Source organism: Sorangium sp. So ce281 (assembly GCF_051527395.1).
In the GTDB taxonomy this organism is placed as follows: Bacteria; Myxococcota_A; Polyangia; order Polyangiales; family Polyangiaceae; genus Sorangium; species Sorangium cellulosum_B.
In genome coordinates this window covers 57,672-115,342 of the sequence record NZ_CP150322.1, presented here as the reverse complement: position 1 = coordinate 115,342, position 57,671 = coordinate 57,672, and the positions used below count along the sequence as shown (strand labels likewise).

Genomic DNA, 57,671 nt, shown 5'->3' with positions numbered 1-57,671 from the left:
GCCGCCGCCGCCGGCGCGAGCAGGCCCGCCCCAGGGCTCAGGCCCACCGCGCCCAGGCCGACCGGCGCGAGCACGAGCGAGAGCCCGTTCAGGAGGACCACACACCGAGCCGCCCGCTCTCCGCCCACGCGCACGGGCAGCGTCCGCTTGCCGCTCTCGCGATCCGAGGGCTCGTCCGGGAGCGCGGTGGCGATCGCGCAGCCGAGGTGGCTCGGCAGCAGGAACGCGAGCAGCGCAAAGGGGAAGCGCGCCGGGTCGCCCCCCTGGGCAATGTAGCCGTAGAGCGGCAGGACCGCGCCGACGCCGACCATCTGGAGCAGCTCCCCGCCGCCGCGGTACGACAGGCGAAGCGGCGGGTAGCTGTAGGCCCAGAGGAGGAGGAGCGCCGCGATCGCCAGGAGCACGAGGAGCGGCGCCGCGGCCGTCGCCAGCGCCGCGGCGAGCGCCGCCGAGACGGCCACGAGCGCCGCGGCGCACACGACGGCCGCGGCGCCGAGCGCGCGGGGCGAGAGGCGCCCCTCGACCAGCACGCGCGAGCCGCCCGAGAAGGGCGTGGCGGTCCGGTTGCGGCGATCGGTCTCCTGGTCGGCGACGTCGTTCGCGTAGACGATGAAGAGCTGGTTCAGCAGGCCGAACAGCTGGACCGCCGCGAGCGTCCCCACGTCGAGCGGCCGGCCGGCCGCACGCGCGCCGACGAGCTGCCCGAGCAGCAGCGGGAGCGCGATGCTCGGCTGCGAGGCCAGCCGCGACGCGTCGAGCCACGCTCGAAGCGCGCCCGGCCGGGCGCTCATCGCCCCTCGCCCCGCGACAGGCCGAGGCGATCGGCCAGCTTGGCGCGCAGATCGGTGAAGGGGAGGTCCCAGCGGCGCTCGCCGTCGAGGCGCCAGGCCTTGAGCGGGATCAGGTCGACCTGGGCGAGCAGGCAGTGGAGCTGCGACTCCTCGTGCGGCTCGCGGATGAACGAGAAGGGGTTGCGGTACTCCCGGCCGTTCAGCTGCGAGTACTTGCGGTCGTTGCTGGCCACGAGCTCGACGAGCGCCCGCTGCCGGCCGTCGAGGTAATCGAAGAACGAGACGTCGAAGGGCCCGACGCCCGCGCGCTCCTCCGGCTTGCGCATCACCCAGCGAGCCCAGTCGTAGCCGTAGAGGAAGTCGTGCGCGTAGCGGAAGCGCAGCTTCGACTTGTTGCCGAAGCCCAGGCAGAGCGACACCACGCGGCGGGCGAAGTCGCCGATCGCGGGCGCGCCCCCGGCCTGCCACAGACAGCAGGCCAGGTAGTCGAGATCCCAGAAGATGTTGTCGGGGAAGTTGTCGGCGACCGCGCAGATCACCTCGCCGAGCCCGCGGGCAAAGGCGCGCGCCCGCTCGGCGTCCTCGCTGCCGTTCACGATCTGCTCGACCAGGGCGACGGGGGTGGGCGCGCACGGCCGGTCCGGCGCGACCGAGGCCCGCGCGCCCAAGAGGGGCGTGAGGCGCGCGAGCGCGTCGCGCTCCTCCGGGGGGATGACCGCGACGCCCGTCATGTCGGCCCTCCCCCGGCGCGGAGCCCGGCGGCGAGCAGGGCCGCCGACAGGGCGACGATGCCCCACTGGATCGCGCGGTGGAGCTCGCGCTTGTAGGCCGCCTGCGCGGCGAAGGCGCTCGTCACCGCCTCGGGGCTCTTCTCGAGGAGCCGCGCCCTGAAGAAGAGCGCCACGGCCGCCGCCGGCGCGACCGACCAGAGCGGCGGCGCGTCCTCGGCGAGGAGGGACGCCGCGAGCCAGAGGAGCGGGCCGAGGCCGGCGAGGGCCTCGGTGACCCGGCGCGTGGCCGCATTGCCGAGCAGCGTGGCCACGGTGCGCTTGCCGCCGGCGCGGTCGCTCTGCTCGTCGGACAGCCCGCTGGCCAGCGCGCTCGCCAGCGCGAGCACGAGCAACCCCGGCAGGAGCGCGACGAGCCACGCCGGCGCCAGCGCGCCGCACTGGGCATACGCGTGCAGCGCGGGGAGCACGCCGCCGACGCCGACCATCTCGAGGAGCTCGCCGCCGCCGCGGTAGTTGAGCCTGAGCGGCGGCAGCGTGTAAGCGACGAAGACGAGCTGGCCGAGCGCGGCCAGGGGCAGCAGCAGCGGGCGATCGAGCGCGGCGCCGGCCCCCCAGGCCATGAGCAACGCGGAGACACCGGCCCCGAGCCCGGCGAGCAGGAGCGCCTTGGCGGGGAGGATGCCGTCCGGGATGGTCTTCGGCGAGCAGCCGCCCGGGAACATGCTTCGCTTGAGGGCGTCCACCTCGCGATCGCCCCAGTCGTTCAGGAGCACGACGAAGGCGACGTCGGCCATCATCCACAGCGCGCCGAAGGCGAGGGCCCCTGCGGACAGCCGGCCGGCGACGGCCGCGCCCACCGCGTGCCCGTATGCGGCCGGGACGAGCACCTTGGGCCAGCTCGCGGGTTTGAGCGCGTACGCCCACCGCGCTCCAGGGCTCATCGACTCGAGGCGCATGGATCAGCTCTCTCTGCTGCTAGCACAAGAACATCCACGCTCAGCGGCTACATGAGCCCGTCCGGAAAACGGACCGTCCTTCCGCCGGGCACGGCAGCGTTTCCTTCGACGCCGATCTGAGCCACCTTACTCCCCCTCGACAGCCTCCCTACGCGACCCAGTGCGGCACGTCCTCCTCCCCTCCCCGAGCCTGGCCGGCGCGCTCCTGCCGCGCGCCCCCGGGCAGCGCCTCGATCCCGCGCGGAGGCGCGCGTGACCGCCGACGCGCCCCGGCCGCGCGGCGCGCGGGAGCTCGCGGATGAGCCCGCCCGCCGCCGCATCCGCGACGATCTGCGGACGACGCTCGTCGTCGAGGCCGCCGCGGGCACCGGCAAGACCACCGCGCTCGTGTCGCGGATCGTCGCCGTGCTGCGGAGGGCGCCCGAGGAGGGCGGCGGGACGCTCGATCGCATCGTCGCGGTGACCTTCACGGAGAAGGCGGCCGGCGAGATGAAGCTGCGCCTCCGGGCCGAGATCGAGCGGGCGCGCAGCGACCCGGGCGCGGGCCCGGCGGAGCGCGCGCGGCTCGACGAGGCGCTCGCGCACCTGGAGGCGGCGCGCATCGGGACCATCCACTCCTTCTGCGCCGACCTCCTGCGCGAGTGGCCGGTCGAGGCGCGCGTCGACCCGCTGTTCCAGGTCGCGGCCGCGGATCAGGCCGAGGCGCTCTTCGACCAGGCCTTCGACGCCTGGTTCCAGCGCACCCTGAACGACCCGCCCGAGGGCGTGCGCCGGATCCTGCGCCGGCGCCCGCGCGACGGCGCGCAGGGCCCGCGCGACCTGCTCCGGAGCGCGGCGTTCAGGCTCGCCGAGCACCGCGACTTCACGCGCCCCTGGCGGCGCGACCCGTTCGACCGCGAGCGCGCGATCGACGAGCTCCTGGACCGCCTCGCCGCGCTCGCCGACCTGGGCGCCGAGGCCGACCGGGAGGGCGACTACCTCGCGCAGAGCCTCCGGAACCTCGACCGCTACCTCGCGGAGCTCCGCCGCCGCGAGGAGGTGACGGGCGGGCGCGACCACGACGGCCTGGAGGCCGAGCTCGGCGACGTCGCGCGGTGGAAGGAATGGCGCTGGAAGGGCTCAGGCAAGGCGTTCGGCGGGGATCTCACGCGCGCCGAGGTGCTCGCGCAGCGCGACCGCGTGAAGGCCGAGCTCGACGCCGTGCTCACGGCCGCGAGCGCCGATCTCGCCGCCTGCCTCTCGCGCGAGCTCCGGCCGCCGATCGAGGCGTACGACGTGCTCAAGGCCCGCGCCGGCAAGCTCGACTTCCTCGACCTGCTGCTCTGCGCCCGGGACCTCCTCCGATCGAGCCGCGGCGTGCGCGAGGAGCTCAACCTCCGCTTCTCGCACCTCTTCGTCGACGAGTTCCAGGACACCGACCCGCTCCAGGCGGAGATCCTGCTCCTGCTCGCGGCCGACGACCTCTCCGAGGCCGACTGGACGCAGGCGCGCCCGGTGCCCGGCAAGCTGTTCGTGGTCGGCGATCCGAAGCAGTCGATCTACCGCTTCCGCCGCGCCGAGGTCGCGCTCTACGAGGCGACCAAGGCCCGGCTCGTCGCGTGCGGCGCGAGCGTCCTGTACCTGTCGACGAGCTTCCGCGGCGCCCCGTCGATCCAGGAGGCCGTCAACGCGGCGTTCGCGCCGCTGATGCAGGGAGGCACCGCGGAGGGCGAGCGCGCGGCGACCCAGGCGCGGTACGTCGCGCTCGAGCGGTTCCGGGACGATCCGCCGGAGCAGCCGGCGGTCATCGCGCTCCCGGTGCCGCGGCCTTACGGCGACTTCGGCAAGATCTCCGATTTCCGTGTGCGGCAGTCGATCCCGGACGCCGTCGGCGCCTTCGTCCACCACCTCATCCACGGCGGCGCGGGCGCCGGCGCGGCGCTGGACGGTGACGGCGCGCGGCGCTGGACGGTGACGGAGCGCGAGCGCCCGGGCCAGCGGGTGCCGCTCGAGGCGCGGCACATCTGTCTTTTGTTCAAGCGGTTCCAGACCTTCGGGGAGGACGCGACCCGCGCCTACGTGCGGGCGCTCGAGGCGCGCCGGATCCCGCACGTGCTCGTGGGCGGGCGGTCGTTCCACGATCGCGAGGAGGTGATGGCGGTGCGGAGCGCGCTGCTCGCGATCGAGTGGCCGGACGACGAGCTCAGCGTCTACGCGACGCTGCGCGGGCCCCTCTTCGCGCTGACGGACGACGTGCTCCTGCTCTACCGCGACCGGTTCCGGCGCTTGCACCCGCTGTTTCAACCGCCGGACGACGGCGCGCTCGATCTCGCGGTGGAGGGCGGGGCGCGGCCGCTCCGGGAGGTCGCGGAGGCGCTCGCGGTGCTCGGCAGGCTGCACCGCGAGCGCAACCGGCGGCCGATCGCGGACACCCTCGGCGGGCTCCTCGACGAGACGCGCGCGCACGCGGGCATCGCGATCTGGCCGACGGGGGAGCAAGCGCTCGCGAACGTGCTGCGGGTGATGGATCTCGGGCGGCGCTTCGAGGCGGCCGGCGCGACGTCGTTCCGCGCGTTCGTGGAGCGGCTCGAGCTCGACGCCGAGCGGGGTGAGGTCGCGGAGGCGCCGGTCGTCGAGGAGGGGACGGAGGGGGTGCGGATCATGACGGTGCACCGGGCCAAGGGGCTCGAGTTCCCGGTGGTGATCCTGGCGGATCCGGCGTCGCCGGCGGTGCACCAGCTCCCGTCGCGGCACGTGGATCCGGAGCTCGGCCTGTGGGCGGAGCCGATCGCCGGCTGCGTGCCCGCGGAGCTCGTCGAGCGCCGCGACGAGGTGCTGCGGCGCGATCGCGAGGAGGCGGTGCGGCTCGCGTACGTGGCGGCGACGCGCGCGCGCGAGCTCTTGGTGGTGCCCGCGGTGGGCGACGCGCGCCCGGGCGACGGCACGAGCGACGGCTGGCTCGACGTGCTCCACCCGGTGCTCTACCCGGCGCCGCGCGAGCGACGGAGCCCTCGGCGCTGCGACGATCTCGGCTGCCCTCCGTTCGGGACCGACACGGTGCTGGAGCGCCCGGCGCGGTGCGAGGCCGACGAGCGGGACGCGGTCGCGCCGGGGGAGCACGCGCCGATGGCGGGCTCGCACCGCGTCGTGTGGTGGGATCCTGGCGCGCTCGACCTGGATCGCGAGCCGGAGGCGGGCCTGCGGCAGCAGCGGATCCTGCAGGCGGACGCGAGCGGCGCCGGGGCGGGCGTGGTGGCGGTGAGCGCCGGGCCAGCGGGCGCCGGGGTCCTCGGGAGCAGCGGGGCGACCGCGAGCGCCGTGCTGGCAGGAGAGCTCGGGCAGCGCGGGCACGAGGCATGGCAGGAGGCGCGGCGGCGGGCGATCGTGGACGGCTCGACGGCGGCGGTCCGCGTGAAGACGGCGACGGAGATCAGCCACGAGGCGGCGGAAGCGGCAGCGGCGGCGGCCGGAGCGGGGACGGCGGCCGCGCAGCGGAGCAGCGGCGGGGCGGCGCGCGGGGAGAGGGCGGACGCGCTGCCGGTGATCTCGTTCGAGCAGACGGAGATCGCGCGCGAGGGCCGGCCCTGCGGCAAGCGGTTCGGGACGCTGGTGCACGCGGTGCTGGCCGAGGTGGACCTCCGTGCGGGCGAGGACGAGGTGAGGACGGTGGCGGCGGCGCAGGCGCGGATGCTCGGGGCACCCGCCGAGGAGCTCGACGCGGCGGTCGCGGCGGCGGTCGCGGCGCTCGATCACCCGCTGCTCCGGCGCGCGGCGGTGAGCGCCGCGCGCGGGGCGTGCGAGCGGGAGACGCCGCTGCTCCTGCGGCTCGAGGACGGGACGATCGCCGAGGGCGTCGTCGATCTCTCGTTCCGCGAGAGCGCGGGCGACGTGGGGATCTGGACCGTGGTCGACTTCAAGACCGGCTCCGACGCGGGCACGGCGCACGCGGCGCAGGAGGCGCAGGTGCGCCTCTACGTGCAGGCGATCGCGGAGGCGACGGGCGAGAGGGCGAGAGGCGTGGTGCTCAGGGTGTGAGGGCGCCAGCGCCAGGCGCCTGCAATAGGCGGCTCAGCTCGGCTCCCACACCGTACGGATCCTGAACTTCCGCGTCGGGAAGCTGCTGCCATTGCCGGTTCGGGCGGTGGCGACGACGCGGTAGCTGTGGGTGGCCACCATGGGCGTATAGAACTTGAGTCCGTAACTGAGGCCAACGTTGCAGCCGCTGCCAGTGACGTAGTTGCCGCGTCTCTGCGCCATCTCCACGGGGACCATCACCCCATCATCCTCGTGGTACAGGGTGGCAGCGATGTACAGATCGCGGCACGCCTCCGGGTCCGTCGGCAGGGTGTCCGCCCAGTCGACGTACGTATTCAGCTCGTGGTTGGGACCGGGCGCCGGAGGGAAACCGGCCTCGTAGCCGACGACGTCGACCGCCTGGCTCTTGTAGCAGCCCGTCGTGGTGTACGTCTGCGGCGAGTAGTAGCTGTAGCCACCAATGTAGGTCGTCACCGGAGCGACGGTAGCGCACGTAGCCTCGCTGTACGCCTGCTCCACCTCGGCGACGTCCTCGTCGACCGGATCGACCCCGTCGACCTGATCGTCCTGCATCTCCACGGCGCAACCCGTGGCGGCCATCGCGACCATCGAAGCGAATAGACACCCCACCACGGCATAAGTTCGGCTCATCGTGCCACTCTCCATGTGTAAAGCGTATGAGTACGGCGTCTCGACGTTCAGCGGAGGACCGCGGAGCTCATGATGCGCTGGTTCGCCCAGCCGGAGGTGTGGAGGCGAATCGCCTCTTCAGCAGCACGTCCCCTCGCCCGGCGCATCGTCGCCGCAGGGGCGCTTCGCAACAGAGATGCCAGCCCGGCCGCCCTCTGCTTCGACGTCATCACCGAGCCCCCGAAGCCGGACCGGTGCCGCTCCTCGGCACGGGAAATCCAGCCCGAAGCGAGCTCCTCGCGCCGCGCCAAGAAGCCGGAGCGCTGCCCGCGCGAGCAGCCGCAAGGCCGTGACATGTCACGCAGCGGGCCGTGACATGTCACGCAGCGGGCCGTGACATGTCACGCAGCGGCCGTGACACGTCACGCATCCGGCCGTGGGCGCCGGGGTCCGACGGGCGCTCACCGCCGGCCGGGGGTCCGCACGAACCGCTCGTCGTCCACGGTGGTGGGAAAATCCTCGGCGTCGACGTGCTTGTACAGGTCGCCGTCGCGGATCTCGTAGCGCATGTACACGACGGGCTCCTCGACTCCATCCTGCAGGATGCGGGTGTACTCGAGCGCGATGTGGCCACGCTCGGTGTCGTACGAGGAGACGCGCGCGTAGAGGTCACGCGGAGCGCCCATGTACGGAAAGCGGTGGTGGAAGCTCGTCGCGCTCAGCTCGATGAGCGAGCCGTCCTCCTCGCTGACCCACGTGCCCACGAAGGGCAGGCGCTGTGTCTCGTCCCTCCGGGACTCCGGCTCATCCGCCGCGAGCGTGGGCTCGGGCGCGCCAGGGCGCGAGGGCGGAAGGACGAGCTCGACCGGGGCGGCGGCCCCAGACGACAGCTGAGCTGGCGAGGGACCGCAGCCGAGGGTGTAGAGCGTCGCGAGCGCAAGGGCGGCGCCGGTCGTCCCAAAGCCACGTCGGTGCATCGGACGAGTCTACACCGACCGGCCGAGCGGGAGGCCGCCGCGGCCGTGCTCCCGGCCGGACAGGCGGCCGCGTGGCGCGGGTCGGGCGCCGGCGCGTCGCCACCGCGTGCATCGCCGAACCGCCCGTGCAAGCGGAGAGCGGCAGCGTCCTCGCGACGTGATGCAGCGCCCTACCGCGGCGCCGGTCAGACAGGGGCGACGTGGTAGTCCGGTCCCTCTTCCCCGCGCAGGATCTCGGTATGAACGACCGACGCGCCCCGCAGGTGCGCCACCTCCCCGAGCTCGGCGTCGCCGCGATATGCCGAGAAGGCTTGTTCATCCGGAAACGTGACGAGGTGGATCTCCTTCAGGGTGAGCCCAGCGCCGTCGGGCTCGGTCACCACCGTCCGCTCGATCGCGCCGCCGTACCGCGCCATCACGGCCGCGGCCTTCCTCTCGTACGCGCGGAACGCGTCGAGCGCCTCGCAGCGCACCGTGAGGATCACGACCAGCGTCACCGGAACCCCCGCCCCTTCACGCCACCCCACCACCAAAGCACAAAAAAAAGAGCGCCCATTCGACGGTGGGGGGGGAAACCGTCACGGGCGCTCTGCCCTACCTGTTTAGCAGGATGCAGGCCAAGGGTTGCACCCCCGATTTCCGCGAGTCTTTCCCTAGGGGACCTGCGTACTCCTTTCGTTCCTGAAATCAGCACCTGCAATCCTGGTATCCCCGGCACTGCCGAGGAGCCCGTCCAGCGGGTGGTGGGGTCGGCACGAGGCCGTGCCCGCCACCGGCGTCGGTCCCCGCTCCCGGCATCTCCTCGAAGCGAGCCACGCTCACGGGCTTCTCGTCGCGTCGCGCGGCGGTCCCCGCTCGCCGGAGGCGAAGGGCCGCCCCCTTGAATCGCCCGCGCGCGCCGCGCGGCGCGAGCAGCGTTGACATCACGGCCAGGCTTGCTCCAATGCGAGTGCCCGCTCCGCGCCGTTCAAACGAGGAGGCATCCGATGCGGCACTTCCTGACCACGATGGACTACACCCGCGCAGAGATCGAGGGCCTCCTCGAGCGCGCGCAGCGCTTCAAGCGGCGGCCGATCGAGCCGCGCCTCAAGGACCGCACCATCGCGCTCGTCTTCTTCAACCCATCGCTGCGGACGCGCACCTCCTTCGACGTCGGCATCCGGGAGCTCGGCGGCCACGCCGTCGTGCTCGAGCCTGGCCGGAGCGCCTGGCCCATCGAGTTCGAGGAAGGCATCGCGATGGATGGCGAGCCGGAGGAGCACATCCAGGAGGTCGCTCGCGTGCTCTCCCGCTACGCCGACCTCATCGGCGTGCGCGCGTTCCCCAAGTTCCAGCGCTGGGAGGACGATCGCCAGGACAAGGTGCTCCAGGGCTTCGCCCGCCACGCCACCGTGCCGGTCGTCAACCTGGAGACCATCACCCACCCCTGCCAGGAGCTCGCGCTCGCGCTCGCCATGAAGGAGCGCCTCGGCCGCCTCGACGGCAAGAAGTTCGTCCTCACCTGGACGTATCACCCGCGCCCGCTCAACACCGCGGTCGCCAACTCGGCCGTTCTCATCGCGTCCAAGCTCGGCATGGACGTCACCCTCCTCTGCCCCAGCGAGGAGTACCACCTCGACGAGCGCTACCTCGACGCCGCCAGGAAGAGCGCCGAAGCCAACGGGCAGAAGCTCTCGATCACCTACGACATCAAGTCCGCCTACGAGGGCGCCCACGTCGTGTACGCGAAGAGCTGGGGCGCGATTCCCTACTTCGGGCGCTGGGAGCAGGAGAAGCCCATCCGCGACAAGAACAAGCACTTCATCGTCGATGAGCAGAAGATGGCGCTCACCGCGGGGGGGCTCTTCTCCCACTGCCTGCCGGTCCGGCGCAACGTGAAGGTCACGGACGCGGTGATCGACTCGCCAGCATCGATGGTCATCGACGAGGCAGAGAATCGGCTGCATGTTCAGAAGGCCGTGATGGACGTGCTGGCCAACGGGTGGTGACCACGATGGGTTCGACGCAAGACGTCATCGTCCGCCTGCTCAGGAACCTCGGCAGCCGCAAGGAGGTCGAGCAGTACCTGAAGCAGTACGCGGCCGTCGATCAGCAGAAGTTTGCGATCATCAAGGTCGGCGGCGCCATCCTCGACGAGGACCTCGAGGCGCTCGCGACCTCGCTCGTGTTCCTCAACCAGGTCGGGCTGTATCCCGTCGTCATCCATGGCGCCGGGCCGCAGCTCGATCGGGCGCTCGCCCAGGCGGGCATCCCGACGGAGCGGGTCAACGGCCTGCGCGTCACGACGCCCCGCATCCTGGAGATCGCCCGCCGCGTCTTCCTCCGCGAGAACCTGCGGCTCGTCGAGGCGCTCGAGGAGATGGGCACGCGCACGCGGCCGATCACGGCGGGCGTCTTCGAGGCGTCGCTGCTCGACGAGCCGCGCCTCGGGCTGGTGGGCAAGGTGGAGCGCGTCCATGTCGACGCCGTGAGGTCCAGCCTCCGCGCCGGGCACCTGCCGATCCTGGCCTGCCTCGGGGAGACGCCGGGCGGGCAGATCCTCAACATCAACGCCGACGTCGCCGCGCGCGAGCTCGCGCTCGCGACGCAGCCGTTCAAGATGATCTTCCTCACGAGCACGGGCGGCCTCCTCGACGAGCACGGGCGCATCATCTCGGCCATCAACCTCGAGGAGGATTTCGCGGGCCTCATGGCCCAGCCCTCGCTGAACGGCGGCATGCGCCTCAAGCTGCAGGAGATCAAGCTCCTGCTCGACGGGCTGCCGGCGACCTCCTCGGTCTCGATCACGTCGCCGGATCACCTGGCGAAAGAGCTCTTCACGCACACGGGCTCTGGCACGCTCGTCCGCCGCGGCGAGCGGATCCTCCGGCACGACACGCTGGACGGCATCGACCGCGACCGGCTTCGCGATCTGCTCGAGGCGTGCTTCCTGCGGAAGCTCGACGAGCACTACTTCGACAAGAAGCCTTTCTATCGCATCTACCTGTCCGACTCCTACCGGGCGACGGCGATCCTCACGCTCGACCCGGACGGGAGGGCCCCGCTCACTCCGTACCTCGACAAGTTCGCGGTGACCTCGGAGGCGCAGGGCGTGGGGATCGGCGGCTCGCTCTGGACGCGGATGAAGAACGAGAACCCGAAGCTGTTCTGGCGCGCCCGGAACGGCAACGAGATCAACCCCTGGTATTTCCAGCAGGCCGAGGGCAGCTACCGCAACGAGAACTGGACGGTGTTCTGGTACGGCCTGTCGAGCTTCGACGACATCCGCGCCTGCATCGATCACGCGCTGTCCTTGCCGGCGACCCTGCGCCATCACGGCACGGTCTGACCCCGCCCTCACCCGCCGTGGCGAGGGCGCCTCGTCGCGCTCGGGCTCACGACGGGTCGCCGCCGCGGTCGTTCTTCGCCGCTTCGAGCGGATCGATCGCCTCGTCCGTCGCGGGGCCCGGCGGGCGCGACGCCGGCAGCGAGCGCGACGCCGGCAGCGAGCGCGACGCCGGCAGCGGGCGCGACGCCGGCGGCGGGGCGCTCGACCTCTTCTCGCCGCCGCGCGCCTTCAGCGCCCGCCGCGGCGCTCGCTTCGGCTTCGCGGGCGCGCCGAGCGCCTCCGGGTTGCGGGGCTTCTTGAGCGCCCGAGGCGGCAGGAGCTCCGCGTCGACAGCGACCTTCTTCGCCATGAAGATCGCGGCGTCGAGCCGGTAGAAGCTGCGCTTCCGGTAGAACTTGAGGGCGCCGTCGTTGTTCTCGGCCACCTCCAGCACGAGGTGGGTGCAGCCGTGGATGCGCGCGAGGTGCTCGAGCTGCTCGAGCATGAAGGCGCCGACGCCGCGGCCCTGGTACTCGGGGTGGACCGCGAGCTCCTCGACGAAGAGCGGGCGCATGTCGTGCTTCGTGAAGTAGCGCTCGTTCATCCAGTTATCGGTCCCGGTGATCTCGAAGGCGCACTCCGCGTAGCCGACGATCTCCTGACCGTGCGCCGCCCGGACCTCGAAGAGGAGCTGCTCGACCCCTTCTTCCTCGTAGACCTCGAGGAACCGCTTCTTCGAGCGAGGCCGCTGGTATTCGACCGTCTCCCGGTTGACGTCGCGGAACACCTTCTTGAGGAATTCCCAGACCCGGTTCAGGTCGCGCCGGTGGATCCGGCGCACGTAGATGAGGCTCTCTTCCCCGGCGCCGCGGGTGCTCGACTCGGCCTTGCTCATCGCCGCGCCCAGTCTACAGGACGAACGCGGACGGGGCACATGGGGCGAGGCATGATCTGGAAAGCCGCGTCTCCGGGCAGTCCGGTCCGAGGGGAAGGTGGTCGTCGCGTGGCGTGGGAGCGCCGAACCCGCCGGCGGGAGCGCGGGCCCCCGCCGGGTCACGACGGAATCACCCCTGCTGAACGTGCGGCCCGATCTGCGCGAGGCGCGCGTTGATCACGTCCCAGTTCAGGCCCGAGAGCACGTTGGCCACATAGTCCGCCTTCTTGGTCTGGTAGTCCGCAAAGTACGCGTGCTCCCAGGCGTCGATGGCGACCATGATATGCGTGTTCGCGAACAGGCCGACATCGTGCTCGGTCCGGATGAGGTTATTGAAGAGCTTCTGCTCCTGGTAGTCGTACACGAGCACCGTCCAGCCGTGCGCGCTCAGGAGCGCCGCCTTCGCGTCGGCCAGCCAGGCGTCGAAGCTGCCGAACGACGCCTCGATGAGCTTCTTCGACTGGGCGCTCGGCTGCGTCGAGCCGTTGCCGATGTTCTCGAAGTACAGCTCGTGGAGCACCGTGCCGTTGAAGGCGACCGGCTCGCGACGCTTGAGCTCGCTGTACGCGTTGTACGAGTAGTTCGGCGCGCTGCGGTCAGCCTTGCCAAGCAGCTCCCAGATCTCGTTGAGCTTCTTCACGTAGCCCTGGTACAGCGTGAAGTGAGCCTTCAGCTGCAGGTCGCTCAGTCCCTTGGCGTTGCCGCCGAGGAGGTTGTCGAAACTCTTGGGTTCGCGGGACATGGTGCCTCCTAAACGAGTACCGCAGGCAGTGCGTGCCGCGGGGTCACGGCGCCGCTTTACCGCCGCCGTTCTCCAGTAGCAACCCTGCCGTGCGACGTGACACACCGCCGACTCACGACGCCATCGGGCCTGACCCTCCGCGCAGGAAACTCCGGACGCCGGCTGGATTTGCGCCGTGATCCCGCGCAGGGACGCCACGACCCCCGCGCGCCGCAGCGCGCCGCAGCGCGCTGCGCCCGAGCTGGCCCGATCGGCCGGCGCGCCCCAAAAACCTCGTGAAACATTGAACGCCGCCGCCGTTTCGGTCGATACTCCTGGTGCTTGCTGTTCCTTCGCGCAAGGAGGCGACCTCGTTCATGCCGGCTCGTACACAGGGGACCCATCCGACGGCCGCGCTCGCGGCGGCGCTGTGCCTGCTCGGCGCAGCGGCTCACGCCGAGGCGCAGGAACCCGCGAGACCTGAAGGTTTCGCGCTCGACAGGTTCCAGCCTGCGCCCGCCGGCGACAGGATGTTCGGAGTCCAGTCCGCCTACACGGCAGGAAGCGCCGCACCCCACATCATGCTCCTCGGCGATTACGCCCAGGATCCGCTCGTGTTGCGGCGGTTGTCGGGGAACGAGGAGTCCGGCGACGGCAAGGTCGTCGGCAGCCAGCTCCTGCTCCACCTGAGCGCCTCGCTCTCTCTGTGGGAGCGCCTCACGGTGAACATCGATCTGCCCATCGCGCTCCAGTCGGGCGACGGCGGAGCCGCCTCCGGCGCCTTGCTGCCGCCGCCGACCAGCAGCGCCCTCGGGGATCTCCGGCTCGGCGCGCGCGCGACGCTCCTGGGCGGCTACTTCGATCCGTTCCAGATCGCCCTCGGCGGCTACGTGTGGCTGCCGACCGGCGACCCCGAGGCGTATTCGGGCGACGGCAGCGTGCGCGGCGGTCCGCAGCTCGTCCTCGGCGGCCACCTGGATCGCGCGGTGTGGTCGCTCGCCGCGGGGCCGGAGTTCCGGTCCACGAAGCAGTTCGCCAACGTCGAGCAGGGGATGACGGTGCACTGGGGCGCCGGCGTCGGGCTGCTGCTCGACGACGAGCGACGCCTGCAGATCGGCCCTGAGATCACCGGCGCGATCACGGTCACCGACGTCCAGCAGCGCACGACCAACCTGGAAGCCCTGCTCGGCGGGCGCTACCGCTTCGCGGACGACTTCGAGGCCGGGCTCGGCGTGGGCCCTGGGCTCACCCCCGGCGTCGGCACGCCCTCGTTCCGCGCGGTGGCCATGGTCGCCTACTCGCCCGAGGTGAAGCCGCCCGTGCAGGACCAGGACGCCGACGGCATCGCCGACGCGGACGACGCGTGCCCGCACACCGCGGGCGTCCGCAGCCCGGATCGCACGAAGAACGGCTGTCCGCCGCCCAAGGACGCGGACCACGACGGCATCCTCGACGAGGTCGACGCCTGCCCCGCCGTGGCCGGCGTCGCCTCGCCGGACCCGAAGAAGAACGGCTGCCCGCCGCCAGGGGACCGCGACAAGGACGGCATCACGGACGACGTCGACGCCTGCCCGGAGCAGGCCGGCCCGGCGAACGACGACCCGAAGCAGCACGGGTGCCCGCCGCCGCCCGATCGCGATGGGGACAAGGTGCCCGACGCGTCGGACGCCTGCCCGGATCTGCCCGGCCTCGTCACGACCGACCCGGCCACGAACGGCTGCCCGGGCGACACCGACGGCGACGGCATCCGCGACGACAAGGACGCCTGCCCGAACGAGAAGGGCAAGCCGAACGAAGATCCGGCGCAGAACGGGTGCCCGGTCGCGGTCCGGGTGACCGAGACCGAGATCGTCATCCTGCAGCAGGTGCAGTTCGACACCGGCAAGGCGACCATCCGTCCGGTGAGCAACGAGCTGCTCGACGAGGTCGCCGGCGTGCTCAAGGACCACCCGGAGATCCTCAAGATCGAGGTCCAGGGCCACACGGACGACCGCGGCACGCGCCAGTTCAACACGAAGCTGAGCCAGGCCCGCGCGGAGTCGGTGCTGAAGGCGCTCGTCGAGCGCGGCATCGCGGCCCAGCGCCTGCAGGCGAAGGGCTACGGCCCCGACGTCCCGATCGCGGAGAACAAGACCGAGGCGGGTCGCCAGAAGAACCGGCGCGTCCAGTTCAACATCATCGAGAAGGAAACGAAGCAGCCCTAGGCTGGAGGCGTCGATGGCAAAGCGATTGGCATTCACGGGGCTCACCAGCGCCGCGCTGCTCGGGGCGCTCTCCGGGACCGCGAGCGCGGCTCCAGTGCGCCGGGTCCAGGTGGCGCAGCGGGGTGATTTCGTCCTCATCGGCAACACGCTCGCGCACGACTGCGCGTCGTCCACGCCCCCGCCGCTGGTGGGCACGGTCGGGACGTGCGGCACGACCGCGACGCTGGGGGACTCCGCCCCCGATGTCTACTGGCGTGGCGACAGCCCCCTCGCCGGCCAGGCCGAGGCGAACAACACCATCGATCCCGCGGCCGCCCGCAGCACCGCGGTCCTCAGCCTCCCCGCGGGCGCTCGGGTGACCCACGCGTACCTCTACTGGACGGTGAGCCGCGACAGCGGCACCTCGGCCGATCTCACCGTGACCCTGGATCGGCCTGGCGCCTTCTCTTCCAGCGTGACCGGTACGATCTCGGGCCAGACGGAGATCTTGGGCCTCGCCCACGCCCAGACGGTCGCCAACGTCACGTCGATCGTGCAGACGCGCGGCGCGGGGGCGTATCGCCTGAGCGGGATCTCCAACGGGACCGATCTGGACGGCGTCAGCCAGCAGATCGCGTTCGCCGGCTGGTGGATGGTCGTGCTCTACGAGCAGACGACCGCGCCCGCGCGGAACCTCGCCGTCTTCGACGGGCTGGATCAGGTGATCGACGGCGTGACGGTGCGGTGGAATGTCTCGGGGTTCGTCGTCCCCTCGGGCGCCGGCCAGGCGAAGCTCGGCGTCGTCGGGTACGACGGCGACAGCTCCACCGGCGACGCGCTCGAGTGGAACGGGACCGCGCTGTTCGACGCGCAGAACCCAGTGGACAACTTCTTCAACAGCTCCCGTTCGTTCCTCGGCGCGCCGATGTCCTCGGTGGGCGATCTGCCGAGGCTCACCGGCGGGCCGCTGAGCATGAGCGGCATCGACATCGACGTGACGCAGGTGCCGGCCAACCTGCTCGTGGCCGGCGACACGGAGGCCGAGGTCGGAGCGGCCGTCAACGGCGCCGACAGCTACCTGCTCGGCGGCCTCATCACGTCGGTGCCGACGCGCCTCCCGGATCTCTCCACGTCGACCAAGTCGGTCCTCGATCTCAACGGCGGCGGTGTCACGCCTGGCGACACGCTCGAATACACGATCATCGTCGCCAACACCGGGGATGACAACGCCGCGACGATCGTGCTGAACGACCCGCTGCCCGCCGGGGTCACCTACGTGCCGGGCTCGCTCGAGATCGCCTCGGGCCCGAACATGGGCGGCGTGACCGACGCGCCCGGCGATGACGAGGGCGAGTACGTCGCCGGATCGAGGACGGTCCGCGTCCGGCTCGGCGACGGCGCCGACGCGGCCCAGGGCGGGTCGCTCGGCGTCAGCGAGACCACGACGGTGCGGTTCCGCGTGACCATCGATCCGGGCACGGGCGGCGAGATCGCGAACCAGGCCATCATCACCGGGCGGAGCCCCGAGGGAGGCGCTGCCCAGGATTACCCGACGGACGGCAACGGCGCGGAGCCGGGCACGCCGCCCACGGAGATCCTCGTCGACAGCGACGGCGACGGGCTGAGCGACGGCGACGAGAAGCGCGCCGGCACGGACCCGAACGACGCCGACACCGACGACGACGGCATCAGCGACGGCGACGAGGAGCTCTGGAATCGCGACACCGACGGCGACGGGCTCATCAACGCGCGGGACGTCGACAGCGACAACGACGGCCTCCTCGACGGGACCGAGATCGGGCTGGCGAACTGCAACGGCCCGGGGACGGACCCGCGGAAGGGGCACTGCGTGCCCGACGGCGACGCCGGGGCGACGACCACCGATCCGCTGGACGCGGACACCGACAACGGCGGCGTGCCGGACGGCTCCGAGGACACGAACCTGAACGGCGTGCTCGACCCTGACGAGACGGATCCGACGACCGGCCACGGTGCCGACGACACCCAGAACACCGACAGCGACGGCGACGGGCTGAGCGACAAGCTCGAGGAGCACCTCGGCACGGACCTGAACGACGCCGACTCCGACGACGACGGCGTGCAGGACGGGCGCGAGCCGAACCCGACGGACGATCACGACGGCGACGGGCTCATCAACGCGCTCGACGCCGACAGCGACAACGACGGCCTCTTCGACGGCACCGAGCTCGGCCTCGGCTGCGGCGGTCCGGGCACCGACGCCGCGGCGGGCAGCTGCAGGCCCGACGGCGACAGCGGGGCCACCAGGACCTCGCCGATCGACCCGGACACCGACCGCGGCGGCGCGACCGACGGGTCGGAGGACGTCAACCTCAACGGCGTCATCGACGCGGGCGAGACCGACCCGACGTTGAACCACGGGGCGGATGACGCGCAGAACACCGACAGCGACGGCGACGGGCTGAGCGACAACCTCGAGGCGACGCTGGGCACGGATCCGAACGACGCGGACTCCGACGACGACGGCGTGCTGGACGGGCGCGAGCCGAACCCGGCCGTGGACACGGACGGCGACGGGCTCATCAACGCGCTCGACGTCGACAGCGATAACGACGGGCTCTCCGACGGCACCGAGCTCGGCCTCGATTGCAGCGATCCCGACACCGACGTGTCGGCCGGACGCTGCATCGCTGACGGCGACGCCGGCGCCACGAGGACATCGCCGATCGATGCGGACAGCGACGACGGCGGCGTGAGCGACGGCTCCGAGGACGCCAACCTGAACGGCGTCGCGGACAACGGCGAGACCGACCCGACCCGCGGGCACGCCGCCGACGACGGCGAGAATAACGACCGGGATGACGACGGGCTGAGCGACGACCTCGAGGCGACGCTGGGCACGGATCCGGACGACGCGGACTCCGATGACGACGGCGTGCTGGACGGGCGCGAGCCGAACCCGGTCGACGACGCCGACGGCGACGGGCTCATCAACGCGCTCGACGTCGACAGCGACGACGACGGCCTCTATGACGGCACCGAGATGGGCCTCGGCTGCGACGGCCCGGGCACCGACGCGGACGCCGGCCACTGCGCGGCGGACGCTGACGGCGGGGCCACGACGACGTCGCCTGTCCACCGCGACACGGACCGGGGCGGCGCGACCGACGGCTCCGAGGACAGCAACCTGAACGGCGCGATCGAGGCCGGCGAGACCGACCCGACCGCTGGCCACGGGGACGACGACAGCCAGAACGTCGACGGCGACGGCGACGGGCTGAGCGACGATCTCGAGGTGTTCCTCGGCTCGGATCCCGAGGACCGCGACTCCGACGACGACGGCCTGCTCGACGGCGACGAGCCGAACCCGAGCGATGACGCCGACGGCGACGGGCTGCCGAACGTGCGCGACGCGGACAGCGACGGCGACGGGCTCTCCGACGGCACCGAGGCGGGGAAGGACTGCGCGGACGCGGACACCGATGCCGGCGCCGCGAGCTGCACGCCGGACGCCGACGGGGGTGCGACGAAGACGAGCGTGGTGAACCCGGACACCGACCGCGGCGGCGTGAGCGACGGCGAGGAGGACGCGAACCACAACGGCATGCTCGATGAGGGCGAGACCGATCCGAACAACCCCGCGGACGACCCCGGCGATCGGGACGGCGACGGGCTCTCGAACAGCGAGGAAGCAAGCCTCGGGACCGACCCGAACGACGCCGACAGCGACGACGACGGCGTGATCGACGGCGAGGAGATCGAGCCGGGCGCCGACAGCGACGATGACGGAAAGATCAACGCCCTCGACCCCGACAGCGACAACGACGGGCTCTTCGACGGCACCGAGCTCGGCAAGGATTGCTCGCACCCGGACACCGACGCCGCCGCGGAGAGCTGCATCCCCGACGCGGACGCAGGGGCCACGACGACCGACCCGATCAAGGCCGACACCGACGGCGGCGGCGTGATCGACGGCGAGGAGGACGCGGACCACGACGGGGTGGTCGACGCGGGCGAGCGCGATCCGAACAACCCGGCGGACGATCAGCCTGCGGAGTGCGAGCAGGACAGCGCTTGCGGCGCCGGGATGGTGTGCGACGAGGCCACGCAGGAGTGCGTCCCGGGCTGCCGCAACCCCGACAACACGATCGGCCCGTGCACCACACCGCTCCCCGGTGAGGGCGTCGTGGTGGAAGGCGGCGGCTGCGCCTGCACGGTGGGCGCGGACGGCGACGGCGGCCGCTCGGCGCCGTGGGCCTTGCTCGCGGCCGGCGCCTGCGCCGCCGCGCTGCACCGGCGCCGCCGGCGCAGCTGAGCTCTCCCCCCGGGCGGCGCCCCCCGCGCCGCGCAGCAGGGGGCGCCTGTGCTACAAACCAACGGAACAACTATGCTTTTATGCGAGGCGCGCCCGCCTGCGGGGCGCCTCCGCCTGCGGCGACCAATGCGCCGCGGGTTGCCATCGGCCGTCCGTGGCCTAACGATGTTTTCCCACGGGAGAGTGCATCTTGCCCCGACCTTCTGATTCCGTCGTCCGCGCCATCACGATGGATGGCGCTTTTCGCGTCATCACGGCGCTGACCACCGAGACCGTGCGGGGGGCCATCGCGGTGCAATCTGCGATCGGCGCGACCGCGCAGCGGCTGGGAGAGCTGATCACCGGCGCCATCCTCGTGCGCGAGGCGATGGCGCCGAACCTGCGGGTCCAGGCGATCGTCAAGGGCGCGGCCGGTCACGGGACCCTGGTGGCCGACTCGCACCCGGACGGCACGAGCCGCGGCCTCGTCAACCTGGGCAAGGGGGCCACGGCGGAGAGCGCGGTGGAGATCGGCGGAGGGTCGCTGCTGCAGGTCATGCGCACGCTGCCGAGCGGCATGCTCCACCAGGGGGTCGTCGAGATCCCGACCGCGGGCGGCATCTCCGCGGGCCTGATGACGTACATGCAGGAATCGGAGCAGGTCGTCTCGATGATCGCGGTGGCGACGCTGATCGGCGAGGACGGCGTCGGCGCTTCCGGCGGCTACCTCGTGCAGCTGCTCCCGGAGGTCGAGCGCGGGCCGCTCATGGTGATGACCGAGCGGCTCAAGGACTTCGAGCGCCTCGACGACGTCCTCGCGCACGAGGGAGCCTCGGCGGACGTGCTGCTCGGGGAGCTGCTTCACGGCATGCCGTTCTCACGGCTCGAGGACTCGCCGCTCAGCTTCAGCTGTCGCTGCAGCGAGCTCCGGGTGATGGCCACGCTGGCGAGCCTGCCGCGGAGCGACATCGAGGAGATGGTCACGGACGGGAAGGTCCTCGACATCCGCTGCGATTATTGCGGCAAGGACTACCAGGTGTCGCCGTCGCAGCTCCGCTCGCTGCTGACGACGAGCTGAGCCGCCGCGCGGCCGGCGGGCTACACGCCCACGCACGGGGTCACGCGGGCTCGCGGGGCGAGAGGCCGCGGATCACGAAGGCGATGACCCGCTCCATTTCCGCCTCGTCGTCCCACGCCGCGTCGGGAGCGATGTACACGCGGTGGACGATGTACCCCACGAACGTCGAGGCGACGCAGCGGATGACGAGGGGCGGCGGCCACCCGACGATCTGCCCTTCGCGCTGGAAGTGCTCGATCAAGGTGATCCCCTTCTCGAGGAGCGGCCCGAAGACCCTGCCGGCGATGCCGAGCCGCAGCTCGGCGTCGAACGGCAGCTCCTGCGCGAGGATGCGCACCAGCTGCGGGTGCGCGCGCACGAAGGCGATGCGCTCGGCGAGGAGCGCCCGCAAGAACGCCTCGAAGGTCGGGTACGTCGCGTCGAAGAGCGGGTCCATGGAGCGCGCCATCGCGGGCCCGACGAGCCGTTCGACGGCGGGACCGATGACGCCCAGGAGGAGGTCCCGCTTGCTCGGGAAGTACTTGAAGATCGTCGCCTCGGCGACCCCTGCGCGCCGCGCGATCTCCTTGGTCGCGGTCCCGTGGAAGCCCTGCTCGGCGAAGGCGGCCACCGCAGCGTCGACGATCTTCTTCTGCGCCTCGGTCAACGTGTCGTTCGGGCGCGGGCGTCGGCTCATCAGCGTCCTCTCTCCTCGACTTCTAGCAGCGCCGCGCGGCGGCTCGGGCGCGCTGCGGGCGGCGTGCGTTACGCGGCCTCGGCCCCGCGGGTGAAGAGCCGGTCGAGCGCCTGCCTGAGCTCGCGCTCGTCGAGCGGATCGCAGCGCACGCCGACGTAGCCGTCCGGCCGGACGAGGACGGCGGCTGCCGCCTCGGCGCCGTACGCCGCGTGGGCGCGCCCGTCCGGATCTGCGTACCGTCCGGCCTCGGGCGCGCCGATGACCAGCACCTTGAGGTCCGGCCGGCTGAGCTCCGCGGCGAGCCGCCGGGCGTGCCCGTACGCCTCGGTGTTCGCGCTGCCCTGGGGTGGACCGGCGAAGAGCAGCAGCGTGGATTCGACGCCGCGCATCAGCTCGAACAGGTGGACCTGCTGTCCCGCCGCGGTGCGCAGCAAGGCGTCCGGCGCGCGATCTCCGGCGCGGGGCCCGCGCTCCGGCGGGCGCCCGATCTGGATGGACAGCGGGCTCTTCCGGTATCGGATCTTGAGCTGCGAGACGAACCCCAGGATCCGGCGTTGCACGGCGGCGACGCCGATGGCGCGGATCATCAGGCGCGGCGCGACGATGCGCAGCGCCCGGCCCATGAGACCGTGTCCGGCCATGAGCCCGAAGAGGCGGTCTGTGAAGTCGATCAGCCGGCGCGCGACGGGCAGCCGCTCCATCTCGTAGGTGTCGAGCAGCCACGCTGGCATCCTGCCCTGCTCGACGGCCGCGAGCTTCCACGCCAGGTTGTACGCGTCCTGGATTCCGGTGTTCATCCCCTGCCCGCCGGCCGGGCTGTGGATGTGCGCCGCGTCGCCGGCGAGGAACACGCGCCCCTTGCGCAGCCGCGTGGCGACGCGGTGGTGCAGCCGGTAGCGCGAGAGGACGTTCGCTCTCTGTATCTTGAACGGCGTGGGGATCATCGAGCGCATCACGCCTTCGAACTCCTCGAGCGAGAGCGACGCGCCGTGCGCCGGCGACGCTTCGGGCAGGATAAGGACGATCCGGAACCGGTGGCTTCCGGGCACGGGGAAGGCCGCTGCGAGGCCCCGGCGCGAAGGGCTGATATAGATGTCGCCGTCCGGCAGCGGCCAGTCGATGACGAGGTCGCCGAGCATGCAGTGATCGTCGTAGGTGTCGCCCTCGAAGGCGATGTCTGCGCCCTGGCGGACGGCGCTGCGCGCGCCGTCGCAACCGAGGAGCCACTTCGCGCGCACCACCTCGGTGTTCCCGTCGCCCCTGCGGAGCGTGCATGTGACGCCGGCGCTGTCCTGGGTATAGGAAGCGAGCTCGACGCCGCGCTCGACCGTCACGCCCAGCTCCGGGAGCCGCGACCCGAGGACGCGCTCGGTGTCGAACTGCTGGAGGACGAAGATGCCTGGAACGAACGTGGAGAGCTCCGGGAAGTCGAAGATCGGCAAGCGTGCGCGCTGGCCGTTCGAGAGGAGGACGTTGAGCCCTCCGACGCGCGTGGCGTGCGCCAGCGCGGCGTCTGCGATCCCCATGCTGGTGAAGATCTCCATCGTCCGCGTCTGCACCACGAGCGCTCGCGAGTGATCGGGCGGAGGTTCCAATGCCTTGTCCACGATCCGCACGGTGAGCCCGCGCCGAGCAAGCTCTCCGGCCATCGTCAAGCCCGTCGGACCTCCACCGACGACCAGCGCATCCACAGCTTCTGTCATAGGCCGCCTCCAGATTGGTGAGTGAGCATTCACTCACTTTATGTGGGTACCCTCTTCGGTTGGCAAGGTGCACGGTCAACCGAACCGGGGTTGAGCTCGCCCAGCTGCGTCGACCGGCGTCGACCGCACCGGGGTTGAGCCGCCGACCGAGGTTGAGCCGCCGACCGAGGTTGAGCCGCCGACCGAGGTTGAGCCGCCGACCGAGGTTGAGCCGCCGACCGAGGTTGAGCCGCCGACCGAGGTTGAGCTGCCGCCGACCGAGGTTGAGCTGCCGCCGACCGAGGTTGAGCTGCCGCCGACCGAGGTTGAGCCGCGCCGCGCCGCCACATTCAACAGGAACGGATCTTGAAGCCCACCAGCGAACTCCCCGCTCACCCGCCCCGCCCTCGCTCGGCAGACCGTGCCGCGTGCTCGCTCGGCGAGGTCTTCGTGCGATGGTCGCCGCATGCAAGAGGTCCACGTCAACGTCTACATCCACGCCCCGGTCGAGCGGGTCTTCGACGCGGTGGCTGACCACGAACGCTTCCTGCGCTCCGGGGACGGCACCCACACGAAGATCGTCCGGCCAGGGCTCACCGAGCACAACGGCCTCGGTGCCCTCCGCGAGGTGCGCGTCGGGAAGCGGATCCGCTACGTCGAGGAGATCACGGCCTTCGAGCGGCCCTCCTCGTTCGACTACCAGATCGTCGAGAGCACGCAGCCGCTCCGGCACCAGGGCTCGCGTCTCCGCTTCACCCCGCGCGGCGAGGGCACGGAGATCGACTGGACATCGCGCTTCGACATCCCGCTGCCGCTCGTCGGCAAGCCGCTCGGATCGCTCGCCAGGCGCATGTTCATCGCGGCGTTCACCGAGCTGCTGCTCGCTGAAAAGGCGCGGCTCGAGGCCTCGCAGCCCGCGCGCGCCACCTGACCCCCCTCGCGCGCTCCCCGACAGGCAGCGCCTGGTCTTCATGCCCCCTTCCCCTGGACGTGAACGACGGCTGAGCGGACCGATTAAGCTGCTGGCCTCAACTTCCTTCCGTTCGGCCTTCGGCCTTGGTCGAGCGGTCGCAGGGGTGTTCAAGATACGACCGAAGGCAAGGTGTGCGTTACTGCTCGGCCCGATAACCTCGGGAGCAGCTCGTATCCGGGGTTCCAGGGGGAAGGTGTCGACGAGGGCAGGAGCGCCGCCGCAGCTGGGCAGCCGCGGCAATCGAGTCGAACGAGTCAACAGATCGAGCTCCTGGCGCGAAGGGAACCACCGCGCTCTGTGCCATCTCGCTCCTGACGCTCGTGGCATGTGCCCAAGGCTCCAGCCTGGACGGCGAGAACCCAGGAGCCGGCGAGCAGATCGGCCAGCTCCACGACGAGCAGCACGACAGGCACCGGCGGCGGCAGCGCCACGAGCTCCACCACCGCGAGCTCCACCACCGGCGCTCGAGCTGCAATATGCTGCGAGGGACACCACCGTCGAGTCCCAGCATCTGTCGTTCATGGTACAGGTCAAGAACACGGACGATGCGAGCATCGCGCTCAGCGATCTGACGATTCGCTACTGGTTCACGGCCGACGTCGCGAATGTGGATCTCAAGAACGAGTGCGACTTTTCGTCGATCATCGGCGGATGCGCCAGCGTCACCAGGACGTTCGGCGTGGCATCGGGCACGAAGGCCGATCACTCTCTCGAGCTCGGTTTCCTCGCCGCCGCAGGTAGCATCGCCCCGAACGTCACGTCCGGAAATGTGCAGATCCGCATCTACAACGGCGACAATTACGACCGCATGACGCAGACCGACGACTACTCCTTCGGCACCAACACCGCCTTCATGCCTTTTGAGCGGGTCACCGTGTACCACGACGGCGTGCTCGCCTGGGGAACAGCGCCTTGACTGGCCACGAGAACGAGCTCCACGTCCTGCGGGAGCGAGCTCTACATCGATAGCCGCCCCGGGCGAGCGCTCGCCGGACCTCGGCGTACGGTCAGCCCCGGAGATCGATCTCAGGACGGATCCCCCGCCGACCAGACCCTGACCAGGCCAGCCTGACCTGGCTCCCAGGGCCTGCCGCCCTGTGCGGACGCGCGCCCCTCCACGCCCTTCGATGCCCTGTGGCGGCCTGACTCGCCGCGCGCGCACGCCACACCCCGCAACATGCCGTTACACGCCCTGGCCCGTCCCAGGTTGCCGCGATGTAACCAATTTTCCATGGAATTCCGTCCCGTCATGGGACGCGAGCGCTCCCGCGCCGTCTGGAGACGGGCAGCCCGGGCGGCACCATCCTTGAATGGGTCTCGCTCGGACCCTGAACTCTATGGCTGCCACCGCGCGCGCAACGCCTCCTCCCCCGTCGTCCCACACCCGGCCTGTGCAAGCCCCGATCTCGCGTGATGCGCCGCGGAGCGGACCGCGGCTCGGACACGGCCTCGAGCCGTTCGACCCCCTGAAGCGGCGCGCCGCGGACACACCTGGCCTCATCAGCTTCGCGGGCGGGCTGCCCGCCCCGGGCGAGTTCCCGCGCTCGAAGCTCGCGGCCTCGTTCGTTCGCGCTCTTCAGAACCCAGGCTGCCCGGCGCTCCAGCGTGCTTGGCCCGAGGGCGACGAGGACCTCCGCGCCTGGATCGCCGGGCAGCTGCGCCGGCGCGGCGCCCAGGTGGCTCGCGACGACGTCATCGTGACCAGCGGCGCACAGCAGGCCGTGTCCCTCGCCGCGCAGCTGGTCCGCGGATCGCGCGCCAGGATCGGCGTCGACCGCGAGAGCTCCCCCGGCGCGCTCGATCGGTTCCAGGAGCTCGGCGCGACGGTCGTCGACGGCGGCAGCAACGTCGACGCCTATTACCTCATGCCCGCCGTCTCCAACCCGCGTGGACGCACGCTGTCACGCAGCGATCGAGCCAGGGTCCTCTCGACCCTCCGGCCCATCATCGAGGACGACGCTTACGCGGATCTGTCCTTTGACGGCGCCGCCCCGCGGCCGCTCCTGGCCGAGGCGCCCGATCGCGTGTTCCACGTCGGGACGTTCTCGAAGACGCTCTGCTCCGGCCTCCGCGTCGGCTGGCTCGTGCCCCCGCGCTCGCTCCGGGCCGAGGTCCTCCAGCTGAAGCAGTCCGCCGATCAGCAGGCGGCCAGCCTGCCGCAGGCCATCCTGGAAGACTACCTCCGCACAGAGGACTTCGATCAGCGGCTCGTGCGCCTGCGGGAGTTCTACGGTCGCCGCGCCGCCCGCATGGAGCGGGCGCTCCGAAAGCACCTGCCCGGCTGGCGGTTCGACCCGCCCGCCGGCGGCTTCGCGATCTGGGTCGAGCCCGACGCCGAGCCGAACGAGGCCTTCTTCCTGGCCGCCGCCATCGAGCACGGCGTCGCCTTCGACCCGGGCTCGCTGTTCCGGGCTCACGGCGCCGTGCGCCCGTTCGCCCTCCGGCTCTGCTTCTCCTCGGTGGCGTGCGACGAGGACCTGGACGAGGGCGTGCGCCGCCTCGCGCGGTGCTGGGCCGAGGTCGCGTAGCCTCGCCAGCGGGCGCCGATTCACGAAGGCGCCCTGCACGACCTCTCTCCCTCTCTCCTTCAACTCCCTCTCTCCTTCACTCGCTCCCTGCTCTCTTCTCCTCCTCTCCGAGGGCAGCACCGCGGCGGCGGCCTGCGCATGCCGCCGACCCCGCGCAGGGCGCGGCCTCACTGCGCCAGCGGGCCGCCTGGCTTGTGCGGGACGGGCGGACGGCGATCGAGCAGCTCCCGCGCCGCGGCTCGGACGACCGCGGGCACGTCCGCCGCCGCCGCGAGCCGCAGCAGCTCGGGCCGCAGGAGGAGGCGCACCATGGGCACCGCGATCTCCTGCGGCGCGCCCGGGTTCTGCACGATCGCCATGCGCACCCGCGCGCGCTGCGGCCACTCGGGGTGCTTCGCGATCTCCGTCAGGACCTCCGCGTTCGCCGGGCGGCGCGCCGCGAGGCGGACGACGTCATCCTCGGTCAAGCGCGGGTTGGCGAGCAGGTTGCGGATGACCAGCGGGTGCGGGTCCCGGAGCAAGGCGTCGAAGGCCGCGCGGGTCGGCCGCCGGGCCAGCGCGCGCCGCTCGCCGAGCGTGAGCGCGCGACCGGCGCTCGACGTGGCGAGGAGCCGCTCGTCCGGCGCCGGCGAGGCCGGCTGCGCCTCGGGCCGCCGCGCCTTGCGGCGCAGGAGGCGCGAGAGCGGCAGCAGGGCATGGGAGGACGCGAGCTCGCGGAGCTGCTCGACGCGCTCCGAGAGCGCAGGATCCACGAGGACCGGCACGACGGCGCCCAGCACGTCGCGCGCGAGGGGGTTGGCCTGCTCGGCGTCGCGGCAGAGGTCGTCGAGCGCGCGGGCGACGGAGGGGAGATCGGCGCGCAGCACCTCGCTCCGCAGGAACGCGACCCGCAGCCGGAGCTCCTTCAAGGACGAGACAGCTCGCCTCCATCGTCCCGCCAGCGCATCCACGCCGTCAATCTACATCGCCGGCGTCCCGGCGTGGAGCGCGTGCCAGGCAGTTTGCGCTACGCAACGTGCGCGGGGCGGTTATCCTGCGCCGCGCCATGAGGGGACGGCGCAGCCGATCCCTGATGACTGACGGGGACGGCGCAGCCGATCCCTGATGACTGACGGGGACGGCGCAGCCGATCCCTGATGACTGACGGGGACGGCGCAGCCGATCCCTGATGACTGACGGGGACGGCGCACCCCATCCCCGTCTCGAAAGGGAGGAGTCGCATGTCCGAAAAGGTTTCGTTCCCCGCGAAGGACGGGTCCTCGGCGACCGGCGAGATCGTCTGGCCGAAGCAGGGGGACAAGTCGCCCGCCGTCGTCCTGATCCAGGAGTGGTGGGGCGTGAACGACCACATCCGCTCTCTGCTCGACCGGCTCGCCGCCGCCGGGTTCATCGCCCTCGCGCCCGACCTCTACCACGGCAAGACCACCAAGGACGCCGCCGAGGCCAACCGGCTGATGACCGAGCTCGACAAGCCGCGCGCCCTCGAGGAGATCGCCGGCGCCGCCCGCTTCCTGTCGGCGCACGAGCGGTCGACCGGCAAGGTCGGCGTCATCGGGTTCTGCATGGGCGGCGCGCTGAGCTTCGCCGCCGCCGCGACGATCCCCGAGCTCGCGGCCGCGGTGCCCTTCTACGGCGTCCCGAGCCCCGCGCCCGACTACACGCGCGTCAAGGCGCCGATCCTCGCCCACTTCGCCGCGCGCGACGGCTGGGCGACGCCGGCCGCCGCCGAGGCGATCCAGAAGGAGCTCGCCGCCCGCGGCCAGTCCATGGAGCTCCACGTCTATGACGCCGACCACGCGTTCGCGAACGACACGCGCCCCGAGGTCTACGCCCCCGAGGCCGCGAAGCTCGCGTGGGAACGGAGCATCGCGTTCCTGAAGCAGCACCTCGCCTGAGCGCGACGCCTCGGTCCTCCCCGGGGATCCGCGGGGCGCGCGGGGCGTCAACCGGGCGCGTTCTTTGCCGCCGCGCAATGAACCCTGATATACACGCTTACATGGCCCTCCCCCCGGTACTGCCGGGCTCGATCCAGCAGGCGGAGTCGCCGATCGACCGCGCGCTCTCGCTGGCACTCGCGGGAGAGCGGGACGCCGCGCTGCGCTGGGCCGCTGCGCTGGTCCGGCACGACCCGACGATGCCGTCGGCGCTCTGCCTCTGCGGGCGCCTCCTCGGCGAGCTGAACCGGCAGGAGGCCGCGCGCGAGGCGTGCGCTACCGCGATCGCCCGCGCGATCGACCTCGAGAACCTGCCGCTCGCCGTGGCGGCCGCGCGCGAGAGCGAGCGCTTCGGCGGCGATGCCGGGCCCGGGCTCGACCTGATCGCCGAGGCGTTCTGCCGGGACTCGCCGCGGCTCGGCGAGGGCGCGCCGCCGCCGCCGCCCCTGCCGGCCGCCGAGGCGTTCCAGCCGCTCGCCTCCGTGCTCACCGGCGCGCTCCTGCTCAACAAGGCGACGGAGATCCTCCACGACGCCACACGCAGGCTGGCCGCCCAGGCCGATCACCCCGGGATCGCGCCCCAGCCGGTCTTCTCGTCCGTCGGGCGCGACGCGCTCCGCGCCCTGTGCGCCGCCTTCACGCCCGTCTGGGTGGCGGCGGGGACGACCGTGATCGAGCAGGGCGCCGCGCGCAGCGAGGCCTACTTCGTCGCGCGCGGGGAGCTCGAGGCGCGGCGCCGGCGCGGGGACGAGGAGATCCTCCTCGCCCGGCTCACGAACGGCGCCATGTTCGGCGAGATGGCGCTGCTCTCCCGGGCCCCGCGCACCGGGAGCGTCGTCGCCACGCGGCCCTCCATCGTGCTCGAGGTGAAGCGCGACGCGCTCGACGACATCGCGCAGCGCGAGCCCGAGGTGGGCCTGGAGCTCGCGGCCTACTGCCGGGACCGCATGGTCGAGAACCTCGTCCGGATGAGCGACGTGCTCCGCGGCGTGCCCGAGGCCAGCAGGCCCGCGCTCGTGAAGCGGTTCCGCACGCGCACCTTCGAGAAGAACGAGCGGCTGCTCGTCCAGGACGAGCGGCCCCCCGGCCTGTTCCTCATCGCCTCCGGAGAGGTCGCCGTCGTCCGGCGCGACGCGGCGGACGACGCCCGCGTCGAGCCGCTCGTGCTCTCGACGCTCGGCCCCGGCGACGTCGCCGGCGAGATCGCGATGGTCCTCCGCCGCGCGGCGAACGCCGATGTGATCGCCGTTCACCCCACCGTGACGCTGTACCTACCGGCCACCGAGTTCATGGGTCTGGTCGAGGATCACCCGGCCGTGCTGGCGCAACTCTACAAGCTCGCCGTCCAGCGCGACGACGAGACCACGAGCATCATGGCCGAGGAGGTCTCCGTGGCCGAGGACTTCGTGTTGATCTAGGGTACCGATCCGATCGAAAAATTGACGAAACGAACCACGGATGCGCGGAGGTTTTGTTGTTGTCGCTTCTGTGTCTCTGTGGTTCAAACTCTCTCTCGCGCGGCGTTTCAACCTGTTCGGTGCTCTAGCGACGTCCTGCGAGCACGCGGCGGGTGCACCGATTGACGCTCCGCGCCACGCCCCGTAGACTTTCGGTCTACCCGTTGTTGTCGTTGACCAGCACTGAACAACCACCAGCGTAGGGAAGGCCACGCGCGCACACAGGTCCTGCGACAATGACGACGAACGCGTTCGGGCTGGAGGGACAGGTGCTGGTCGGCCGGTATCGGCTGCTCCGCCCTCTCAGCTCGGGCAGCATGGGGACCGTCTGGCGCGCGGACGATCTCACGCTGGGCTCGCCGGTCGCGATCAAGATGCTCGGGCCTCTCTATGCGAAGGACGAGACGGTCCGCGCGCGCTTCTACCAGGAGGCGCAGGCGGCGGCGGCGCTCCGCAGCCCGAACGTCGTGCAGATCCTCGATCACGGCGTCGAGAACGACGTCCCCTTCATCGCGATGGAGCTCCTCGAGGGCGAGGACCTCGCGCACCGGCTCGAGCGTGTCGGCGCGCTCGAGCCGGCCGATACGGCGCGCATCTTCGCCGACGTCGCGCGCGCCGTGCGCAAGGCCCACGACGCCGGCATCGTCCACCGCGACCTCAAGCCCGACAACATCTTCCTCGCCCGCGACGACGACCGGGAGGTGGCCAAGGTCCTCGATTTCGGCGTCGCCAAGACGCGCCTGTCCGGCAAAGAGGGCATCGGGACGCAGGCGGGCGTGCTGATCGGGACGCTGCCGTACATGAGCCCTGAGCAGGCGCAGGGCGCGACCGTCGATTACCGGTCGGACCTCTGGGCGCTCGGGGTGATCGCGTTCGAGTGCGTGTGCGGCCGGGCGGCGATCACCGCCGAGGCGCCTGGCGCGATGATCCTCGAGATATGCAGTGATCCGCTGCCTGTCCCCTCGAAGGTGGCGTCTGTGCCCGTGCCGCCGGCGTTCGACGAGTGGTTCATGCAGGCGTGCAGCCGTGACCCGAACGGGCGGTTCGCCTCGGCGACGGCGATGGTCGACGCGCTGCGCGACGCGCTCTTGCCGCCCGGCGACGCGCAGGAGGGCGGGCGGGCCTCGGTGAGCTCGATCCCCGCGAGCGCGGGCGCCGCGTCGCCCTCCGTCCCGCCGATCTCCGCTGCGCCGCTCTCCGCCGCGCCGCTCTCCGGTCCGCCGATCTCCACCTCCCCGCTCTCCGTCTCGCCGGATGGGAGCGTCGCCTCGTCGCCGGGCCTCCACGACGAGGCCGGGGCCGACTCGAGACCTCGCCGCAGGATGCCGGTCCCGGCCGTCGCGCTCGGCCTCGCGGCCTCGGTCCTCTGCGGGGTGCTCTTCATCGGCTGGCGCGCGCTCGAAAACGACCCGATCCCGCGCGCCCCGCCGTCCGGCGCGGCCTCGCCGCCGGGGACGCTCGAGACAGTCGCCGCCCCGGCGAACAATCCGCCGGCGGAAGCGAATTCGCCGAGGGGGGCGCCCGAGCTCGCGCCTCCCCAGGACACGACGCCCGCGGCGACCTCGACGCCTGCGCCCCGCGCCGGCTCCGCGCTGGCGGCGGCCAGCGCTCCGGACGAGGCCGCCTCCTCCGCCCAGACGGCGCCCGCTCGCCCGGGCAGGGCCGCGTCCTCCTCGCCGCGGCCCAGGCCCTCGTCGGCGGCCCCGCCCGCGGCCTCCAGCGCGACGCGCTCCAGGTCCGACCGCCTCGGCTTCTGAGGAGACGAATGCGCGCGCGATCGAGGGTCTCGGGCACCGCCACCATCGCGCTCGCGCTCGCGCTCGCGCTCGCGACCACCGCGCGGGCGGCCGACGTCGACCCCGCCACCATGAACGCCGCCCGGGCCCTCGCCGAAGAGGGCCTCGACCTCTTCGACAGGGGCCAGTACGCGGCGGCGCTCGACAGGTTCGGGCGCGCGGACCAGCTGATCCAGGCGCCGACGATCGACCTCTATGCCGCGCGGTGCCTCGAGCAGCTCGGGCGCCTCATCGAGGCCTCCGAGCGCTACCTGCAAGTGAGCCGCACCTCGCTCGATGCCTCGGCCAGCGACGTCTTCAAGGCCGCGGTCGCCGACGCCGGGAAAGCGTACGACGATCTCAAGCCACGGATCCCCAGGCTCTCCGTGGGGGTGCGCGGCGCCCCGGAGCGCGAGGTGCGGATCACCATCGACGGCAAGCCGATGCCACCCGCGCTGGTGGGGGTCAGCCAGCCTGTCGATCCTGGCGAGCACGTCGTCGAGGCCGCGTGGGCGGGGCGTGTCGTCCGGCGGGAGGTCGCGCTGCAGGAGCGGCAGGAGGCGGCGCTCGCGCTCGAGTTCCCCGTCGGTGTCCGCCCCCCTATCGTCCTCCCCCCGCCCGCCGGCCCGGCGCCGGGCACCACGCAGCGCGTGCTCGGCTGGACCGCCGTCGGCACGGGCGCCGCGGCGCTCGTCGTCGGCGGGATCACGTTCGGCATCACGAGCGCGCGGCGCAGCGAGCTGATCGACCTCGGGTGCACCGAGGACGTCGTGTGCCCGGACACGCCGACGACGCGCGACAAGCTGGGCTCGTACAACGACCTGCGCCTCGTCCCTGCGCCGGCGTTCATCGTGGGCGGGGCGCTCGCCGCGGGCGGCGTCGCGCTGCTCCTCACCGCACCGTCCTCGGCGGCGAGGCCCAGGGGCGCAGCGGTCCGTCCGTGGATATCGCCGTGGGGTGCCGGGATCGCGGGGGTGTTTTGATGAAACGCAACGGCTTCATGGTCCTTTGCGGCGCGCTCGGCGTGGCCGGCGCGCTGGGCGGGTGCTTCGATCAAGGCGTGCTCGTGCCGGGCGCCATCAGCGGCGGCGGCGCCGCGCAAGGGGGGATGGGCGGCGCGGGCGCCGCGGGAGGCGCGGGCGGCACGGGCGGCGTGGGAGGCGCGGGCGCTGCGGGAGGTGCGGGCGGCGCGGGCGGCGCAGGCGGCAACGAGCCCTGCGATCCTTGTTATACAGGCCCCGAGTCGACCAGGAGAGTCGGCGAGTGCAAGGACGGCTGCCTGCGCGGCGGCTCCTGCGTCGACGAGGTGCTGCCCAGGGCCGAGGCCTGTACGACGAAGGCGAATGACGAGAACTGCGATCGGGTGGCGGAGTGCACCGGAGCGCACGAGTGGAGCACCCAGCTCGGAGCGAACGGCGAGCAGATCGGGTATGACGTCACCTTCGACAGGGAAGGGAACCTCCTGATCGCGGGTGCCTTCAGCACCAGCCTGGATTCCGTCGGCAGCCAGGGAGCGTTCGACGGCTTCGTCGTCAAGCTCGCTCCTGACGGCGCGAAGGAATGGTCGAAGGCGTTCGGGGGGAACGGCTCGGATGTTTGCAATCGCGTGGCGCTCGACAAGAACGGCGGCGTGATCCTGGCCGGGACCTTCGAAAACACACTTAACTTCGACGGGACGCCGCTCACGAGCAGGGGCAGCTCGGACGTGTTCGTGGCGAAGCTCGACGCAGAGGGCGCCCTGGACTGGATCAAGACCATTGCCGGTCCGAGCGTCGATAGAGTTTACGGGCTCGCGGTGGATCCGGACGACAACATCGTCGTCGCTGGCAGCTTCACCGACTGGGCCGACGTGCTGGGCGGGCGACAGCTGGGCGGGGAGCGCCTGACGGGAGGTGGAGAGGACATCTTCGTCGCGAAGATCGACGCCCTCGGAAACCTCGCCTGGAGCAAGAGCTTCGGCGATACGACCGCTGAGGTCGCGAACGACGCTGCCATCACGCCCGACGGAGGCGTGGTCCTGGTCGGCCGCATCGCGGGCAAGGTGTACTTCGGGACGACGCTCCTCAATGCTCAGGGCGACGACGCCTTCATTGCGAAGCTCGACGGGGGCGGGGCGCCGCTCTGGGCCAAGATCTTCGGCGACACCATGGGCCAGGAATTTGCGGCGGTCGCGGTGGACGCGAAGGGGGACATCGTCGTCGCAGGGAGCACGGGGGGAACGATCAACTTCGACGGAGCGCCGCGGAGATACGCCGGAGGAAAGGACGCGGTCGTCGCCGCCTTCACCGCGGAGGGCAAGCACCTCTGGAACCGTCTGTACGGCGATGCGGACGATCAGAAGGCGCTGGGGGTGGCGGCCGACCAGGCGGGCAACGTCATCGTGGTCGGAGAGTTCAAGGGCTCCATCGACTTCGGCGCCCCGAGCCCGAGGCTCCAGGCCCTCGGCGGCAACGACGCCTTCTTCGCGAAGCTCGCTCCGAACGGCGATACGGCCTGGGCCAAATCGTTCGGCGACGCGGCGGAGCAGCGCGCCCGGGCCGTCGCCGTGGACGAGCTGGGAACCATCGCGCTGACGGGCAGCTTCAGCGGCAGGATCGATCTCGGGGGGGACCCCATGATGAGCTCCGAGGGCCCCGACGCCTTCGTCGCCAAGCTGAAGCCCTGACGGCCACCTCGCGACGAGACGCGCTCGCCCTCGGCCCCCGCGGAGACGCGGCGGTGGCCGGACTACGGCCGCAAGTGGCCGGAATCGTTGGCTCGCTCGGGGCGCTTCCGCTCGCTGCCCGGAGGCGGCCCTCGCTCCGCGCCGACAGCACCCGTGTTGCCGGCGCGTGGTGCAGGACCTCCGTTGGACCAGGGGACGCGTCGAGGTCCAGTGAGCGATCCATGCACCAGAACAAGTGATCCACCCGGATCTCGCGCGACTCGCCTCTGGAGCGCCTCGCGAGTCCTCGTTTTGCGGTGAGAGTCCTCATTTTGCGGTGTGAGCCACCGCTTTGCGGTGGGAGTCCTCGCTTTGCACCGCTGTTTGCTTCACGGACGATGCACACGGTGCCAAGTCGGGGCGCGCTCACCTGGCATCCCACTTGCTTAGAGGCCCCCCCACTTGCTTAGAGGAGGAATCGCTCACGCAGGAGGAGGTCGCGCGCGATGATGAACACGCAACAAAGCCCGGGAGTGCTCTACCAGGGGACGAGAGGGCCCACCAGCATCGCGCCGGTCGCTGCCAGCGTGCCGCCCATGTCGGGCTCGGGGGACCTTGAACGCGAGCTCGAGGCGATCGCCCAGGGCGTGCGGCAGAAGCGGCGGGGTCGGTTCGTGTTCGGGATGGGTCTGGTCGTGGCGGCCGTGGCCACGGTCGCGGTGACCACCTTCGCCGGCAAGGTGAAGGAAGCCGAGGCGGCTCAGGCCGAGGCGGTGGCCGCCCGCGTGGCCGAGCAGGACAGGATCGCGCAGCTCAACCTCCAGCTCGACGAGCGCAGCCGGAAGATCACCGAGCTTACCCTCGCGCTCGACGCCGCCAAGAGCGACGCGGAGAAGGCGCAGAAGGCGTTCGCCGATTACAAGGCGACGGAGGCGACCAAGGCGCTGGCGCAGGGCGACGACGTGGCCGACGCAAAGACGTCGAGCATCAAGGGAACCGCAACCCTCCGCGGCCGAGCGGCGACGTCCGGCAAGGCGGCGCGGGGCGTCAGCGCGGCGGCGCCGGCCAAGAAGGGCGCAAAGGGCGGAAAGTGCGTGTGCAAGGCGGGCGATCCGCTCTGCGGCTGCCTGTGAGCCCCCGCTCGCGGCTCATTCCTCGTTGATTCTCTTCACTCTCTCCGGACACAGCCGACAGGACGAAGACACCGGCGCGCGCGGCGCCGGGCGAACCGCGGGCCGTCGAGGTGCCCTGCGCCGAGGAGCGCAGCGTCTCGGCCGGGCTCACGGCACGTTCGCCGCACCAGGGGTGATCGTCGCGCAGAGCGCCCAGTCGGCGGCGGCCTGGTTCGTGTCCGTCCCGTCGGGCAGGCGGCAGAGCGAGCCAGCCGCCATGCCGCCGTCCGCCACCGTGGCCGGCAACGCGCCGCCTTCGACGAGGCTCACGCTGGCGCCCCCGATCGTGACGGCGGTGATGCTCCCCTCGTAGGAGAGCGCGTCGATCACGGCCCCTGAGTTGGTGTTTATCAGCGCGATCCCGTCGGGAGCCCCGTTCTGCACCCGATCGGCCTGCGCGCCCGGGAAGGCGATCGTCACCGCACCTTCCGCCACGACGCCTGGCATGGTGTCGGTGCCGACCACCGCCGTGCTGCCGACGACGAGGTACTGGCCAGCCGCGAGCGTACCGGCGGAGCTCAGATCGAGCGTTCTGTAGGCGGAGGGCGCGCTGCTGGATCCATCGACCAGCACGAGCGCATGGCCCACGAGATCCACGGGCGCGCCCGCGCCATTGTAGATCTCGATGAACTCGGCTCCATCTCCGCCCGGCTGATCGTAATCCACCTCGTTGATCACGAGCCCCGCCGTCGCGGCCACCGCCACGAGGTCCTCGACGCCGCGCGGCTCGACCTTCGAGTCCTGGTTACGGTGGACGAGGATGCCGCGGATGCTCGCGAAATGATCCCCTTTCGCCGGGAAGGGGTTGGCCCGGTACAGGAGGTCGTCCACGCGCAGATCGCCTGTGACGATGAATTCATGAACCGTCGTGTCGAGCCCGATCACCGTGACGCCCCCCATTTCGACGAGGGCCCCCTCGAGCTCGGCGGCGCGCGCGCCGCCCGTCGCGATGTCGACCAGCGCGACGGGCTCCGGCGCCGGCGCCGCCTCGCCGAGCGACGCGATCACCTCGACAACGGCGGACCCGAGCTGGATCTGCCCGAAGTAATTCGAGATCACCGCGCTCGTGATCCGCACGCGATCGCCGACGAGCACCGTGTTCTGCGGGCTGTACACGTAGACGCCGGAGTACGCCGGCCCCGCGTACCCCGGGTCGCCCGGCTTCGCCTGGACGAAGAAGCCGCTCGCGTGCTTCCCGGTCACGAGCGCGTTCTCCAGGGCCACCGTCTCGCCCTCCGCGCGCGTGCCGTCCTTGAGTTCGTAGATCGCCACCGCGCAGCCCAGGGCCCCGGGGTTCGCCTGGTCCGGGCACAGGTCGCACGGGTCGCCCTTGCCGTCGCCGTCCGCGTCGGCCTGGCCGGGGTTCTGGAGGTTCGGGCAGTTGTCCGCGCCGTTCGGCGCGCCGTCGTTGTCGGCGTCGTTCGGGTCCGGCGGCGAGCAGAGCGTGCTGCCCGCGTCGAGCGGGCACGCGTCGCAGGCGTCGCCGTCGCCGTCGCCGTCGAAGTCCGCCTGGCCCCCGTCGTCGAGCGGCCGGATCGGGTTGAAGACGCTCGGGCAGTCGTCCGCGCCGTTCTCGATGCCGTCGCCGTCGAGATCCGCGTCCGTCGGCTGCCCGGTGTAGACGGTCGAGCCGTTCACCGAGGCGTTCAGGGGCGCGCTCTCCGCGCGCGACGGGGTGCAGAGCGGCTCGCCCTCGGGCTCGCCGCAGAAGAAGGCCGGGTAGATCTCGCCCGCCTGCTGCTCGAGATCCGCCAGCGTCATCCCGATCTCGTCCTGCAGACAGACCTGCTTCGACACGCCGCACACGTCGACCGCGTCGCACGCGCCCGCGCCCCGGACCGCGGACACCACGGCCGCGTCGCCATACAGGACCTTTCCGCCCCGCATCACGAGGACGACGTCCTCGGGATCGGCGGCGACGACCGCGCGGTGGCCTTCGCGCTCTCTGCCGTCGAAGATCGCGATGTCGGCGACCTTCCCCGTGGAGAGCGCGCCGATCACGTCGTCCGTCGCGGTGACCGCGGCGGCGCTTCCGGTGACCATCCTCCACAGCTCCTCCTCGGTGAAGAAGCCGTCGTAATACGTCTCGTTGAGCGCCGCCGCGCACCGGAGCTCGCGCAGGAGGTTCATCGATCCGGTCGCGATCCAGTCGGTGCCGAGCGCGATCTGCACCCCGAGGCGGGCGGCGGCGGTGACCACCGCGGTGTCGCCGTAAAGCGTGATGTTGGAGCGGGGAGACCAGATGAGCGCCGTGCCCTCCGCCGCCATCGCCGCGTAGTCGGGCGCGGTCAGGCCGATCCCGTGGATGAACGCGCTCTGCGGCTCGAGCACGTCGTTCGGCTCCGCCTTCAGGCAGACGAACTCGTTGCGCGCCGACGCATCGATCCCCTCGGCGACGTGAGGGCAATAGGCGTCCTCTCCCTCGACGTCCTTCCCTGTCACCATGTCGGCCGAGTAGCCGCAACCGCTCACGAGCTCGCGGCCGCCCGTGTCGTCGAGCGGGAACGTGTCGAGATGGACCGCGCTCTGGCCCAGGCCCTCCTGGTCGGCCCGGTCCAGGTTCCGGAGGAGGCCTGGCGCGCTCCCCGAGCCCACGATCGAGGTCGCGCCGCCCATCAGGAAGCGGAGCTCGCCCCAGCGGATCTGCGCCTGGCTGGCCATGCCGGGCGTGTCGATCCTCGTGTGCTTGTTGTTGCCGGTGCGCCAGTCGTGCCGGTGCTCATAGCGCTCCTCGGTCGGGGTATACGGGCTGTTCTGCGTGTACGTGAGGTGATCATGCGTGTTGATCAGCGCCGGGGAGACGACGCCGGTCGGGCACATGATCTCCGTCGCGCCCGCCGCCTCGCAATCGCAGCCGACGCACGCGATCGCGCCCCGCTCGTCCACGAGCACCCGCCCGCCCCGGTACACCCTGCCCGGGGCCAGCACGACGCCCCGGATCAGCGTCGCGCCCGCGCCGGCGACCACCTCGCACGTCCCCTGCGCGAGCGGCAAAAGCTCCTCGCAGGCGGTCTCCTCGGCCGGCGTCTTCCTGCAGTCGACCTCGCAGCCGTCGCCCGTCGCAACGTCCCCGTCGTCGCACTGCTCCCCCGGATCGATGGCGCCGTCGCCGCAGCGCGGGGGCACCTCGATCTCGCACGCCGCCGAGCAGCCGTCCCTGGCCGCCGTGTTGCCATCGTCGCACGCCTCGCCCGCGTCGAGCGCGCCGTCGCCGCAGCGGGGCGCCGCTGGCTCCTCGCGCTGGCACGTCGGCGAGCAGCCGTCGCCCTCCGCGGTATTGCCGTCGTCGCACGCCTCGCGCTCGTCGACCACGCCGTCGCCGCAGACGCCGAAGCCGTCGCCCGCGCCGTCGTGCCCGCAACCATTGAAGAACAAAAATCCGACGTGCACGGCCATCCGCCGCGCGACGCGCGCCGAGCTGTGAGGCATGCCTCCCCTGTCGGCGACGAGGGCGCTCGAGTTGCCTTCAAACGACGCGGCGGCAGCGCACCATCGCGATCGCGCCGAGCGCGAACAACGCGAGCCACCCCACAGCTGGCCGCGTTCCGCCTCCGCTGGTCGCGCCCGCGGCATAACTGCAGGAGCTCGCGCGCCGCTTTCCGTCGATCGGCCGCCCGACCTGCCCGCTGCTGCCGGGCGGCGAGCCGGCTGCAACGCCGCCGCCGCTCGAACCGCTCCCCCCGCCGCCGCTCCCCGACCCCCCGCCTTGCGCCGTCGGCTCGCACTTGTCGGCCGAGTTGCTGAACGCGGCGAGCGCGAGCTTTTCCACGCCGGCCTCGTCGACGAGGCCGAAGGGCTGCTCATCGAGCGGCGCGTCCTGGAAGCTGGCCCAGACCACACCGGCGACGTCGTCGCGCTCCGAGAGGAGCTCGAACGACGTTGTCAGGTTCGCCGCCTGGAGCTCCTCGCCGGCGAGCGCGCTCGACCACGCCATCCCGGTCACGGCGAAGGGGCTCTCGTCCCCCTCCTCGTCGGCGACGTCGCGCAGCGCGTCGAGATAATCGTTGAGCGTCACCGGATCGACCTCGGTGCTCTGATGGAAGAACAGCTGTTGACCGAGGCGAGACCACGGCGTCCGCTGGCCGAAGCGCGCCTCGAGCTCGTCCCACACCGGCTGCGCGTAGAGCTCGCGCAGGTAATCGACGCCCGAGAACGGCGCGGCCGGGTCGTCCGAGGCGAGCAGGCCGCCCGTGGTCAGCGACAGCTCGTCGACGTTGAAGAGCGCCTCGTTGCGGATGCGGATCTCGGCGAGGATCCGCGCGAGCACCCGGGGCAGGACGAAGGTGCAGCCGGCGTGCTGCGGGTCGAGCGCGGGGTCGGGGAGCTCGGAGCAGTTCGGCTGACTCCAGATCTCCCACTGGACGACGTCCCCGGCGTACCGCGTCATGAGCGCCTCTGCCGTCTCGGCGAACGCCTCCACGTACGCGTTGTCGCCGTCCCGGTCCGGATCGTCATTCCAGACGTCCTGTCCTTCTCCGATCGTGCGGTGAGAGAGGAGCCCGACCGGCTCGAGGCCCGCGGCGCGCGCCGCGTCGATGATGTCGTCGTACTGCTCGAGCTTGTCGTCGTCCCACGCCTCGGCGTCATCGAGCAGGAACTCGACGCGCACGGCGCCGGCGCCCGCCCGCGCGAGCCGCTTCGCGTGATCGTCGTCGAAGATCACCTCCCCTGCATCGACGGGCGCCCCTGGATCGATGCCATAGAAGCCGCACGGCACGCCTCGGGCACCGAGCGCCGGGGGCGCGACGAAAAGGGCGGAGGAGGCGGCAAGAGCGACAATGGTTGCACGCATGTCGCGAGAATAGCTGGGATGAGCGCCTCGACCAAGAAACGACCCCGACATGAACCATCCATGGTAGGGAGAGGCTTCACATGGCTTTCCTGGAACCGGAAGAAGCAGAGCACGGGCAGCTCGGGGTCGCCCCTCCGAGCGGCGAGGGCGACGGCGACATGGAAGCGGCGGGCGACGGCGCCGTCGGAGGCGCGCCCCCGGCCCGACGCCTGCGCGACTGGCTGCGAGGCGCGCCGCTCTCCGAGCGCCTGCACCTCGCGTTCGGCCTCGTGTTGCCGGCGTTCCTGCTCGTCGTGAACATGGTGCGCGTGCGCTCGTTCACGATCGACGACGCGTACATCTCGTACCGGTACGCGCGCAACTTCGCCCGGGGCCTCGGGCTCGTCTACAACGCCGGCGAGCGCATCGAGGGGTACACGAACTTCCTCTGGACGGTGCTGCTCGCGGGCGGCATCAAGCTCGGCCTCGACCCCGACGTCGTCGCCAAGGTGCTCGGCGGGCTCGCCGCCTGCGGCTCGCTCGGCGCGCTCTACCTCCTCTCGGCCCGGCTCCGCCCGCACGGCGCGGTCCCTTGCATCGCCACGTGGCTGTTCGCGAGCTCGATCGTGCAGAGCGGATATGCCGTCTTCGGCCTGGAGACGCCGCTGTTCGTCCTGCTCGTCCTCGCGGGCACCGAGATGATGTTCCGCGAGCGCGACCGGGGGACCGGCTTCCCGTATTCGGGCCTCGTCTTCGGGCTCGCTGGCCTGACGCGCCCGGAAGCGCCGATGTTCATCGGCATACCGATGCTCTTCCTCGGCCTGCGCTTCTTCGGGCGGCAGAACCTCCTCCGCGGCGTCGTCTTCGCCGCGCCCATCGCGTGCCACATGCTCTGGCGGCACAGCTACTACGGCACGTGGCTGCCGAACACGCTGAGCGCCAAGACCGGCAGCCTCGCGGAGCAGCTGGCCGGCGGGCAGCGCTACCTCGCGGAGTACGCGGAGCACACGTGGCCGGCGCTGCTGCTCGCGCTCTTCGGCCTCTGCGTGGCGATCGTCGCGCGCCACCGCGACGCGCTCTGCGTCGCGGCCCTCGCGCTCGCGGTGGGCGGCTACGTGCTCCTCGTGGGCGGGGACTGGATGCCGTACTACCGCTTCATGAGCCCGTTCGAGCCGTTCTGCTTCCTCCTCGCGGGCCTCGGCGCGCGCGCGCTGCTCGAGCCGCTGCTCGCCCAGCTCTCGGCCCGCGCCGCGGACGCGCCCGAGGGCGGGGCGATCGCCCTCGCCGCGGGGGCCGGCGTGCTCGCGCTCGGCTGTCTCGTCGCGCTGGGCGTCTTCCGGGCGCAGCGGATCGAGCGCGCCCAGCACCGCATCCTCGACGACGAGAAGCGGTTCTGGGACAGCGCCGCGGGCGGCGTGGCCAACTGGTTCGTGGAGCACGGCAAGCCCGGCGAGGTCGCCGTGGGCGACATCGGGTACATCGGGTATGTGACCGACTACCCGGTGCTCGATCTCCTCGGCCTCGTCGATCCCGTGATCTCCAAGCTCCCGGGCGGCTACACGCGCAAGACGGGCCCCGGCTACGTGCAGCACGTCTTCGACAAGATGCCGCGCTACTTCGTGTTCGTCGGCGGCGCCGACACCTGCGACAAGCTCCCGTTCCCGGCGCAGGAGAAGCTCCGCAGGGACCGGCGTTTCCGGGGCGTGTACGAGGTGGCCGGGATGGTGCGCCACAGCAAGAACGGCTACTGGTGCGTCTTCGAGCGGCCGGACGACGCCGCTCCGGCCCCCGCGCCCTGAACCTCGCCGCCTCGCGCCGAGGCTCGCCGCGGGCGCGCGCGACCCCACCGCAGCTCCGCGAGGTTTGCTAGCATCGCCGCCCCATGCCCTGGCTCTGGTACGTAGGTCCCCTTGCGTTGCTCGTCGTCTGGTTCCTGACCGGCTTTCGCGGTCGGCACGAGGCGCGGCGCGACCGCGAGCTCGCGCGCTGGCGCGCGCTGATGACCCCCGAGGCGGCCCCGGGCCGTTCCGGCGCGAAGCCCGGCGGCCGAAAGGCCGGCGACGGCGGCGACGGCCCTCGTCCGGTGCGCTCGTTGCCGTCCAGCCTCCAGCACACGCTGCAGGAGACGGGCGGCGGCGCGGTCCTCGCCCGCTACGAGCTCGTCCCGAAGCTCGCCTACGTCGCGGTCGTGGGCCCGGACGCGAAGAACGGCAGCGAGTACCAGGTGGTCCTCACCAAGCTGGCCAAGGCCGCGCCCCGGCTCACCGTGTGTCCGCTGCCCATCGTCGATGGCAGGCGTGCCCCCAACACCGGCGTCCAGTTCAAGAAGGACCCGGAGTTCATGGAGCAGTTCCTTGTCGAGGGGCCCGAAGCGAAGGCCATCGGCCGGTGGCTCTCGAAGAGCATCCGCGACGCCCTGCTCGACTTCCCCGACGCGTGGCTGTTCGTGCAGGATCGCACCATGGCGCTCGCCGTGTACGGCCCCGTCGACGCCGACCGCATGGAGGAGCTCGTGATCGCCGCCGACGGGATCTTCGCGGAGCACGGCAACGAGGACGCCCCCTCCCTGCTGTTCGACGGCGACGCTGACGAGGACGAGGACGAGGACGACGAAGACGACGAGGACGAGGAGGAAGACGAGGACGCCGCGGGCGCCGAGGGCGCCGTTCGATAACCACGGCCGAGCCGAGCCATGGTACTCCTCGCAGGTGGGCCTGATTGAACGCGAGATCGCTGCTCTCCTCCGCTCTCCTGCTCTCGCTCTGGCTCACGGCGCCGCCTGCCGCTCCGGCAGAAAAGAACAGCTGGGCTAAATCCCAGGGATCGCGTGCGGAGCTCGAGCTCGACGTCCTGAGCAAGTCGGCCTCATGGGCCAGGGACGATGTCACCTCCGAGGTGAGCACGTTCGGGCTGACCTTCGATCTCCGAGGTCAGCTCGAGTGGTTCGGCCGGCTCCACCTCGACGTGGATCTCCCGCTCGCTTATGGCGACGTCTCCGCCTCGTTCCGGTCCACCCGGCTCGGCGTCGACGAGAGCAGCAGCGCCGGCAGCTTTTTCTTCGGCAACCCCACGATCGGCGCCCACCATGCGCGCGCCGTCTCGCGCAAGCTCACCGTGTTCGGCGGCGGCGCGCTCTCGATCCCCGTCCTCAGCGCCCCCGACGCCGACGCCCGCGCCACGCTGCAGGCGACCGCCCCCGCGCGCGCCTCCTTCGACCTGCACCGGCTCACCGCCGGGCACCTGCCCCTGAGGGCCCACGGCGGCGTCGAGGCGGAGCTCGCCGCGCGGCTCGTCTACCGCGCGGACACCGCGGTGATGCTCGCCCTCCCGACCAGCAGGGCCGGCGTCGAGCTCGTGGTCGAGCAGGGCGACGAGCTCGAGCTGCGCGGCCGAGGCCCCTACGGCGGCGGGCTCCGCCTCCAGGCCGCGCTGACGCTGACCCGCGATGACAGGATGCAGCTCGCGATGGAGCCGTTCTTCACCTACACGGTGAAGCAGCCTGGCTTCTACGCCCGGGCGGGGCTGCTCGTGGCGCTCGACGCGCCGCTCGGGTTCGGCCTCGCCGAGGACAAGGTCGCCACCCTGCGGCTCGCGGCCGGCCGCAGCTTCTGACCGCGCCGCCCACCTTCGCGCGCCGCCCGCGCCGCCCGCGCCGCCCGCGCCGAGCCAGACGCCCGCCGCCCCGCCGGGGGATCCCCCGCGCCCCCTGCCGCTCGCCGTCGTAGGCTTCCCTGGCGCGAGGGCGAGCGAAAGGCGGGGAGATCACCATGGGCGAGCAGCACGTCTCCGAGCAGGCGAGCGAGCAGCAGCACAAGGCGTTCATGCGGGCGCTGCTCGACGACGTGGAGGCGCTCGAGCGCCTCCTCCTGGAGGATCGCATCGAGTCCGGCGTGCACCGCATCGGCGCCGAGCAGGAGATGTTCCTCGTCGACCGCGCGCTCCGGCCCGCCCCGCTCGCGCTGGAGGTGCTCGAGCGGGCCGCCGATGCTCGGCTCACGACCGAGCTCGCCCGCTTCAACCTGGAGGCGAACCTCACCCCGCTCCCGTTCGGCGGCGACTGCCTGCGGCGGCTCGAGGCCGAGCTCTCGGAGGTCATCGGGCGGGCGGCCGAGGCCGCGCGCGCCGCCGGCGCCGACGTCCTGCTCACGGGCATCCTCCCCACCCTGCGCACCGGCGACCTCCGCCTCGAGAACCTCACGCCGGCGCCTCGCTACCACGAGCTCAACCGCGCGCTCTTGCGGCTGCGCCAGGGCGACTTCCGCATCTCGATCCACGGGCTCGACGAGCTCGAGCTCACCCACGACAACATCCTTCTCGAGTCGTGCAACACGAGCTTCCAGGTCCACCTCCAGGTCGGGGCGCGGGAGTTCGCGTCGCTCTACAACCTCGCCCAGGCGGTGACCGCGCCCGTCCTCGCCGCCGCGGTCAACTCGCCGCTGCTCCTCGGGCAGCGGCTCTGGCACGAGACCCGGATCGCCCTCTTCGAGACCTCGGTCGACACCCGCCCGAGCGCGCTCGAGGGCCGGCAGCACAGGCCCCGCGTCCACTTCGGCGACGGCTGGGTGCAGGGCGGCGTGCTCGAGCTCTTCCGCGAGGACATCGCGCGGTTCCGCGTGATCATGACCGCCGACACCGGCGAGCCCCCCGCGGCCGTGCTCGCGCGCGGGGAGGTGCCGGACCTCAAGGCCCTGCGGGTCCACAACGGCACTGTCTACCGCTGGAACCGCCCCTGTTACGGGGCCCTGGCCGGGGTCGCGCACCTGCGCATCGAGAGCCGCGCGCTGCCCTCGGGGCCCACGGTCCTCGACGAGGTCGCGAACGCCGCCTTCTTCTTCGGCCTCATGTCCGGCCTCGCCGACGAGCACCCGCGCATCGACCTCGAGATGCCGTTCGAGGACGCCAAGGCGAACTTCTTCGCGGCGGCCCGCCACGGCCTCAAGGCGCAGCTCACGTGGCTCGGCGGCCGGAGCCTCCCTGCCCCGGAGCTCATCCTCTCGCACCTCCTCCCCGCCGCCCGGGCGGGCCTCTCGGCCGCGGGCATCGACGCCGCCGACGTCGACCGGTACCTCGGCGTCGTCGAGGAGCGGGTTCGCCGCGGCCAGACGGGCGCGCAGTGGGCGCTCGGCTCGCTCGCGTCCATGGCCGGGCGGGGCACCCCGGAGCTGCGAAGCCGCGCCCTCTGCGCCGCGATGCTCGCCCGCCAGCGGGAGGAGGCCCGGGGCGGCGGGGCCGGGCGCCCGGTGCACGCGTGGGAGCCCGCCGCGCTCGAGGACGACCTGGACCTCGTGCGCGACAGCTACCGGACCGTGGGCCAGTTCATGTCGACCGATCTCTTCACGGTGCGTCCCACCGACATCGTCGACTTCGCCGCGAGCGTCATGGAGTGGCGGCACGTGCGCCACGTCCCGGTCGAGGACGAGCAGGGCCGGCTCGTCGGCGTCGTCTCCCACCGCGCGCTGCTCCGGCTCGTCGCCCGCGGCGCCGCGGCGGCACCGAGCGGATCCGCGCCGCCCACGGTCGCGTCGATCATGCGGCCCGACCCCGTGACCGTCGCGCCGGACACGCCGACGCTGGAGGCGATGCGGATCATGCGCGAGCACCGCGTCGGCTGCCTGCCCGTCGTCGCGGGCGAGCGGCTCGTGGGCATCGTGACCGAGCGCGATCTCCTCGACGTCTCGGCGGCGCTGCTCGAGGCCTTCCTGCGCGAGGCGTGAGAGGCCGCCCGCTGCCGGCGGCGCGCGCACCGGAGCCGCAGAGAGAGAGAGAATGAAACGCAAAGGCGCAAAGGCGCAAAGGCGCAAGAAGAAGCGAGAAAAATTCTTCTCGACGCCTTTTTGCGTCTTTGCGCCTTTGCGTCTTTGCGCCTTTGCGTTTTTTATTCTTCGACCGGCCGGCGATCTAGAGACCCTGCGAGGAGCAGCGCTCCCGCGCGGAGCTCACAGATCGCTGATCTCGACGCACGTCATCGCGTCGCCCTTGGCCTGGCAGTCGAACACGGTGCCGTACGCGTTGAGGAAGCCCTGCTTCGTGCGCGTGACGTGGTACCGCGTCCCGTCGATCTGCCGGATGCTCGTGTAGCTCCCCTGACAGCCGATCGCGCCGAAGCTCGCGAGCAAGAGCCCGAAAATCAAAGAACGCTTCATTCGGCTGCCTCCGTCGTTACCTCGACCTCGGTGCACTCCGCCTTGCCCGGCGCGTCAGGGCACATCCACATCGCAGGCTGGTTGTTCTTGTGACCGGCCACATACACATAACCCGGCGCCGCCGGCGCCGAGTCGCTTGCAAACGTCGCACACCCCGCGAGCGCCGGAGCGCCGCAGAGCAACGCACTGCATAGAATGAGTTTCCGCATGGCCAACCACGCTATCGGCAAGCTCATGCGTGGGCCAAATTAGCGCCCAGGCTGCCCCAACCCTTCTTTCTCGCTCGTCGCTTTCTCGTGGAGCGCCTCGCCGCCTGCGACGCCCTGGCCGCCCACGGTTGACACGACGCGTTAGCGCGCCTAAGGGAATACCCCCGACCGGTGTGCGCTGGCACGCCGGGATCCGGGGGGGCTGCGCGGGGCGCGCGGGGCGGGCTCGCGATGGGCTCTCCGGCAGCAGAGGAGTCGACATGGCTTCAGGCAAGAATGGGAAGGGCGGCAAGGACCGGGTGGCGGTCGTTGCCGGGCTGCGCACGCCGTTCACCAAGGCGGGGACGGCGCTCAAGGCGCTGCGCACGGTCGATCTCGCGGCCACGGTGGTCAAGGAGCTCCTCCAGAGGAGCGAGGTGACCCCGCGCGACGTCACGCTGGTCGTCTACGGCCAGGTGGTGCCGACGCTCGACTGGCTCAACATCGCGCGCGAGGTCGTGCTGCGCACCGGCCTGCCCAAGGACACCGACGCCTACAGCGTCTCGCGCGCGTGTGCCACGTCGCTCCAGGCCATGACGAGCGCCGCCGAGGCGATGCTCGCCGGCCAGCACCACGTCGCCCTCGTCGGCGGCGCCGACAGCATGAGCGACGTGCCGCTCGGCGTCTCCCGGAAGCTCGCCTCCGCGCTGACCGACTTCCAGAAGGCCAGGACGCTCGGCGCCCGGCTGGAGATCCTCTCCCGCCTCTCGCTGAAGGACCTCGTGCCCCCGATCCCGGGCTTCTCGCGCGAGCCGACCACGGGCGAGCAGATGGGCGAGGCCGCCGAGAAGATGGCGAAGCAGAACGGCATCTCCCGCGCCGAGCAGGACGCGATCGCCCACCGCTCGCACACGAACGCCGCGCGCGCCTGGCGCGACGGCACCTACGCGGCCGAGGTCATGCACGTGATCCCCCCGCCTTACGACAAGCCGGTCGAGCGCGACAACGTGGTCCGGGACGACTCGACCCTCGACGCCTACGCGAAGCTGTCGCCGGCCTTCGATCGGCGGCACGGCACGATCACCGCGGGCAACGCGTCGCCGCTCACCGACGGGGCGAGCGCCCTGCTCCTGATGCGCGAGGGCAAGGCCAAGGCGCTCGGCTACCAGCCGCTCGGGTACGTCAAATCGTGGTCCTACGCGGCGGTCGACCCTGGCTGGCAGCTCCTGATGGCCCCGGTGTTCGCCGTGCCGCGGGCGCTCGAGCGCGCCGGCCTCTCGCTCGCCGACATGGACCTCGTCGACATGCACGAGGCCTTCGCCGCCCAGGTCGCGTCCAACCTGAAGGCGCTCGCGTCGCCGTCGTTCGCCGCGGAGAAGCTCGGCCGGTCCACCCCCGTCGGCGAGATCGACCCGGAGAAGCTCAACGTCAACGGCGGCTCGATCGCGCTCGGCCACCCCTTCGCGGCGACGGGGGGGCGCATGGTCCTCTCCACGCTCCGCGAGCTCAAGAAGCGCGGCGGGCAGCACGCGCTCCTCACCGTCTGCGCGGCGGGCGGCCTCGGCGCCGCCGTCGTCCTGGAGGCCGCATGACCACGACATCCGCCGCCACGCCGGCCCCCGCGGCCGCGAGCCCGCTCTCTCTCGAGGTGCGCCCCGACGGCGTGGCCGTCGTCACCTACGATGTCCCGGGCGAGGCGGTCAACACGCTGAAGCCCACGTTCACCGGCGATCTCGAGCGGATCGCGGGCCAGATCGCGAGCAACCCGCTCATCAAGGCGGCGATCCTCGTGTCCGGCAAGGCCGACACCTGGATCGCGGGCGCGGACATCGAGATGCTGAAGGGCGTCGCCACGGCGGCCCAGGCCGAGGCGATGTGCCGGGCCGGCCACGAGGCGATCCTGCGGATCGTGCGCTCGCCGAAGCCGATCGTCGCGGCGATCCACGGCGCCGCGCTCGGCGGCGGGCTCGAGGTGGCGCTCGCCTGCCACGCCCGGGTGCTGAGCGACGACCGGAAGACGGTGCTCGGCCTGCCCGAGGTGCAGCTCGGCCTGCTCCCCGGGATCAACGGGCTCCAGCGGCTCGCGGAGCGCGCCGGCCTGAAGGCGGCGCTCGATCACGGCCTCACCGGCAAGAACATGCGCCCGTCGAAGGCGCGGCAGCTCGGCGTCGCCGACGACGTCGTCCCCGCGGCCATCCTGAGGGAGACGGCCGCGGCGCTCGCGCTCAAGCTCGCTGCGGCCGGCCCGCCGTTCCAGCCCAAGCGGGCGAGCGCGCCGAAGCTCGACTCCGCCGCGCTCACCCGCGCGGCCCTGGAGCGGAACCCGATCGGCCGTGCCCTGCTCTTCCAGCAGGCAGCGCGGCAGACGCGCAAGAAGACCGGCGGTCACTACCCGGCGCCCGAGCGGATCATCGACGTGCTGAGGACCTATGCGGAGAAGGGCTTCGAGGCGTCGAAGGAGGTCGAGGCGCACGCGTTCGGCGAGCTCGTCGCGTCGAGCACGGCGCATCGGCTGATGGAGCTCTTCTTCGCGACGAACGCGATGAAGAAGGACACCGGCGTGGACGACCCCGCCGTGCAGCCGAGGAAGGTCGAAAAGATCGCGATGATCGGCGCCGGCCTGATGGGGGCCGGCATCGCCTATGTCAGCCTGAACGCCGGCATCTCCGTGCGGCTCCGGGACCGCGACGACGCGTCGATCGGCCGCGGGCTCAAATACGTGGCCGACATCCTCGGCGAGCGGGTGAAGAAGAAGCAGCTCACGCCGCTCGAGCGCGACGAGAAGCTCGCGCTGCTCACCGCGACGACGGACGGCTCGGGCCTCCGGAGCGCCGATCTCGTGATCGAGGCGGTGTTCGAGGATCTCGCGGTGAAGCACGCGGTCCTGCGGGACGTCGAGGAGCACGGCAAGGACGGGGTGATCTTCGCGTCGAACACGTCGTCGATCCCGATCTCCCGGATCGCGGCCGCGTCGAGGCGGCCGGAGAACGTGGTCGGGATGCACTACTTCAGCCCGGTGCACAAGATGCCGTTGCTCGAGGTCATCCGGACCGAGGCGACGTCGCCCGAGGTGGTCGCGACGGCGGTGGCGGTCGGCAAGCGCCAGGGCAAGACGGTCATCGTCGTGAACGATGGGGTCGGCTTCTACACGAGCCGGATCCTCGGGCCGTACATGAACGAGGCGAGCTGGCTGCTCGCCGAGGGGGTCGCGATCGAGCAGGTCGACGGGGCGCTCGTCGCGTGGGGCTGGCCGGTCGGTCCGCTCGCGCTGCTCGACGAGGTGGGCATCGACGTGGCGGCCCACGTCGGCCCGATCATGCTCGAGGCGTTCGGCGACCGCCTCGCGCCGCCTCCCACGATGGCCAGGCTGGTGTCCGACGACCGGAGGGGCCGCAAGAACGAGCGCGGGATGTACCTGTACGGCGCGGCGGCGAAGAAGAAGGGCAAGGGCAAGCACGCCGACGAGAGCGTCTATGGCGTGCTCGGGCTGCCGGTGCCGAGGGCGAAGGACAGCCCGCCGGTGCCGGTCGAGGAGATCCAGCTGCGCTGCTCGCTCCAGCTCGTGAACGAGGCGCTGCACTGCCTCGGCGAGGGGATCCTCCGGAGCCCGCGCGACGGCGACATCGGCGCGATCTTCGGCCTGGGTTTCCCGCCGTTCCGCGGCGGGCCATTCCGCTACGTCGACAGCCTCGGCGCCGCGGAGGTGCTCCGCCGCATCGAGATCTACGAGCGCCGCTTCGGCAAGCGCTGGACGCCCGCCCCGGCGCTCGTCGAGGCGGCGAGGACCGGGAAGCCCTTCTACGGCTGAAGAGAGAGAAGGAAAAAAAAACGCAAAGGCGCAAAGACGCAAAGGCGCAAGGGAGAGAGAAAGATTTGTTTCTTCTCCTCCTTGCGTCTTTGCGCCTTTGCGACTTTGCGTTTGAACTTCTTCATCCATCCACCACGCTCGCCGCTTCAATCGAGCTCCGCGGCCACATCCGACCCGGCCCCCGGGCCCTGATGGCCCGCGCCTTGCTCTCCTCTCGGCGAGGGAAAGACCGCGCGGGAGGGGGCCAGTCATGCGGAAGTGCATTCGCGACGCGGTGGTCGTTATCACCGGGGCATCTTCGGGCATTGGCAGGGCGGCGGCGCTCGCGTTCGCGAGGCGCGGCGCGCGGGTCGTCATCGCCGCTCGGAACGAGGCGGCCATCGAGGAGGTCGCCGCCGAATGCGCCAGCGTCGGCGCGCGGGCGCTCGCCGTCCCGACGGACGTGAGGGACGAGCAAGCCGTCCGAGCGCTCGCCCACGCCGCCGTCGAGGTGTTCGGCAGGATCGACGTCTGGGTGAACAACGCCGCCGTGTTCCTCTACGCGCGAGCGGACGAGGCGCCCTACGAGGCCTACCGCCAGGTCATCGAGACGAACCTGCTCGGCTATGTGCACGGGGCGCGGGCGGTGCTGCCCTGTTTTCGCGCGCAGGGCGCCGGGGTGCTCATCAACAACGTCTCCGTTCTTGGCAAGTTCGGCGCGCCGACGATGAGCGCCTACGTGATCTCCAAGTTCGGGATCATGGGCCTCTCGTCCTGCTTGAGACAGGAGCTCTTCAGCACCCCGGACATCCACGTTTGCACGCTCCTGCCCGCGACGGTCGACACCCCCATCTACCAGCACGCCGGCAACACGACCGGCCGCGCCGTCCAGCCGATGCGGCCGATCGTCGACCCCGAGCGGGTCGCGGCGGCGATGGTCTCGCTCGCCGAGCGGCCGCGGCGCAGCGTGTATGTCGGCGCCGCGGGACGCATCGCCGCCGCGGCGTTCGTCGCCTTCCCGGGCCTCATGGAGCGGTTATTCGCGGCCTACGCGATCCGCGCGACCTTCCTGGATCGCGCGGCGCCGTACACCGACGGCAACATCTTCGTGCCCATGAAGCACTGGACCGGCGTGACCGGCGGATGGCGCTCGACCTCGGGCCTCGCCGCGCTCCTCGACACCGCCCGGGCCTTCGCCGGCCTCGCGCTCACACTCCCGTCCACAGCGGCAGAGCGCCTCAGGCCACGATGACATAGCCGTCCTGGCACCCTCCGTACGCGATTCCCCAGCCATCTTGACGCGCCATCGCCCCCGACGTGTCTCTCAACCTCGGGGGTCCTGTGACGTGTTCTCCACGGAGTCCCGGCATGCTGCGCCCACAACGACGATTCAATTAGAATAAGGAGGCGCAACGATGAGCCGTTATGTGGCGCGCACGCTCCGAAGCGATGACTTTTCGACTCTGATGAAACTGGAGACGACCCTCTTCGGCGACGCGGGCGAAGGGGAGCTCGGGCGGTATTACATCCGTCTTTGCTGCGACTTCTTCAAGGACTCTTGCTTCATGGTCGAGGCCGCGGGGAAGCCCGCGGGCTACCTGCTCTCCTTCGCGCGCGGCAAGGAGGTCTACTGCACGACCCTCGCCGTCCTGCCCGAGTATCAGGGCTCCCGCGCGACGCACACGCTGCTCCGCGCGTTCGTCGGGTCGATCCTTGGATGGGCGGAGTCGTGCTGGTTCACCGTCGAGGAGGACAACCACGCCGCGCGGGCGCTCCACGCCATGCTCGGCGCCAAGGAGATCGAGGTCCGCCCCGATTTCTATGGCACCGGACACCCGCGCATCATCTCGCGCATCGATCGCGACGCGTTCATGGCGCTCCGGGCCCGCTTCGAGAAGGTGGGGCTCGTCGATCGCCAGGCCGACGCGAAGGAGCCGCGCGCGGCGGAGAGCGGCGGCATCGCCGCGGTGGCCTGAGGCCGACAGACCATGACGACCACCGCGCCGCTCGACCGCGACCGCCGCGCGCCGGCGGCGGCCGACCGGCCCTGGACCGAGGCGCTCTCCATCGCCAGCCGGCTCTCCGGCGTGATGGGGCTCGCGCTCGACACCATGTTCCGGACCAGCCTGCTGCCCACGCTGCCCGCCTCGCGCCACCGCGAGAGGGCGCGCCTCCTTCACGGGATCGCCCGGGACCTGTGCGCGCAGCACTCCCTGCACGTCCGCGTGACCGGCGCGCTCCCCGCGTCGCCGTTCGTGATCGTGGCCAACCACGTCAGCTACCTCGATCCGATCCTCCTCGCGTCGCTCACCCCCTGCACCGCCATCGCGAAGCAGGAGATCGGCAGCTGGCCGATCATCGGCGATCGCGCGCGCGATCTCGGCGTGATGCTCGTCGATCGGCGGCGCCCGGCGAGCGGGGCGCGCGTGCTCCGGTGCGCGCTCCGGGCCCTTCGCCATGGCGTCCCGGTGCTGAATTTCCCGGAGGGCTCGACCACCCGCGGAGAGAAGGTCCTCCCCTTCCGGAAAGGCATCTTCGGCGTCGCCCGGATCGCGGGTGTCCCCATCGTGCCCGCGGCCATCACCTACGATGATCCCGAGCTCTGCTGGGCGGGCGACGACACCTTCCTCCCCCATTTCCTCCGCTTCTCCAGCCGCCGAGAGGCGAGCGCCCGCGTCGCCTTCGGCCCGCCGCTCGGCGATCACGGCGGCGCGGCCGATCTCGCGGACCGCGCCCGCGCCGTGATCCTGGACCTCTTGAGCCTGTAGGAGATCTCATGTCGCAACAACGAGCAGCCGCGTACCTGCGGCACGGGCAGACTCCGTTCTTTCGCCTCCCGACCGCGGGCTTCCACGAGGCCGGCGCGTCCGCCTATTCCGGCGCCGACGCCGTGCTCCTCGGCGTCCCGTGGGACGGGAGCGTCACATACCGCCCCGGCGCTCGGTTCGCCCCCTACGAGCTGCGCCGCGTGAGCGCGCTCGTGCAGTCGTACCACCCCGGCCACGGCGTCGACGTGTTCCGCACGATCGACGTGCTCGACGGGGGCAATGTGCCCTTTCCCCCGTTTCACGCGGACTCCGTGCGCGAGCTGATCCAGGCTTCGGTCGACGAGGTGCTCGCGGCCGGCGCGGTCCCGTTCGTCGTCGGCGGCGACCACTCCATCGCGCTCCCGGTGCTCCGCGCGCTATCGCGGCGCCACGGCCCCGTCACGGTCGTCCACGTCGACGCGCACCTCGACACGAGCACCTCGGAGGTGTGGGGCGAGCCGTTCCACCACGGCACGCCGTTCCGCAACGCGATCGAAGAGGGGCTGATCGCGCGGAGCGCGCTCCACCAGATCGGCATCCGCGCCACGTGGGGCCACCCGGAGGAGGGCGCCTTCGCGGCGCACGCCGGGGCGACCCTCTACGGCATGGATCGGATCGACCGCGACGGCGCTCACGCGGTCGCCGCCGCCATCAGGGCAGCCGCGGGCGAGTCGCCCGTCTACATCTCCTTCGATATCGACGGCATCGACCCGGCCTATGCCCCGGGCACCGGCACGCCCGTGCCCGGCGGGCTCACCTCACGCGAGGCGTTCCAGCTGCTCCGCGGCCTCGCGGGGATCAACCTGGTGGGCATGGATCTCGTCGAGGTATGCCCCGCCCTGGACCACGCCGACATCACCCTCCACCTCGGCGCGCACCTCCTGTTCGAGGGCCTGGCCCTCCTCGCGACGCGCAAGGGCGACAAGCGCGACCAGCCGCGCGGATGACGCGAATCGTGGAATCGCGCCACGTGAATCCGCTCAATCCGCTGGCGTCCGCCGCCATTCCGGTGTCACATAAGAGACATTGGGATGACACGCTCGCCCGATCTTTGTGGCCGCTACGCCGATCTCCCGCAGCTCGATGACGCCTGGGCACGCCTGGCGCACACCTACGGCGGACGGGAAATAACGATCGGGACGTCCGCAAACGGAAGGCCATTGCGGCGCTACGACTTCGGCAATCCGCTCGGTCCGACGTTCCTGCTGACGTCGCTCATGCACGGGGTCGAGGTGATCGGCGGGCTCGCGCTGCTCGATGCGGTCCGGTCGATCCTGGCGAGCGGGCGCGTGGGCGCGGCGGCGCGGGCGCGGCTCGTCGTGGTGCCGGTCGTCAACCCCGACGCGTTCGCCGACAACCTGGAGCGCCTCCGCGGCGAGCGGCGGGCGTCGCAGCGCTGCAACGCCCGCGGCGTGGATCTGAACCGGAATTTCGCGCCGCTGTCCTCGTCGCGGCCGCTGCACCCGTTCGCGGGCTCGCGGCTCCGGTGGTCGCCGCACTACACGGGGCCTCACGCCTTCTCGGAGCCCGAGTCGCGCGCCCTGCGCGACGTCGCGCTGGAGACGCGGCCTGCGCTCGCGATCGGCTTTCACAGCTGCGGCAACTTCCTGCTCTACCCGTGGGCGCACACCGACGTGCCCAACCCGCGCGAGCCGCTCTACCGGGCGCTCGGCGACGCCTTCTGCCAGGCTCTGCCGCGCGAGCGGTACGAGGTACGCCAGGCGGCGCACTGGTACCCCACGGTCGGCGACATGGACGACTGGCTCGACGCCAACCTGGGAACGCTCGCCTTCACGGTGGAGGTCAGCCGTCCTGCACGCTCCTTCCGCGATATCCGCCGCCTGCTGAACCCGTTCTGGTGGTTGAACCCGCGCGAGGCCGACGAGGCGATCGCCAACGTCGTCCCCGGCGTCGGCGCGCTCCTCTGCGACGCCCTCGACCGCGGCGTGGGCGGCGCGTCCTCGCGTGCGGCCCCGCCGATCGACGCGTCGCCTGTGGAGCTCTTCGCCGACGCCGCCGAGTGAGATGGCCGCGCACGCGGCGTGCGCGCCGATGTCGGCGGCCGCCATCCCGCGCTGGCCAGAGGGCGACGGCGGCGAGGGCTGTCGAAAAGTGCCAGTCCCGCGCGCAGCATCCACTATCCTTCGGGCGTGGACGCCGCCACGCCCCGCATACCGCCGACCGTGCGGATCAGCCCGAGCGCGGCGGCTCGTCACGCCGGCGCCGACGAGTCGGACATCTGGCAGCACACCCCCGACGAGGTCGTCGAGGGCAAATACCGGCTGGTCCAACCGCTCGGGCGCGGGGGCATGGCCGAGGTCTGGCTCGCCGTGCACGTCACGCTCAAGACCGAGCTCGCCGTGAAGTTCCTCAGCGCCTCGCTGACCGGCGACGCGGAGCGGAGCCGCACCGTCCTGGAGAGGTTCCGGTTCGAGGCCCAGATCTCGGCCCGCCTGAGCGCGCGCACGCGGCACATCGTCGCGGTCCACGACGCAGGGGTCCACGACGACATCCCTTACCTGGTGATGGAGTACATCCCGGGGCGAACGCTGTTCGCCGAGGTGCGCCAGAAGGGGCCGATCGATCCGGCGCGCTTCGGGCACATCCTTGATCAGATCGGGGACGCGCTCACCGTGGCGCACGACATGGGCATCGTGCACCGCGACCTGAAGCCTTCGAACGTGATGCTCGTCGACACGCCCGGCACGGAGCTGACGGTGAAGGTCGCGGATTTCGGCATCGCCAAGGCGCTGCACGGCGATCTGGGCCTGGATCGACCGCAGGAGACGGAGGCCGACGTCATGCTGGGCTCGCCGAACTACATGAGCCCCGAGCAGCTCGCCTCGCCGCTCGCGGTCGACGCGCGGGCCGATGTCTGGGCGCTCGGCGTGCTGGCCTACGAGGTGCTGACGGACTGGACGCCTTTTCAAGGCAACAGCATCGCGGAGATCATCGTGGCGGTCAGCACCCGCGATTTCGAGCCTGCCACGGAGGTCCGGCGATCGCTCCCCCAGGGGCTCGACGCCTGGTTCTCGCGCGCCCTCGCGAAGGGGCCGGCGCAGCGGTTCGCCTCGATCCGCGAGATGGTCGGAGCCTACCACGCCGCGCTCTCGGCGCCGCCGCCCGAGCGGCCCGCGGAGGTCGCGGCGCCGCGGCGGCCACGGCGGGTGGCGCCCGCCGTGGCGCTGGCCTGCCTGACCGCGCTCGGGGGAACCGCCGCGCTGGCGGCGCGCCTGCTCGATCGGCCGCGCCTGGAGCAGCCGGCGCGGCTCATGGCCCCCGGCGTGCGGGGCGCGCTCCAGGCGGTCGCGCTGCGCTCGCCCCCCCCGCCGCAGCAGCCCGCCGCGGCGGAGCCGCCGGCCACGGCCGAGCCGCCGGCCTCCGCGGCGGCGCCCGAGCCGCCGGCCTCCGCAGCGCCTGCGCAGCCGCGCTCGTCCCAGCGCCGCCCCGGGGCTGACAAGGCCGCCCCGCGCGCGACGGCGACCGCCGCGCCCACGGTGCCCCGGCGCCGCAAGGAGATCGACAAAAGTGAGACCTTTTGAGCGACGGCTCATCACGCTCTGCAGCGTCGCCATGCTCGCGGCGGCGCCGGCGCGCGCGCTCGCCATCGGGGCCGAGGAGGACGCGAAGACGCTGTTCGCCCGGGGCCGCGAGCTGCGGAGCACCGGACAGTGCGACCAGGCGGTCATCGCCTTCCGGAGCGCGCTGGAGATCTACCCCGAGGGGCTCGGCGCGCTCCGGAACATCGCCGAGTGCGAGGAGGAGCTCGGCCGCTATGCCTCGGCGAGGCGAGACTGGTGGGATCTCCGGCGCGCCGCGCTCCAGTCCAACGAGGCGAAGTACGCCGGGTGGAGCGATGACGCCGAGGCCCGCTACCGGGCGCTCGGCAGCAAGGTCGGGACGCTGGCCGTCCGGCTGAAAGGCGCCGAGGGGCGGCCGCCGGTCCGGGTGGTGCTGGACGGCAAGCCCCTCGACCCGAGGCTCCTCGGCGTCGAGCTCGAGCGCGATCTCGGCGCCCACACGGTCGAGCTGTTCTACGGCGGCGCCGCGCCGATCGCGGAGCGCGTCGAGCTCACGCCTGGCGCCCACCAGGTCGTGACGCTGGCCGTGCCCGCGCCGCTCCCGGCGCGCGACGCGCTCTCCGCGCCGAGCGCCTCCGGCACGCCGGCCAGCGGCGTTCGCGTGGGCGGCTACGTCGCGCTCGGCGTCGGCGGCGCCGGCGCGATCGCGACCGTCGTGGCGCTGGCGGTGCGCGCCGGCGCGCTGTCCGCGGTCGAGGAGGGCTGCTCCCCCGCCGGCGGAGGCGCCTACGAGTGCCCGCCGTCGCTCCAGGACGACTACGACACCGGCAAGACCGCCTCGACGCTCGCCGGCGTCTTCGCCGGCGTCGGCCTCGTCGGGATCGGCGCCGGCGTCACGCTGCTCCTGCTGAGCCCTTCCGAGCCCACGGCGCCGGCCGCTGGCAAGCCGGCGGCGGAGCTCGTCCTCACGCCAGCCCCGGGCGGCCTCGGCTCGCGCCTGCTCGTGAGGTTCTGAGGT

44 protein-coding genes (1 of these 44 only partly in view) are annotated in these 57,671 nt (G+C 71.8%); 28 read left to right on the top strand and 16 right to left on the bottom strand.

Features of this window, described 5'->3' with window-relative positions:
- The 3 genes in view from WMF27_RS00430 to WMF27_RS00420 are tightly spaced (each overlapping or abutting the next) and all read right to left on the bottom strand, a layout consistent with a single transcriptional unit that may run on beyond the window.
- A protein-coding gene (locus tag WMF27_RS00430) for a UbiA family prenyltransferase (protein WP_437943696.1) crosses the window boundary here: on the bottom strand, positions 1-791 show its 5' portion. It extends 832 nt beyond the left edge of the window; the window shows 791 of its 1,623 coding nt (coding positions 1-791); its start codon is at positions 789-791; its stop codon lies off the left edge, out of view.
- The gene (locus WMF27_RS00425) at positions 788-1,522 is read right to left on the bottom strand and encodes a ferrochelatase (protein WP_437762251.1); all 735 of its coding nucleotides are present in this window, start codon (positions 1,520-1,522) and stop codon (positions 788-790) included. Before WMF27_RS00425 ends, WMF27_RS00430 begins: the two co-directional genes overlap by 4 nt.
- A complete protein-coding gene (locus tag WMF27_RS00420; protein WP_437762252.1) occupies positions 1,519-2,478 on the bottom strand; it encodes a prenyltransferase in 960 nt (319 codons plus the stop codon). Before WMF27_RS00420 ends, WMF27_RS00425 begins: the two co-directional genes overlap by 4 nt.
- Positions 2,479-2,730: 252 nt before the next feature.
- Here WMF27_RS00420 and WMF27_RS00415 point away from each other — a divergent pair, with 252 nt between their 5' ends.
- Positions 2,731-6,492 (top strand): UvrD-helicase domain-containing protein, encoded by a 3,762-nt coding sequence (locus tag WMF27_RS00415; protein ID WP_437762253.1) that lies wholly within the window; start codon positions 2,731-2,733, stop codon positions 6,490-6,492.
- 33 nt (positions 6,493-6,525) lie between these two features.
- On the opposite strand, the gene WMF27_RS00410 is transcribed toward WMF27_RS00415, so the two are convergent.
- The 3 genes from WMF27_RS00410 to WMF27_RS00400 all read right to left on the bottom strand — a co-directional run bounded on the left by WMF27_RS00410 (position 6,526) and on the right by WMF27_RS00400 (position 8,596).
- Positions 6,526-7,143, bottom strand: coding sequence for a hypothetical protein (locus WMF27_RS00410; RefSeq protein ID WP_437762254.1), 618 nt, complete (start codon positions 7,141-7,143; stop codon positions 6,526-6,528).
- Positions 7,144-7,583: 440 nt separating this feature from the next.
- Complete coding sequence (locus WMF27_RS00405) at positions 7,584-8,099, bottom strand: hypothetical protein (RefSeq protein ID WP_437762255.1); 516 nt, start codon at positions 8,097-8,099, stop codon at positions 7,584-7,586.
- Positions 8,100-8,284: 185 nt separating this feature from the next.
- A complete protein-coding gene (locus tag WMF27_RS00400; RefSeq protein WP_437762256.1) occupies positions 8,285-8,596 on the bottom strand; it encodes a hypothetical protein in 312 nt (103 codons plus the stop codon).
- Between the two features lie 489 nt (positions 8,597-9,085).
- Between WMF27_RS00400 and WMF27_RS00395 the strand changes: the two genes are divergently transcribed.
- Entirely contained in the window at positions 9,086-10,087 is a 1,002-nt protein-coding gene (locus WMF27_RS00395; protein ID WP_437762257.1) for an N-acetylornithine carbamoyltransferase, read from the top strand.
- 5 nt (positions 10,088-10,092) lie between these two features.
- Positions 10,093-11,427, top strand: a complete 1,335-nt coding sequence (locus WMF27_RS00390) for an acetylglutamate kinase (RefSeq protein ID WP_437762258.1) — start codon at positions 10,093-10,095, stop codon at positions 11,425-11,427.
- Between the two features lie 46 nt (positions 11,428-11,473).
- Here the strand turns inward: WMF27_RS00390 and WMF27_RS00385 are convergent, their stop codons facing one another.
- Together WMF27_RS00385 and WMF27_RS00380 are read right to left on the bottom strand one after the other, a co-directional pair.
- The gene (locus WMF27_RS00385; RefSeq protein ID WP_437762259.1) at positions 11,474-12,301 is read right to left on the bottom strand and encodes a GNAT family N-acetyltransferase; all 828 of its coding nucleotides are present in this window, start codon (positions 12,299-12,301) and stop codon (positions 11,474-11,476) included.
- Between the two features lie 169 nt (positions 12,302-12,470).
- Positions 12,471-13,082: a superoxide dismutase gene (locus tag WMF27_RS00380; RefSeq protein WP_437762260.1), complete on the bottom strand. Its 612-nt coding sequence runs from the start codon at positions 13,080-13,082 to the stop codon at positions 12,471-12,473.
- A gap of 356 nt (positions 13,083-13,438) precedes the next feature.
- Here WMF27_RS00380 and WMF27_RS00375 point away from each other — a divergent pair, with 356 nt between their 5' ends.
- The 3 genes from WMF27_RS00375 to WMF27_RS00365 all read left to right on the top strand — a co-directional run bounded on the left by WMF27_RS00375 (position 13,439) and on the right by WMF27_RS00365 (position 20,595).
- Positions 13,439-15,265 (top strand): OmpA family protein, encoded by a 1,827-nt coding sequence (locus WMF27_RS00375; protein WP_437762261.1) that lies wholly within the window; start codon positions 13,439-13,441, stop codon positions 15,263-15,265.
- A 13-nt stretch (positions 15,266-15,278) separates the two neighbouring features.
- Positions 15,279-19,538, top strand: coding sequence for a hypothetical protein (locus tag WMF27_RS00370; protein WP_437762262.1), 4,260 nt, complete (start codon positions 15,279-15,281; stop codon positions 19,536-19,538).
- Positions 19,539-19,728: 190 nt separating this feature from the next.
- Entirely contained in the window at positions 19,729-20,595 is an 867-nt protein-coding gene (locus WMF27_RS00365) for an Hsp33 family molecular chaperone HslO (protein ID WP_437762263.1), read from the top strand.
- A 40-nt stretch (positions 20,596-20,635) separates the two neighbouring features.
- Here WMF27_RS00365 and WMF27_RS00360 read toward each other — a convergent pair whose 3' ends face one another.
- Together WMF27_RS00360 and WMF27_RS00355 are read right to left on the bottom strand one after the other, a co-directional pair.
- A complete protein-coding gene (locus WMF27_RS00360) occupies positions 20,636-21,271 on the bottom strand; it encodes a TetR/AcrR family transcriptional regulator (protein ID WP_437762264.1) in 636 nt (211 codons plus the stop codon).
- Between the two features lie 68 nt (positions 21,272-21,339).
- Positions 21,340-22,974, bottom strand: a complete 1,635-nt coding sequence (locus tag WMF27_RS00355) for an FAD-dependent monooxygenase (RefSeq protein ID WP_437762265.1) — start codon at positions 22,972-22,974, stop codon at positions 21,340-21,342.
- Between the two features lie 445 nt (positions 22,975-23,419).
- On the opposite strand from WMF27_RS00355, the gene WMF27_RS00350 reads away from it, so the two are divergent.
- On the top strand, positions 23,420-23,884 hold the full coding sequence (locus tag WMF27_RS00350; RefSeq protein ID WP_437762266.1) for an SRPBCC family protein: 465 nt from the start codon (positions 23,420-23,422) through the stop codon (positions 23,882-23,884).
- Positions 23,885-24,180: 296 nt separating this feature from the next.
- Here the strand turns inward: WMF27_RS00350 and WMF27_RS00345 are convergent, their stop codons facing one another.
- Positions 24,181-24,384: a hypothetical protein gene (locus WMF27_RS00345; RefSeq protein WP_437944570.1), complete on the bottom strand. Its 204-nt coding sequence runs from the start codon at positions 24,382-24,384 to the stop codon at positions 24,181-24,183.
- A gap of 11 nt (positions 24,385-24,395) precedes the next feature.
- On the opposite strand from WMF27_RS00345, the gene WMF27_RS00340 reads away from it, so the two are divergent.
- Together WMF27_RS00340 and WMF27_RS00335 are read left to right on the top strand one after the other, a co-directional pair.
- Positions 24,396-24,842 (top strand): cellulose binding domain-containing protein, encoded by a 447-nt coding sequence (locus WMF27_RS00340; protein ID WP_437944564.1) that lies wholly within the window; start codon positions 24,396-24,398, stop codon positions 24,840-24,842.
- 475 nt (positions 24,843-25,317) lie between these two features.
- Positions 25,318-26,454, top strand: a complete 1,137-nt coding sequence (locus WMF27_RS00335) for a PLP-dependent aminotransferase family protein (RefSeq protein WP_437943695.1) — start codon at positions 25,318-25,320, stop codon at positions 26,452-26,454.
- Positions 26,455-26,621: 167 nt separating this feature from the next.
- Here WMF27_RS00335 and WMF27_RS00330 read toward each other — a convergent pair whose 3' ends face one another.
- Positions 26,622-27,362 (bottom strand): hypothetical protein, encoded by a 741-nt coding sequence (locus WMF27_RS00330; RefSeq protein WP_437762269.1) that lies wholly within the window; start codon positions 27,360-27,362, stop codon positions 26,622-26,624.
- A gap of 312 nt (positions 27,363-27,674) precedes the next feature.
- On the opposite strand from WMF27_RS00330, the gene WMF27_RS00325 reads away from it, so the two are divergent.
- The 6 genes from WMF27_RS00325 to WMF27_RS00300 all read left to right on the top strand — a co-directional run bounded on the left by WMF27_RS00325 (position 27,675) and on the right by WMF27_RS00300 (position 35,397).
- Positions 27,675-28,349: a dienelactone hydrolase family protein gene (locus tag WMF27_RS00325; protein ID WP_437762270.1), complete on the top strand. Its 675-nt coding sequence runs from the start codon at positions 27,675-27,677 to the stop codon at positions 28,347-28,349.
- 101 nt (positions 28,350-28,450) lie between these two features.
- Complete coding sequence (locus tag WMF27_RS00320; protein ID WP_437762271.1) at positions 28,451-29,806, top strand: cyclic nucleotide-binding domain-containing protein; 1,356 nt, start codon at positions 28,451-28,453, stop codon at positions 29,804-29,806.
- 275 nt (positions 29,807-30,081) lie between these two features.
- Positions 30,082-31,602, top strand: a complete 1,521-nt coding sequence (locus WMF27_RS00315; protein ID WP_437762272.1) for a protein kinase domain-containing protein — start codon at positions 30,082-30,084, stop codon at positions 31,600-31,602.
- Positions 31,603-31,610: 8 nt separating this feature from the next.
- Entirely contained in the window at positions 31,611-32,603 is a 993-nt protein-coding gene (locus tag WMF27_RS00310; RefSeq protein ID WP_437762273.1) for a tetratricopeptide repeat protein, read from the top strand.
- Complete coding sequence (locus WMF27_RS00305; protein ID WP_437762274.1) at positions 32,603-34,285, top strand: SBBP repeat-containing protein; 1,683 nt, start codon at positions 32,603-32,605, stop codon at positions 34,283-34,285. Before WMF27_RS00310 ends, WMF27_RS00305 begins: the two co-directional genes overlap by 1 nt.
- A gap of 485 nt (positions 34,286-34,770) precedes the next feature.
- On the top strand, positions 34,771-35,397 hold the full coding sequence (locus tag WMF27_RS00300; protein ID WP_437762275.1) for a hypothetical protein: 627 nt from the start codon (positions 34,771-34,773) through the stop codon (positions 35,395-35,397).
- 147 nt (positions 35,398-35,544) lie between these two features.
- Here the strand turns inward: WMF27_RS00300 and WMF27_RS00295 are convergent, their stop codons facing one another.
- A complete protein-coding gene (locus WMF27_RS00295) occupies positions 35,545-38,865 on the bottom strand; it encodes a DUF4215 domain-containing protein (protein ID WP_437943694.1) in 3,321 nt (1,106 codons plus the stop codon).
- A 37-nt stretch (positions 38,866-38,902) separates the two neighbouring features.
- Positions 38,903-40,228: a hypothetical protein gene (locus tag WMF27_RS00290; RefSeq protein WP_437762277.1), complete on the bottom strand. Its 1,326-nt coding sequence runs from the start codon at positions 40,226-40,228 to the stop codon at positions 38,903-38,905.
- 80 nt (positions 40,229-40,308) lie between these two features.
- On the opposite strand from WMF27_RS00290, the gene WMF27_RS00285 reads away from it, so the two are divergent.
- From WMF27_RS00285 to WMF27_RS00270, 4 genes are all read left to right on the top strand, one after another.
- Positions 40,309-42,006 (top strand): hypothetical protein, encoded by a 1,698-nt coding sequence (locus WMF27_RS00285; RefSeq protein ID WP_437762278.1) that lies wholly within the window; start codon positions 40,309-40,311, stop codon positions 42,004-42,006.
- Positions 42,007-42,089: 83 nt separating this feature from the next.
- Complete coding sequence (locus WMF27_RS00280) at positions 42,090-42,881, top strand: hypothetical protein (protein WP_437762279.1); 792 nt, start codon at positions 42,090-42,092, stop codon at positions 42,879-42,881.
- A gap of 221 nt (positions 42,882-43,102) precedes the next feature.
- Positions 43,103-43,819 carry a hypothetical protein gene (locus WMF27_RS00275; protein ID WP_437762280.1) on the top strand — a complete coding sequence of 239 codons (717 nt, stop codon included), beginning with the start codon at positions 43,103-43,105 and terminating at the stop codon, positions 43,817-43,819.
- A gap of 155 nt (positions 43,820-43,974) precedes the next feature.
- On the top strand, positions 43,975-45,921 hold the full coding sequence (locus tag WMF27_RS00270) for a CBS domain-containing protein (protein ID WP_437762281.1): 1,947 nt from the start codon (positions 43,975-43,977) through the stop codon (positions 45,919-45,921).
- A gap of 222 nt (positions 45,922-46,143) precedes the next feature.
- On the opposite strand, the gene WMF27_RS00265 is transcribed toward WMF27_RS00270, so the two are convergent.
- Together WMF27_RS00265 and WMF27_RS00260 are read right to left on the bottom strand one after the other, a co-directional pair.
- The gene (locus tag WMF27_RS00265) at positions 46,144-46,350 is read right to left on the bottom strand and encodes a hypothetical protein (protein ID WP_437762282.1); all 207 of its coding nucleotides are present in this window, start codon (positions 46,348-46,350) and stop codon (positions 46,144-46,146) included.
- Positions 46,347-46,559, bottom strand: coding sequence for a hypothetical protein (locus WMF27_RS00260; RefSeq protein WP_437530776.1), 213 nt, complete (start codon positions 46,557-46,559; stop codon positions 46,347-46,349). The genes WMF27_RS00265 and WMF27_RS00260 overlap by 4 nt, the downstream gene beginning before the upstream one ends.
- A gap of 260 nt (positions 46,560-46,819) precedes the next feature.
- On the opposite strand from WMF27_RS00260, the gene fadI reads away from it, so the two are divergent.
- From fadI to WMF27_RS00215, 9 genes are all read left to right on the top strand, one after another.
- A complete protein-coding gene (gene fadI, locus WMF27_RS00255) occupies positions 46,820-48,130 on the top strand; it encodes an acetyl-CoA C-acyltransferase FadI (protein WP_437762283.1) in 1,311 nt (436 codons plus the stop codon).
- Complete coding sequence (gene fadJ / locus WMF27_RS00250; RefSeq protein WP_437762284.1) at positions 48,127-50,346, top strand: fatty acid oxidation complex subunit alpha FadJ; 2,220 nt, start codon at positions 48,127-48,129, stop codon at positions 50,344-50,346. Before fadI ends, fadJ begins: the two co-directional genes overlap by 4 nt.
- Positions 50,347-50,596: 250 nt before the next feature.
- Positions 50,597-51,577 (top strand): SDR family oxidoreductase, encoded by a 981-nt coding sequence (locus WMF27_RS00245; protein WP_437762285.1) that lies wholly within the window; start codon positions 50,597-50,599, stop codon positions 51,575-51,577.
- 214 nt (positions 51,578-51,791) lie between these two features.
- Positions 51,792-52,301 (top strand): GNAT family N-acetyltransferase, encoded by a 510-nt coding sequence (locus tag WMF27_RS00240; protein ID WP_437762286.1) that lies wholly within the window; start codon positions 51,792-51,794, stop codon positions 52,299-52,301.
- A gap of 12 nt (positions 52,302-52,313) precedes the next feature.
- Positions 52,314-53,093 carry a lysophospholipid acyltransferase family protein gene (locus WMF27_RS00235; RefSeq protein ID WP_437762287.1) on the top strand — a complete coding sequence of 260 codons (780 nt, stop codon included), beginning with the start codon at positions 52,314-52,316 and terminating at the stop codon, positions 53,091-53,093.
- A gap of 8 nt (positions 53,094-53,101) precedes the next feature.
- Positions 53,102-54,079, top strand: a complete 978-nt coding sequence (speB, locus tag WMF27_RS00230) for an agmatinase (RefSeq protein WP_437762288.1) — start codon at positions 53,102-53,104, stop codon at positions 54,077-54,079.
- Positions 54,080-54,163: 84 nt separating this feature from the next.
- Positions 54,164-55,156, top strand: a complete 993-nt coding sequence (locus WMF27_RS00225) for a M14 family metallopeptidase (protein WP_437762289.1) — start codon at positions 54,164-54,166, stop codon at positions 55,154-55,156.
- A 126-nt stretch (positions 55,157-55,282) separates the two neighbouring features.
- On the top strand, positions 55,283-56,674 hold the full coding sequence (locus tag WMF27_RS00220) for a serine/threonine-protein kinase (protein WP_437762290.1): 1,392 nt from the start codon (positions 55,283-55,285) through the stop codon (positions 56,672-56,674).
- A complete protein-coding gene (locus tag WMF27_RS00215) occupies positions 56,661-57,668 on the top strand; it encodes a tetratricopeptide repeat protein (protein ID WP_437762291.1) in 1,008 nt (335 codons plus the stop codon). Before WMF27_RS00220 ends, WMF27_RS00215 begins: the two co-directional genes overlap by 14 nt.
- Positions 57,669-57,671 lie beyond the last annotated feature (3 nt).

Coding starts and splice junctions, on each gene's coding strand:
- WMF27_RS00425 (WP_437762251.1), bottom strand. CDS start 1,522: ATGACGGGCGTCGCGGTCATCCCCCCGGAGGAGCGCGACGCGCTCGCG.
- WMF27_RS00420 (WP_437762252.1), bottom strand. CDS start 2,478: ATGCGCCTCGAGTCGATGAGCCCTGGAGCGCGGTGGGCGTACGCGCTC.
- WMF27_RS00410 (WP_437762254.1), bottom strand. CDS start 7,143: ATGAGCCGAACTTATGCCGTGGTGGGGTGTCTATTCGCTTCGATGGTC.
- WMF27_RS00405 (WP_437762255.1), bottom strand. CDS start 8,099: ATGCACCGACGTGGCTTTGGGACGACCGGCGCCGCCCTTGCGCTCGCG.
- WMF27_RS00395 (WP_437762257.1), top strand. CDS start 9,086: ATGCGGCACTTCCTGACCACGATGGACTACACCCGCGCAGAGATCGAG.
- WMF27_RS00390 (WP_437762258.1), top strand. CDS start 10,093: ATGGGTTCGACGCAAGACGTCATCGTCCGCCTGCTCAGGAACCTCGGC.
- WMF27_RS00385 (WP_437762259.1), bottom strand. CDS start 12,301: ATGAGCAAGGCCGAGTCGAGCACCCGCGGCGCCGGGGAAGAGAGCCTC.
- WMF27_RS00380 (WP_437762260.1), bottom strand. CDS start 13,082: ATGTCCCGCGAACCCAAGAGTTTCGACAACCTCCTCGGCGGCAACGCC.
- WMF27_RS00375 (WP_437762261.1), top strand. CDS start 13,439: ATGCCGGCTCGTACACAGGGGACCCATCCGACGGCCGCGCTCGCGGCG.
- WMF27_RS00370 (WP_437762262.1), top strand. CDS start 15,279: ATGGCAAAGCGATTGGCATTCACGGGGCTCACCAGCGCCGCGCTGCTC.
- WMF27_RS00360 (WP_437762264.1), bottom strand. CDS start 21,271: ATGAGCCGACGCCCGCGCCCGAACGACACGTTGACCGAGGCGCAGAAG.
- WMF27_RS00355 (WP_437762265.1), bottom strand. CDS start 22,974: ATGACAGAAGCTGTGGATGCGCTGGTCGTCGGTGGAGGTCCGACGGGC.
- WMF27_RS00350 (WP_437762266.1), top strand. CDS start 23,420: ATGCAAGAGGTCCACGTCAACGTCTACATCCACGCCCCGGTCGAGCGG.
- WMF27_RS00325 (WP_437762270.1), top strand. CDS start 27,675: ATGTCCGAAAAGGTTTCGTTCCCCGCGAAGGACGGGTCCTCGGCGACC.
- WMF27_RS00320 (WP_437762271.1), top strand. CDS start 28,451: ATGGCCCTCCCCCCGGTACTGCCGGGCTCGATCCAGCAGGCGGAGTCG.
- WMF27_RS00315 (WP_437762272.1), top strand. CDS start 30,082: ATGACGACGAACGCGTTCGGGCTGGAGGGACAGGTGCTGGTCGGCCGG.
- WMF27_RS00310 (WP_437762273.1), top strand. CDS start 31,611: ATGCGCGCGCGATCGAGGGTCTCGGGCACCGCCACCATCGCGCTCGCG.
- WMF27_RS00305 (WP_437762274.1), top strand. CDS start 32,603: ATGAAACGCAACGGCTTCATGGTCCTTTGCGGCGCGCTCGGCGTGGCC.
- WMF27_RS00300 (WP_437762275.1), top strand. CDS start 34,771: ATGATGAACACGCAACAAAGCCCGGGAGTGCTCTACCAGGGGACGAGA.
- WMF27_RS00295 (WP_437943694.1), bottom strand. CDS start 38,865: ATGCCTCACAGCTCGGCGCGCGTCGCGCGGCGGATGGCCGTGCACGTC.
- WMF27_RS00290 (WP_437762277.1), bottom strand. CDS start 40,228: ATGCGTGCAACCATTGTCGCTCTTGCCGCCTCCTCCGCCCTTTTCGTC.
- WMF27_RS00285 (WP_437762278.1), top strand. CDS start 40,309: ATGGCTTTCCTGGAACCGGAAGAAGCAGAGCACGGGCAGCTCGGGGTC.
- WMF27_RS00280 (WP_437762279.1), top strand. CDS start 42,090: ATGCCCTGGCTCTGGTACGTAGGTCCCCTTGCGTTGCTCGTCGTCTGG.
- WMF27_RS00270 (WP_437762281.1), top strand. CDS start 43,975: ATGGGCGAGCAGCACGTCTCCGAGCAGGCGAGCGAGCAGCAGCACAAG.
- WMF27_RS00265 (WP_437762282.1), bottom strand. CDS start 46,350: ATGAAGCGTTCTTTGATTTTCGGGCTCTTGCTCGCGAGCTTCGGCGCG.
- WMF27_RS00260 (WP_437530776.1), bottom strand. CDS start 46,559: ATGCGGAAACTCATTCTATGCAGTGCGTTGCTCTGCGGCGCTCCGGCG.
- fadI (WP_437762283.1), top strand. CDS start 46,820: ATGGCTTCAGGCAAGAATGGGAAGGGCGGCAAGGACCGGGTGGCGGTC.
- fadJ (WP_437762284.1), top strand. CDS start 48,127: ATGACCACGACATCCGCCGCCACGCCGGCCCCCGCGGCCGCGAGCCCG.
- WMF27_RS00245 (WP_437762285.1), top strand. CDS start 50,597: ATGCGGAAGTGCATTCGCGACGCGGTGGTCGTTATCACCGGGGCATCT.
- WMF27_RS00240 (WP_437762286.1), top strand. CDS start 51,792: ATGAAACTGGAGACGACCCTCTTCGGCGACGCGGGCGAAGGGGAGCTC.
- WMF27_RS00235 (WP_437762287.1), top strand. CDS start 52,314: ATGACGACCACCGCGCCGCTCGACCGCGACCGCCGCGCGCCGGCGGCG.
- speB (WP_437762288.1), top strand. CDS start 53,102: ATGTCGCAACAACGAGCAGCCGCGTACCTGCGGCACGGGCAGACTCCG.
- WMF27_RS00225 (WP_437762289.1), top strand. CDS start 54,164: ATGACACGCTCGCCCGATCTTTGTGGCCGCTACGCCGATCTCCCGCAG.